The sequence below is a fragment of the Mycobacterium barrassiae genome, from assembly GCF_025822765.1.
Lineage (GTDB): Bacteria > Actinomycetota > Actinomycetes > Mycobacteriales > Mycobacteriaceae > Mycobacterium > Mycobacterium barrassiae.
Genome location: NZ_JACKUK010000035.1, coordinates 1 through 54892, shown reverse-complemented (window position 1 = coordinate 54892; position 54892 = coordinate 1). Strand labels below are relative to the sequence as shown.

Below are 54892 nucleotides of genomic sequence, written 5' to 3'. Positions count from 1 at the left end.
CGCCCGCGACGTCGCGCGGGTGACCGTAGCGGCCGCCTGCCATGACTTGCTTTGCCGCTTCGGCGAATTCGCCTTGGTCCGGTTCATGTCGGTGTCGATGGGGCCGGGTTGCACGTTGTTCACTGTGATGCCCTGCGGTCCGAGGTCGCGCGCCAGACCGCGGGTCAATCCCGCGACGGCCGCTTTCGTCATCGCATACACCGCCAGTCCCGGACCGGGAACCTTCTCCGCATTGATGCTGCCGATGTTGATGATACGACCGCCCTCGCCGAGATGCGCCAGCGCAGCCTGGATCGCCACGAACACACCGCGGATGTTGATCGCCACGATCCTGTCGAACTTTTCGGCGGGCAGCGTGGCCACGTCGCCCAACACCGCGATGCCCGCGTTGTTTACCAGGATGTCGAGTCCACCGAGATGGGTGACGGTCTCCTCGACCGAGCGCCTCACCTGCTCGGGATCGCCGCTATCGGCCTGGATCGCCACGACGGTCGCGCCGTCGGCGGCCGCCTCCGCGGCGAGTTTCTCAGCCTCTGCCGCCGAGGAGCCGTAAGTGAACGCGACGGAGGCGCCGTCGGAGGCCAGCTTCCGTACTATTTCGGCGCCGATTCCGCGCGACGCTCCGGTGACCAATGCCCGTCGACCGGCCAGCGGCCCGCCGTTGCTGCTCGCTGGTGTCATGCTCCGGTTAATGCCGGGGGAGCCGTAAACATTCCCGCCGCCTGGTTGTCGTACCCGGCGGGCAGGCTCTCGCGCATGGATAGTGCCGACAATGCGGCGTCATCAAATGATGACGCCGAAGTCTGGGGTGGGGTTGGTCCGAAGCCGTGGTGGTTTGACGATCCGGAGATTTTGGCTGCGCGTCGGCGGGTGGTCGAGGAGTTCGGGGACGAGCCGGACGAATCGGCGGTGAGTGATGTGCCCGAGGGGGAGGTGTGCGACGCATCGGTGTCATCGGTTGATGACGCGGCTGGGTTGGAGGGTGCCTGGGGTGGGGTGGGTCCGAAGCCGTGGTGGTTTGACGATCCGCAGATTTTGGCTGCGCGTCAGCGGGTGCTGGAGGAGTTCGGGGGTGAGCCCGACGATAGGCCCTTGTGCACCGACCCCGATCCCATCCTCAACGACGTGCTGTCCGGCGCGAGCGTGCGCGAGCTGGGCCAGGCACGCGACGACCTGGCCCGCGCGAAGGCGCGCTACGACGAGGCAGTTCGATCAGCGCGCGAATGCGGGCTCTCCTGGGGCGAAATCGGGGCGGCACTGGGTGTACCCAGACAACTCTTGCACCGTCGCTTTGCCCGACGCCTAGGGTGAGGACGAGGCGGGGGCCGATCGAAAGGTTACGCGTGACTGTTGACTCTCAGAAGAAGCGAATCGTCATCTTCGGCACCGGCTTCGTCGGCAAGATGGTCATTCCGGAGGTCATCAAACACCCGCTGTTCGAATTGGTCGGGGTCGGGGTGAGCAACCCCGACAAGGTCGGCCGCGACGTCGGCGAGATCTGCGGCCTCGGCACCAAGGTCGGCGTGACCGCCACCGACGACGTGGACGAACTGATCGCGCTCAAACCCGACGCCCTGGTCCACTACGGGCCCACCGCCGCGCACGCCGAGGAGAACATCGGCCTGATCACGCGGTTCCTGCGCGCCGGGATCGACGTCTGCTCGACAGCCATGACGCCGTGGGTGTGGCCGACGATGCACCTCAACCCGCCGAACTGGATCGAACCCATCACCGAGGCCTGCGAGCTGGGCGAGTCGTCGTGCTTCACCACCGGCATCGACCCCGGCTTCGCCAACGACCTGTTCCCCATGACGCTGATGGGCCTGTGCTCGGAGGTCCGTACGGTGCGCGCGTCCGAACTGCTGGACTACACCAACTACACCGGCGACTACGAACGTGAGATGGGCATCGGCAGGCCGCCGGAGAAGAAGGCCATGCTCGAAACTCCCGACATTCTGGTATTCGCTTGGGGCGGAACAGTTCCCATGATCGCGCATGCGGCGGGCATCATGCTCGACGAGATCACCACGACGTACGACAAGTGGGTGACTCCCAACGAGCGCAAGTCGGCCAAGGGCATCATCCCCGCGGGTCACGTCGCGGCCGTCCGGTTCACCATCAACGGCGTCTACAAGGGCGAGACGCGCATCCAGCTCGAGCACGTCAACCGGATCGGTGACGACGCCGCACCCGACTGGCCGACCGGCAACCAGAACGACGTCTACCGCGTCGACATCGAGGGCACGCCGAGCATCTTCCAGGAGACCGCATTCAGGTTCACCGACGGTTCCGGCCGCGACGCGGCCGCCGCGGGCTGCCTGTCCACCGGCCTGCGGGCGCTCAACGCGGTGCCCGCGGTCAACGACCTGTCCCCGGGCTGGGTCACCGCACTGGATCTACCGCTGATTCCCGGTGCGGGAACGATCCGCTGAGTAACGCGAACACCGTCCGATCAGATTGATATCTCCGATAGCGTTTGATCGAGACGGGAAGTGATGGCTGACGGGGTAGGGCTCTCGGTAGGGGCCTCCAACCTGGCCGCGGTGGTCGTCGGCCGCGCGGCCCTTTTGCGCACCTCTGTGCTGACCCGCTTTCCGCACCGACCGCCCGAGGTCGGCGTGCCCAGCGAGAACCCCAACCTCAACGAGCGGGGCCTGATCCTCACCGACTTCGTCGACCGCGTCGGCGACCCGGTCGGCATCGTCGCTGCTGACGGCTCGACACATCGCGCTGACGGTGTCCTCGCCGATGCGCTGCGCGCATTACTGCTCGCGCTGCTGGCGGGCAGGCCGCCGGACGGGCCGATCGCCGTCACTCACCCCGCCCACTGGCGTCAGAACGCCGTCGAGAGCCTGCGCACCGCGCTCGCCGAGGTGCCGGAGTTCGAGCGCGCGCCCCTTGTCTCGGACGCGACAGCCGCGCTGACGGCGCTGCAGGACGATCCGGGGCTGCCCACGCGGGGCGTCATCGCGCTGTGCGACCTCGGCGGCACCGGTACCAGCATCACACTGGTCGACGCCGACGCCGGTTACGCGCCGCTGGCCCCGACCGTTCGGCACGGCGATCTCTGCGGTGATCTCGTCGACCAGGCACTGCTCACCCACGTGCTCAACGACCTGTCGGCCGCGGGGGCCATCGACCTGTCGGGAACATCGGCGCTCGGATCGCTGACGCATCTGCGGATGCAGTGCCGCGGCGCCAAGGAACGGCTGTCCACTGCCAGCGTCACCTCGCTGCTGGTCGACGTGCCGGGGCATCGCGGTGAGGTGCGGCTGACCCGTACCGAACTCGACGACGCGATACGGCAACCCGTCGCCGACTTCGCCGGTGTGCTGCAGGAAACGTTGGAGCACAACGGTGTTCGCGAGCTGGCGGCTGTCGCATCGGTCGGTGGCGGAGCGCGGATCCCGCTCATCACGACGACGTTGTCCGAACACTTCCGGGTCCCGGTCATCACGACCGCTCATCCGGAGTTGACCGCGGCGATCGGTGGCGGCACCGCGGCCGTGCGCGGGACGGTCGAGGAGGGCCAGACGTCGATGGCCGCCGCAGCGCCGGCGGCTGCGGCTGCCGACGCGACGCTGATGGCGCCGGAGGTCGCAGCACCCGACGAGGTGGCGCCATCGGGCACGTTCGGTGCGTTGGCGTGGTCGGACGCCGGCGACCTTCCCGAGGTGGCACCGACCGACCCGTACGACTACGACTCGCCCGTCGCTCCCACCGGCGACGTCCGGCCGCAGATCGAGTTCCACCGGGACCCGCATGACGACGAGCGCACGGCGACGCCGGTGCCGTGGTACCGGCGACCCGCGGTGGCGCTGGCGGCGGCCGTGGTCGTGCTGCTGGCCGCGCTGGCGGTCGCGCTGTACGTGACGCGCTCGGACGAGTCGTCGCCCGCTCCTGCGTCGACCCCGGCAACCACTCCGCCCCCGGCGACCAGCGAGCCGCCCCCGCCGCCGCAGGAAACACAGGCCCCACCACCGCAGACCGTCACGCAGGAGGCGCCGCCGCCACAGGTGACCGAGACCGTGACCGCGCCGCCGCCCGAGCCGCCACCGACCACACCGCCCCCGGCGACGACCGAACCGCCGCCGACCACGGAGCCGCCCCCGACGACCACGCAGCAGCCACCGGCGACGACGCAACAACCGCCGGTCATCCCGACGCTGCCCTACGAAACCATCCCCGGTCTGCCGTTCGTCCCGAACCCGATCCAGCCTCCGCAACCGGCGCCGTAGCGCCGACGGCAGCCCTAGGCTGACCGCCATGACGCAGACCGACGGCTTGCTGTTCGATCCCAAGACCTACGACCCGCCGCAATTCGACGCCGAAACGCGGCGGTTGTTGCGCGCCACCATCGACTGGTTCGAAGGTCAGGGCAAGAAACGCCTGCTCGACGACGACCTGGCTGCGGTGTGGCCCAGCGACTTCGTCGACTTCGTCAAGCGCGAGAAACTGTTTGCGACGTTCCTGACGCCGTCGGAGTTCGCCGGCCGAAACCCGGACAAACGCTGGGACGCCGCGCGCAACGCCGCACTATCGGAGATCCTCGGCTTCTACGGGCTGACCTATTGGTACACCGAACAGGTCACCATCCTCGGGCTGGGGCCGATCTGGCAGAGCGAGAACAAGGACGCCAAGCTGAAGGCCGCCGACGACCTGGAGAACGGCGAAGTGATGGCGTTCGGGCTGTCCGAACGCTCCCGCGGCGCCGACGTCTACAACACCGACATGGTCCTGACGCCCGCGAGCGAGGAGGACCGCGCCAACGGCATCCTGTACCGGGCGACGGGGGAGAAGTACTACATCGGCAACGGCAACGTCGCCAGCATGGTGTCGGTGTTCGGGCGGCGTGGGGACATCGAGGGCGAGGACGCTTATGTGTGGTTCGTCGCCGACAGCCAACACGACGACTACCAGCTGATCGACAACGTCGTGCACATGCAGATCTACGTCAGCACCTTCCGGCTGGAGAACTACCCGGTGCGGGAGGAGGACATCCTGCACACCGGCGTGGAAGCCTTTGCCGCGGCCCTGAATACGGTCAACATCGGGAAGTTCAACCTGTGCTCGTGCTCGGTCGGCATGACCGAGCACGCGTTCTACGAGGCGATCACGCATGCGCAGAACCGCATCCTGTACGGCAACCCCGTCACCGATTTCACGCACGTACGAACGAATTTCGTCGACGCGTACTCCCGCCTGATCGCGATGAAACTGTTCAGCCAGCGCTCGGTCGACTACTTCCGGTCCGCGAGCCTCGAGGACCGGCGTTATCTGCTGTTCAACCCGATGACCAAGGCCAAGGTCACGATGGAGGGTGAGACGGTGCTGCGGTCACTGCACGACGTGATCGCCGCCAAGGGGTACGAGAAGAACACGATGTTCCGCGAGGTGGCACAGCTGATCGGCACCCTGCCTCGACTGGAGGGCACGGTCCACGTGAACGTCGGCCTGGTGCTGAAGTTCATGCCGAACTACATGCTCAATCCCAAGGAGTATCCGGCGATTCCGATGCGCAACGACGCCGCGGACGACACCTTCTTCTGGAACCAGGGACCGACCCGCGGGGCTGGCAAGGTGCAGTTCGCCGACTGGACGCCGATCTACGAGGAGCACGTCGCGATCCCGAATGTCGCGGTGTTCTACGACCAGGCCACGGCGTTTCGGGAATTCCTGCTGACTGCTGCCCCCGACGCCGAGCAGCAGAAGGACCTTGACTTCCTGCTGACCGTGGGCCACCTGTTCTCGCTGATCGTGTACGGCCAGCTGATTCTGGAGCAGGCGGCGTTGACCGGGTTGGACTCCGACATGCTGGACCAGATCTTCGACTTCCAGGTCCGCGACTTCAACATGTATGCCGTTGCGCTGCACGGTAAGCCGACTGCGACGACGGCACAGCAGGACTGGGCGCTGAGCGCTATCCGTAAGCCGGTGCCCGACCCCGCACGATTTCACCGGATCTGGGAGCGGGTGAAGGCCTACGACGGCGCCTACGAGATGGCGCCCTAGCGGCGGCGCTCACCCGTCACGGCCGACCGCGGTAGCCGGCCGGCCCGGGAGTGCCCGGTGAGCCGGTCACCGTCGGCCACCACGTCGAAGTCGAGGTTCAGCCGCATCGGTTTGGTCACCGACTGACGCCACGTAACCCGTTGCCCGTCAACGACGATGTCGCGCAGCGGTACGGTCTCGCCCTTGCCGGTCGCCGTGCCCGCAAGCGTGCCGTCGCGTTCGGTGAACGAATACACCACGGCCAGCGACCCGATGGGCGTCTTGATCGTGACATCCCAGTCTCCGACGATGGTCATCTCCTCCACACCGTCCCGCGTCGCTCGTAGGCGAACAGGTCCTCGACCGCGAGCGCGACCTGCGCTCCATAGGTGCGATCGAGGAGGTGCAGTGCGAGGTCGAGTCCGGAGGTGACCGCTGCCGACGTGACGAGATCGCCGTCGTCGACGACGCGTGCGTGCACCGCGGTCGCGCCGGTGGCTTCGAGCAGATCCATGCCGAGGTGGTGTGTGACGGCGTTGCGTCCCTCCAGCAGACCGGCCATGGCCAGCGCGAGTCCACCGCCGCATACCGTGGCGACCGTGACATCGGGGTTGTCCATCGCCTTGCGCAGCAAGGGAATCGCGGCGGATTCGGCGAATCGCGCAAGCAGCACCGGGATGGTGTCGACTTCGTCGGGATCGCCCTCGATCGGGCCCGATGCGCCGGGCACGACGATGAAACCTGGCTTCGTCGCGTCGAGTTCGGCGGTGGCGTGCAGCACCATTCCCAAGGTTCCGCTCACCACCGCCCTCGGTCCCTCGGCCGACACGAACTCGACCTGCAAGTCACCTCCCGCCGCATCGCTGCCGGCGGCGAGCACCTCGAACGGGGCGGTGGCGTCGAGCGGGTCAAACCCGTCGAACAACACGATCTGGGCGTACACACGACGATCGTCTCGAGGATGCGACGCGTCAGCTAGTGGCAAGATCGCCATTTATCGCTGAAATATTGCCACCAGGTGCGGTACGGTCTGGGCATGCACGTCATCGTCGTCCTCGCGCTACCCGACACCATCGCGTTCGATGTGGCCACCCCCATCGAGGCGTTCGGCCGGGTCCGATTGCCTTCTGGTGCAGCGGGATACCGCGTCCTCGTGTGCGGATCCCAGCCGGAGGTGTCGGCCGGCCCGATGCGCATCGCCACCGACCACGGCCTTGAGGCACTCGTCGAGGCGGACACGATCGTCGTTCCCGGCGTCAACGACGTGTCGGTGGACGCACCCGATGAGGTGCTGGCGGCTCTGCGGGCCGCGCACGCCGGCGGGACCCGGATCGCATCGATCTGCACGGGTGCGTTCACGCTGGCCGCCACCGGATTGCTGAACGGCAGGCGTGCGACGACACACTGGATCGCCACCGACCTGTTCCGTGCCCGCTTTCCCGCCGTCGATCTCGACCCCGACGTTCTCTACGTCGACGAGGGGCAGGTGCTGACGTCGGCGGGCGCGTCGGCCGGGTTGGACCTGTGCCTGCACATGATCGCCCGCGACTACGGCGCCGCGGTGGCCGCCGACGCGTCTCGACTCGCTGTCGCACCACTGCACCGCAGCGGGGGACAGGCGCAGTTCATCCTGCGAAATCAGGCCGCTGTCAAGCACATTGCCGAGCGCACCGAATTGGACGACGTGCTCGCGTGGATCGAGCAGGAGGCGCATAGCGATCTGACGTTGCACGACATCGCGGCCCGCGCCTCGGTCAGCGTGCGAACCCTGAACCGCCGGTTCCAGGCCGAGACGGGGCAGACGCCGATGCAGTGGCTGACGGGCGTGCGGGTCCGGCATGCGCAGCAGCTGTTGGAGAGCACCGCCTACGGTGTCGAACGGATCGGGCGCGAAGTCGGCTTCACCTCACCGGCCAATTTCCGCGAACAGTTCCGGCGGCTGACCGGAGTGGCACCGCTGAACTACCGCAACACATTTCGTGAGCGGATGGCGGGCTAGCGGTTCCTGCGGCGCTTGATCAAGACCAGATGTGCCAGCGGGATCTGCATCTGTTCGGGCGAGGCCGCCAGCCGCTCGGCGACACCGGTTTCGAGCCGGTCGAGGAACTGAGTGGTGCGGGCGTCGCCGATGCCGCCGTCGAGCGCGGCCGCCAGCGTCGGGAACACCGACGCGCGCACGAAAGACGCCCACTGCGCGCCGAAAACCTTTTCGTCGCGGTCGACTTTGTACTGCGACCAGAACCTGTCCTCGGCGTTGAACACCTCGAGGTGGTCGATCTCGAGTTGTTCGAAACGGCCCGACGGTGCGAACGGCGTGAAGAAGTCGGAGGCCTTGCGTCCGACCACCGGGATGGACATCCGGTGAATCTCCTCGGCGGTGATGAGCCCTGCGCCTTCTAGTTCGTCGAGCGCATCGAGCAGCGCGGCGAACATGGGGCGGTAGCCGAATTCGCCGTCGTCGTCGACCGCCATCGTCATCACGACGAGGCGCCCACCAGGAGCGAGTTCTCTGCCGCGAAACGCGATGAACTCGTGCCAGTCGTGCGCGGCCTGCTTCGCGTACTTCGCCCGCACCGTCTCGTCGCCGCTGTAGGCGACTTGGATGTGGTCGGGGATCGGTGACGGCACGCGGCTCAACCACTGGATCGCCCACGAACTCCAGCCCAGGGTCACACTGCTCGACGGCAGGATCTGCTCGTAGAACGAGCGTCCGACCGCCGAGGCGAAGGACGCCGGATCCTTGGCCAGGTAGCTGTCCGGATCCTCGGCCAGGGTCCGGAACATCGCCGTGAAGTCGTTCTCCGGCACGTCGGTGTGTGCCACGTAGATGCAATGGTCATTGCGGGTTCGTTTGCGCAGCACGGCGATTGCCGCGCAGATGGGCAGCAGCGAGTTGTGGGCGGTCGATGCTCCGTAGTCGGCGATGACGATCGGATTGGGCTGGGTCGGCAGCGGGACGACGTTGGCCGCCTCTTCGAAGATCGCCAACGCGCCGGTCAAGCCCGCCGCCTGGAGTCGGGAGCTGGCGGTGTAGGTCCCGCTGTTGGTGGGTTCAGGTCGCACGACGATGCTTGACTCCGGCATCGCGACCTCCAAGATGTGCGGGTGACAGTGCGGGTGAATTAGGTGTCACCTACGACGGTAACCCTCCCTATGCGGGATAGGTTACCGAGGTCAGCTGCTCGGAGATCTCCCAGAGGCGGCGGCCGTCGGCCTCGTTGCTGGCGCGCGCGAGGATCTTGGCGTCGGTGACGCCGCCGCCTGCCAACTCGAGGAATCCGCGCGGTCCGTAGAAGGCGCCGCCCTGTGCGTCGGGGGCGGTCGCCCCGTACAGGGCGGGCTGGATGCCCTCGTCGATCTCCTGCCACATGAACGGGGTGACCTGTCGGCTGATCCGGTAGAAGCGCTCGAGCAGGGTGGGGTTGGCCTGACCATGCGAGGGCCCGCTCAGCTGCAGATTCGTCTTGCACAGGCCGGGGTGTGCGGCGGTGGAGACGATGCCCCACCCGCCCCGCTTGCTCCTGCGGTCCAGCTCGATGGCAAACATCAGGTTGGCGGACTTGGACTGGGCGTACGCCCCGGTCGCGTTGTAGCGCTTCTCCCACTGGAGGTCGTCGAAGTTGATGCCGCCCAGGCGCGCGGCGGAGCTGCTCAACGTCGTCACGCGGGCGCCGCCGTCGGCGCGCAACAGGGGCAGCAGGTGGCCGGTGAGCGCGAAGTGACCCAGATGGTTGCAGCCGAACTGCAACTCGAACCCGTCGGCGGTCGTCTCGCGCTGCGGGGGCTGCATGATCCCTGCGTTGTTGACCAGCAGGTCGATGGGCCGCCCCTCGGCGTTGAGCTCGTCGCCGAGTGCCTTCACGCTGGCCAGCGAGGACAGGTCGAGCGACTTGATGGTCAACTTCGCGTCGGGCACCGTCGAGCGGATCTGTGCGATCGCCTCCTCGCCCTTCGCGCGGTTGCGGATCGCCATGACGACGTCGGCACCAGCGGCGGCCAAGCGGGTAGCGATGCCGAGACCCAGGCCTGAGTTGGCGCCGGTGACGACCGCGAGCTTGCCGGACTGGTCGGGCACTGTCACTTCGCGCACACGGACCATGGGTTTCTCCTTCTGTGGGATGGATAACCGAACAATAACGGACCAGCGTTCTGATAACAAGAGCCCATTGGTCTGATAATCTCGAGGCCTTGTGACGTCCTTTCAACGCGCTCGTCGGCCTGAGCAGATGGCGGCTCGGCGGTCGGCGATCATGTCCGTCGCCCGCGACATGCTCGCCGAGAGGAACGTCGGGGACATCAGCCTGCGGGATCTCTCGGACCGGGTCGGCCTGGCCAAGTCGAACGTCCTGCGCTATTTCGACAGCCGCGAGGCGATCTTCCTGGAGGTGCTCGACGAGGAGTTCGCGGCGTGGCTCGACGACATCGAGGAACGCCTGGGTCGGCCACGCAGCAGAAAACCGGGATACGCCAGCGAGATTCGGGTGGCGACGGTGATTGCGGATTCGGTTTTGGCGCGCCCGTTGTTCGGTGAGCTGCTGGGGTCGATGGCGTCGGTGCTGGAGCGCAACATCTCGCATGACTTCGCCCTCGATTTCAAGGCCAGGGCGATGCAGCGGGTCGGTGCACTGGCCGAACTCGTCGGCCTGCACCTGCCGTGGCTGCCTGCGGAGTTCACCGCGTTCTTCGCCGAAGGGGCGACGCTGCTCGTGGCCGGTGGGTATCCGTTCTCGGTGCCCATCGAACCCGTGCGGGTCGCGATCGCGGCGATCGGGATGCCCGATCCGGGGCAGCGATTCGCCGACGGGCTGCGTGTCGGTTTGCAGACGTGGCTGATCGGCGCGGCGGCGCAGGTGCCGGCGTAATCGTCGGCGGCGTAACAAAAGCAAGGTCTAGCAGACTTTTTCGCCCACGACATGACAGACTGCGGCCATGAGGCTCGCGCCGCGGATCGCGATCGTGGTTTCCATCCTCACCTTGATCGCGTCGATCATCGGTTTCGTCGCCGTACTCATTCTCAACGCGTTCGTGCTCGACGAGTACGACGCCTACGGTGAGGTCCCCATCCCCGGCTCGGCCAGCCTCGAACTGCCTGCGGGCGAGACAACCGTCAGCTTCCACACCGCGACCACCGGCAGGCCGACGAGCGGATTTCCGATCCCGGAGCTGAGCTTCAGTATCACCCCGTCCGCCGGTCTCCCTGACCCAACGGTCACCGAAAGTATCGGCGGGACGACGTCGGTCAACAGCGATGTGCACGTGCGGATCTGGACGGTGCAGATCGCGCAGCAGGGGACGTACGACGTCAAAGTCGACGGTGCGGTGGACGGCTACATCTCGCCGCGGCTGGCGTTCGGGCGCGACAGCTCGAATGGCTGGCTCGTGTGGGTGTTCGGGGGTCTGTTCGCGCTCGGTCTGCTGGAGTTGTTCGCTGCGATCACGTGGTCGCTGCGGGCGAACAAGAAGGCGCGACTGCTCGAACCGGATGAGCTCGTGACGACCGAACCGTCGCTGTCGAGTGCGCCGCCCGACCCCTCCGCGAGCTACACGCCGAGCGATCAGGGCGTTCGACTGGAGCAGATCAGGCAGCTGGCCGCACTGCGCGACTCAGGGGCGCTGACCGAAGAGGAGTACAACGCCGAGAAGCGCCGCATCCTCGACAGCTAACTGCCTCTCTTGACCCAATCGTCGTAGTGCACCAACTCATCGCCGATCGTGGTGCTGTCGCCATGCCCGGTGTAGACCACGGTGTCGCCCGGCAGCTTTCCGAGCCGCTCTGAGATCGAGGCCAGGATGGTGGGGAAGTCGGAGTATGACCGTCCGGTCGCTCCCGGGCCACCCTGGAACAGGGTGTCGCCGCTGAAGACCGCGTTCAGTTCGGGCGCATGCCAACACACCGACCCCGGCGAATGCCCCGGGGTGTGCAGGGCGTGCAGTTCGATGCCCCCGACTTGCAGCGTTGCGCCGTCGTCGACGGTGCGGAAGTCCTTGTCGGGGTGCGTCATCCGCCACAACACGTCGTCGGCCGGATGGAGCAGCACGGGAGCGTCGAGCGCCTTCGAGAGTTCGGGGGCGACGGTGATGTGATCGTTGTGCCCGTGGGTGCACACCACCGCGACGACGTTGCGGCCGCCGACGGCCATCACGATCGGCCCGGCGTCGTGGGCGGCGTCGAAGACCACGACATCGTTCTCGTCGCCGACGAGCCAGATGTTGTTGTCGACTTCCCAACTGCCACCGTCGAGTTCGAACGTGCCATGGGTGACGACACGCTGAATCGGTCCGCCGTTCATTTCCACACCACCACCGACCGCAGCACTTCGCCGCCGTGCATCTTGTGGAACGCATCCTCGATGTCGTCGAGACCGATGCGCTCGGAGACGAACTTGTCCAGCGGCAGCCGGCCCTGCAGGTAGAGGCTGATCAGCGTCGGGAAGTCGCGCTCCGGAAGGCAGTCGCCGTACCACGACGACTTCAGCGCCCCGCCGCGGGAGAAGAAGTCGACCAACGGCATCTCCAGCGTCATATCCGGGGTCGGAACACCCACCAGCACAACCGTTCCCGCGAGATCGCGGGCATAGAACGCCTGCTTCCACGTCTCCGGCCGCCCGACCGCATCGATCACCACATCCGCGCCGTTGCCGTCGGTCAGGTCCTGGATTGTCTCCACCGGATCGAGTTCGCGGGCATTGATCGTGTGCGTCGCACCGAAACCGCGCGCCCAGTCCAGCTTCTTGTTGTCGGTGTCCACCGCGATGATCCGCTTCGCGCCCACCAGCGCCGAACCCGCGATCGCCGCGTCACCCACTCCGCCGCAACCGATCACCGCGACGGTGTCGTCGCGGTTCACCGCGCCGGTGTTGATCGCCGCACCGATGCCGGCCATCACGCCGCAACCGAGCAGCCCGGCCACGGCGGGGTCGGCGGCGGGATCGACCTTGGTGCACTGTCCCTCGTGCACCAGCGTCTTGTCGACGAACGCACCGATGCCCAGCGCGGGCGTCAGCTCCGTGCCGTCGGTCAGCGTCATCTTCTGATCGGCGTTGAACGTGCTGAAGCACAAATGCGGGCGCCCGCGTTTGCAGGCCCGGCACTCGCCGCACACCGCGCGCCAGTTCAGGATCACGAAATCGCCGGGCTCCACGTGCGTGACGCCGTCACCGATCGACTCGACGATGCCGGCGGCCTCATGGCCCAGCAGGAACGGAAACTCGTCGTTGATCCCACCTTCGCGGTAGGTCAGGTCCGTATGGCAGACACCGCACGCCTGGATGTCGACGACCACCTCGCCCGGTCCGGGGTTGGGGATGACGACATCCACCACCTCGACCGGCTCACCCTTCTTCCGCGAAATCACACCGCGCACTGTCTGACTCATGGGTCAGAACCTTAGCCGTGATAGTGGGACCCTGTAACCATGACACCGGTGCTGTACCTCAGCCACGGCGCGCCACCGCTCGTCGACGACGAACTCTGGGTGTCGCAGCTTGCCGCATGGGCTGCCCGCATTCCGGCACCGAAGGCGATCCTCGTCGTGTCCGCGCACTGGGAGGCCGCGCCGTTGACGATCGGCTCGACCACGGTCGAGACACCGCTGACCTACGACTTCTGGGGCTTTCCGGAGCACTACTACGACGTCACCTACGACGCCCCGGGTGCGCCCGCACTTGCCGCCGCCGTCGAAGACCTGATGCCCGACGGCGAACCCGTCGCACACGACCCGGACCGCAGGCTCGACCACGGCGCCTACGTGCCGCTGACCGTCATGTATCCGGATGCGAACATTCCGGTGCTGCAGATTTCGCTGCCCACCCTCGACCCGCAGCGGCTGCTGGACCTCGGTGAGCGGCTCCGGCCGCTGCGTGAGGACGGGGTCCTCATCATCGGCTCCGGGTTCACCACTCACGGCCTGCCGTTCCTCGACGACTGGTCGCCGGGCGCCGTCCCGCCGACGTGGTCGGTGGAGTTCGATGCCTGGGCTGCCGAGCGGTTGGCCGCGGGAGACGTCGACGCGCTGATCGACTTCCGGCACCAAGCACCGGGGATGCCGTACGCCCATCCGACGATCGAGCACTTCGCGCCGCTGTTCGTCGCGCTCGGTGCCTCCGGCGACCCCGAACAGGCGCCCCGCCAGGTCATCGACGGCTATTGGATGGGCCTGGCGAAACGGTCGATCGAGCTGGTGTGATGGAGACGTGATGGACACACTGATCGATTTTCTCGCCGAGGCGCGCGACGCTCACCGGCGCAACGACTGGCGTGCCAGCTACGAGGCGTTCGTTCGCGCCGACGCGCTCGGACCCATCCCCGCCGACGACCTCGAGGCCTATGCGTCTGCCGCCTGGCGGCTCGGCTACGGCCGCGAGGCGGTCCGGTTGGCCGAGCGCGCCTACGACAGGGCGGTGCGAAGCGACCCGGCCTCAGCGGCAGCGACGGCCGCGGTCCTGGCGTTGCAGTGGCTTTCGCGTGGGCATCACGTTGTTTCGCGCCAGTGGGCCGATCGCGCACAGGCTCTCGGCGCGGACGGCTCGGTCGGCGGTATCCACGGCTATCTGGCGTATCTCGACGCCGCCGCCGCGGTGGAGGCTGACGACGCCGAAGCGCTGAGCCGGGCCGCCACCGCGCTGCGGCAGGCGGCGTCTGGCACTGCGGATGCGACGCTCGCACTGCTCGGCCGCGTCGTCGACGGTGTCGCGGCACTGCTGCAGGCCCGCGCTGCCGAGGGATACCGGCTGCTGGACGAGGCGCTGCTGCCCACGCTCGACGAGGGGGTGGCGCTCGAGTGGGGCGGTGACGTCTATCGGCTGGTGCTGCGCTCGAATCGCCGGGCCGACGCCGAGCATCTCTCCGCGTGGACGGAGTCGATGCAGCGCTGGGTGGTGACCACCGGCGTCGTCGTCGACAGCGCCGACCGGCGTTTCTGACCAACCCCTACCCGGCCCGCGGTGACGGTCCTACCGTTTGGTCATGACGACAACACAGGAATTCGCCGAACGGATCGCCGGCGCGATCGACAGCGCCAGCCTGGCCGTCCTCCTGTCGATCGGACACCAGACGAAGCTGTTCGACACGATGGCCGGCCTGCCGCCGTCCACCAGTGCGCAGATCGCCGAAGCGGCCGGACTCAACGAACGCTATGTGCGCGAGTGGCTGGGCGGAATGGCGTCGGGTCAGGTGGTCGACTACGACGCTGCGACGCAGACGTATTCGTTACCGAGCGACCGCGCAGCGGTGCTGACACGTGCGGCGGGCCCGGACAATCTGGCCCGCGTTGCGCAGTTCGTTTCGCTGATCGGTGAAGTCGAACAGCCCATCCTCGGCTGCTTCAAGAACGGCGGCGGCTTGCCCTACTCCGCGTATCCGCGCTTCCACAAGCTGATGGCCGAGATGAGCGGTGAGGTCTTCGACGCCGCACTCGTCGACGTCATCCTGCCGATGGCCGAGGGTCTGCCCGAGTTACTCCGCGCCGGCGCCGACGTCGCCGACATCGGTACGGGCAGTGGACATGCCATCAACGTGATGGCAAAGGCGTTCCCGGCCAGTCGATTCACCGGTATCGACTTCTCCGACGAGGGTCTGGCCAACGCACGCGCCGAGGCCGAGCGGCTGGGCCTGACCAACGCGACGTTCGTCGCCAAGGACGTCGCGGCGCTCGATGACCGCGAAACCTACGATGTCATCACCGTTTTCGATGCCATCCACGACCAGGCAAAGCCCGCGAAGGTACTCGAGAACATCTACCGCGCGCTGCGGCCCGGCGGCGTGCTGTTGATGGTCGACATCAAGGCGTCGAGCAACTTGGAGGACAACGTCGGCGTGCCGTTCGCGACGTACATGTACACGATCTCGACGGCGCACTGCATGAGCGTGTCGCTGGGCCTGGACGGCGACGGGCTGGGGACGTGCTGGGGGCGGCAGTTGGCGACGTCGATGCTCGCGGGCGCGGGCTTCGGCGATGTCACGGTCCGCGAGATCGAATCGGACGCGTTCAACTACTACTACATCGCGCGCAAGTAGCGGCGATCCGGCGCCGCATAGGCTGCATGCGTGGCAGCTCTGGACGCGATCGAAGACTGGCCGGCCCCGACTGTCGCGGCGGCGGTGGTCGGCCCGTCGGGAATCCTGGCCGAGCACGGCGACGTCCGGCACCGCTTCAAGTTGGCGTCGGTGACCAAGCCGTTGGTGGCCCGCGCCGCGCAGATCGCGATCGAGGAGGGCGTCGTCGAGCTCGACACCGAAGCCGGTCCGCCCGGCTCCACGGTGCGTCATCTGCTCGCCCACGCGTCCGGATATTCGATGCACTCGGCGGACCTCATGGCCGAGCCCGGCAAACGCCGGGTGTACTCGAACTACGGGTTCGGGGTCCTCGCCGAGACGATCCAGCAGGCGTCGGGTATCGAGTTCGGGCAGTACCTGGCCGAGGCGGTGTTCGAGCCGCTCGGCATGGCGGACTCTGGGTTGAAAGGTGGAGCGGAGGCGGCCGGGTTCGGCGCGGTGTCGACCGTCGCGGACCTGGTCGCCTTCGCCGGTGACCTGCTGCGGCCGACGACGGTTTCCGCGCGGATGCATGCCGACGCCACGTCGGTGCAGTTTCCGGGCCTGTCCGGGGTGCTGCCGGGGTTCGGTTCGCAGCGGCCCAACGACTGGGGGCTCGGCTTCGAGATCAGGGACGGCAAGTCGCCGCACTGGACCGGCTCGGCCAACTCGGGTGCCACGTACGGGCATTTTGGCCAGTCAGGGACGTTTTTGTGGGTCGATCCCGAGGTGGATCTGGCGCTCGTCGTGCTCACGGATCGCGACTTCGGCGACTGGGCGTATTCGCGCTGGCCCGCGCTCTCTGACGAAGTCCTGAGAGAATTTGGCGCACACTAGCGCAACAGGGGCCCCACAGGGCACAATAGACACGCACGACACAGCTGTAATTCGGAATCGCTAGGTCGCTTGGGGAAGACGTCCCTGGTGGAGCCGAAGGAGCAGCAAATGCGTGCATCGAACCAATTCGCCGACGCGGCGACGGGCGTGGTGTACATCCATGCTTCTCCCGCGGCGGTAGCACCGCATGTCGAGTGGGCGCTGTCGTCGACCCTGTCGGCGCGGGCAAACCTGAAGTGGACCCCGCAACCGGCCATGCCGGGGCAACTGCGCGCCGTCACCAATTGGATCGGCCCGGTGGGGACCGGCGCCGCCCTGGCGAACGCGCTGCGGTCGTGGTCCGTGCTGCGCTTCGAGGTGACGGAGGATCCCAGCGCGGGTGTCGACGGGCACCGCTGGTGCCACACCCCGCAGCTCGGTATGTGGAGCGGTGCGATGAGCGCGAACGGCGACGTCATCGTCGGGGAGATGCGGCTGCGGGCGTTGATGGCGAAGGGCGGCGACGCCCTGGCGGCCGAGCTGGATTCGGTGCTCGGCACCGCGTGGGATGAGGCGCTGGAGCCCTACCGCGACGGCGGCGACACCGCCGAGGTGAGCTGGCTGACGCGCGGCGTCGGGTAATCCGCGAGCAGACGCAAAAGCCCCCACTTTCCGGCGTGTCGTGGGCGTTTCGTGTCTGCTCGCCGAACGGGATTGACGGTCTATTGCCCGTTGCGCTGTGCTGCTCGCAAAACCTTCAACGCGCCGGGCACGGCCGACACCTCGACGGGCAGCGGGCACATGTACTCGCCGTCGGCGTAGGCGTTGATGCCCGGTGAGTCGACGGTGATGGTGCGCGCGCGTTCGGTGCGCACCTCGTCGAGGTCGATGTGGGTGCCCTTGAACACCGTGGGGAACAGGCGGATCAGCTTCGTGCGTGACGCCGACGCCACCATCGTCACGTCCAGCAGGCCGTCGGTCGGGTCGGCGTTCGGACAGATCAGCATGCCGCCTCCGTAACTCTTGGTGTTGCCGAAGGCGGCCAGCGTCAATTCGGTGTCCAGCTCACGACCGTCGAACGTCAGGCTGAACGGCAGCAGTCGCAGCTTCGACAGTTCGGCGACCATCGCGACGTTGTAGCGCATCCGGCCGTGCGGCCATCGCATCCGGTTGGTCCGGTCGGTGACCAACGAGTCGAAGCCCGCGGCCATCACGGTGCCGAACCACTTGTCGGTGCCGTCCATTCCCTTGATGCGACCCAGGTCGACGGTCGACACTTCGCCGTCGACGATGATGTCGGCTGCCGCCTCGGGATCCTTTGTGGGAATGCCGAATTCACGCGCATGGTCGTTGCCGGTGCCCGCCGGGATGATGCCGAGCGGGATCTCGGTCTGTGCGAGTACCTGCAACGCGAGGGAGATGATGCCGTCGCCGCCGACCACCACCAGTGCGTCCATGCCGCGCTCGAGGGCGCCTTCGACGAGCCGTCGCGCATGGTCGGCATCGGTGCCCGCGATGGCGACGACGTCGATGCCGCGTTTGTGCAACTGGGTGACCGCACGTTCGGCGGCGTGTGGTGCACTGCCGTGCCCCGATGCCGGGTTGGTCAGCATCGTCACGCGGCCGACGGTCACGGGATCAGCTTGCCCGGGTTGAGGATTCCCGCCGGATCGAGCGTCGCCTTGACGGCACGCAGCACCGCGACGCCGAGCTCGCCGACCTCGTCGCGCATCCACGGGCGGTGGTCGGCGCCGACCGCATGGTGGTGGGTGATGGTGGCGCCGGTGCGCATCATCGCGTCCGACGCGGCGGCCTTCGCCTTGCGCCACTGCTCGATCGGATTTCCACGCTGCCCGGCGACGACGGTGAAGTACAACGAAGCCCCGGTCGGATACACATGCGAAATGTGGCACAGCACCAACGTTGGCGTGCCCGATTCGCCGAGAGATTTCGTCAGCGCCTCGGTGACCGCCGCCTTGACTGCGGGCACGTTGGACCAATTCGTCGCGGTCTCCAGCGTCTCGCACAGCGCACCCGCGGCGAGCAACGAATCGCGAAGGTAGGGCGCGTTGAACCGGCCGTGCTCCCAGGCACGGGCGGGCGCTTCACCGAGCGACGTGCCGCCGGCGGCCTCTAGCACGGCGCGCGTTTCGGCGTGACGGCTCTCGACGTGGGCCTCGGTGCCCTCGAACGCGGTGATCGCCAGGCAGCCGCCGGTGATCTGCTGTTCGCCGATGCTCTCGGTGGTCGCCAGGTTCACCCCAGTCTCGGCTTCGTCCGACAACCGAATGACGGTCGGTCCCGTCCCGGTCTGCACGACGGCGCGCAGTGCGTCGGCGCCGGTCGCGAAGTCGGGGAACGACCATGCCTCGTAGCGCGTCGCCGCCGGGACGGGATGCACCTCGACCCGCACGCGGGTGATGATCCCGAACACGCCCTCCGAGCCAATCATCAACTGCCGCAGGTCAGGACCCGCGGCCGACTCCGGAGCGCGACCGAGGTCGAGCACGCCCGCCGGGGTGACGGTACGAAGGCCGCGCACCATGTCGTTGAAGCGGCCGTACCCCGCCGAGTCCTGCCCGGATGACCGGGTCGCGGCGAACCCGCCGATGGTCGCGTACTGGAAACTCTGCGGGAAGTGGCCGAGGGAGTAGCCGCGCTCGCCGAGCAGGCGTTCGGCGTCCGGGCCGGTGAGGCCGGCGCCGAGTTCGGCTTCGCAGGAGATCTCGTCGAGCGCATGCAGCTCGTTGAGGCGGCGCAGATCCAGGGAGATCACCGCACCGAAGTCGCCGCGGATCGGGTCAAGGCCGCCGACGACGCTGGTACCGCCGCCGAAGGGGACGATCGCGATTCCATGCTCGGAGCAATACCGCAGGATCGCTTCGATTTCGTCGTCGTTGTGGGGGAGCAGCACCGCGTCGGGCGCATCCTGGACACCGGAGTCCTTGCGGCGCAACAGGTCCAGCGTCGACTTGCCGCCGGCCCGCAGCAACCGGCCTTCGTCGTCGACGCGGCAGTAGTCAGTTCCGACGATCTGTGCGAGGCCGTCGCGGTCGTCATCCGACAGCTGCGACGGTCGCAGCGTCACATCCTTGGCCTCGAGTTCCGGCGCGGCCGTGCCGTCCACGCCGAGCGCCTGCCTCAGCAGGGACCGGATGCCGTCGGACAGCGGTTTGGCCGCCGCGGGGTCGCCCCACGCGTTCCACTTCATCGGGGGCAGCATTGCGGTCTGTTGGTCATCCGGACGCGTCATGAGTTACAGTATTACACATGCTGTCAATCAGTAACGATGGTTCGCCGTCGATCGGGGATCGGATCCTCGCGGCGGCGGCTGACTGCGTGCGGGCCTTCGGCGTCGAGCGCGTGACGCTGGCCGAGATCGCGCGCCGCGCGGGCGTCAGTCGACCGACGGTCTATCGGCGCTGGTCGGATACCCGCTCGGTGCTGGCGGCGCTGCTGACATCGCGGATCATCGGCGTGCTCGACGAGGTACCGAGCCGGCAGATCGGCCGGGAGGCACTGGTCGAACGCATCGTGGCGATCGCCGACCGGCTGCGCCACGACGATGTGGTCATGTCGGTGCTGCGCAGCGCCCCCGATTTCGCCATGGTCTACATCGCCGAACGCTTGGGCACCAGCCAGCAGGTGCTTCTCGACGCGGTCGCCTCCGACATCAAGCTCGCGCAGGAGGAGGGCAGCGTACGTTCCGGCGATCCGCGTGAACTCGCCGCGATGTGCCTGCTGATCGCCCAGTCGGTGATCCAGTCCGGGCAGATCGTGGCGCCCATCCTCGACGCTGATGCGCTCTTCATCGAGCTGGCCCACTCATTGAACGGATACCTGAAACCGTGACGTCCTCCACCGCACTCAACGAGGCCCGCCGCGCCACCGAGCTTTCGGCGCTGGCCGACGGTGATCCGATCGACCTCATCGTGATCGGCGGCGGTATCACCGGCGTCGGGATCGCGTTGGATGCCGCGACGCGTGGACTCAGTGTCGCGCTGGTGGAAAAGCACGACCTGGCCTTCGGCACCAGCCGATGGAGCAGCAAGCTGGTGCACGGCGGGTTGCGGTATCTCGCGACGGGCAACATCGGTATCGCGCGCCGCAGCGCCGTCGAACGCGGAATCCTGATGACGCGCAACGCCCCTCACCTCGTCAGTGCCATGCCGCAGCTGGTTCCGCTGCTGCCGTCGATGAACACTCCGTCGCGAGCGCTGGTGCGCTTCGGCTTCGCCGCGGGCGACGGGTTGCGCAAGCTCGCCGGAACGCCGGCGTCGACGTTGCCGCGCTCGCGTCGCATCGATGCGAAGCGCGCCATCGAACTCGCTCCTACGGTTCGTCGCGACGGCTTGGATGGCGCCCTGCTCGCCTACGACGGTCAGTTGATCGACGACGCGCGTCTGGTCACCGCCGTGGCCCGTACCGCGGCGCAACACGGGGCGGTGATCCTCACGCGCGTCGCCGCATCCAATGCGACAGGCACCTCGGTGACGTTGACGGATCAGCGAACCGGGGAGTCGTTCGACGTGTCGGGCCGCGCCGTCGTCAACGCCAGCGGTGTGTGGGCAGGGGAGGTGGACCCGTCCGTTCGGCTGCGTCCCAGCCGCGGAACACATCTGGTGTTCGACGCCGAGGCATTCGGAAATCCGGTGGCCGCATTGACGATCCCGATCCCGGGGGAGATCAACCGCTTCGTGTTCGCGATGCCCGAACAACTCGGCCGGGTGTATCTGGGGCTCACGGACGAGGACGCCCCAGGCCCGATACCCGATGTGCCGCAACCCACTCCAGAGGAGACCAAGTTCCTGTTGGACACGGTGAACACGGCGTTGGACGTCGCCCTCGGCCCCGACGATGTGATCGGCGCCTACGCCGGACTGCGCCCGCTGATCGATGCGGGCGAAGGACGCACCGCCGACGTGTCACGTGAGCATCGGGTCGTCGAGTCACCGTCCGGCGTGCTCAGCGTCATCGGTGGCAAGCTGACCGAATATCGCTATATGGCCGAAGATGTGATCGATCGTGCCGTCGAATTGCGGGGGCTGACCGCCTCAAGATGCCGCACCCGCAACCTGCCGTTGGTGGGTGCGCCGTCGAATCCCGTTGCGACACTGCGGTCGCCGGCTGAGCTACCCAGTTCGTTGGTGGCGCGCTACGGCGCTGAAGCGCCGAACGTGATCGCCGCGGCGAGCTGCGACCGGCCCACCGAGCGGGTGGCCGAGGGGATCGACGTCATTCGCGCCGAATTCGAGTACGCCGTCTCGCATGAAGGTGCGCTGACTGTCGACGACATCCTCGATCGTCGTACCCGCATCGGGTTGGTGGCCGCAGATCGCGACAAGGTGGTCGAGGTCGCCGAGGAATTCCTGGCGATTTAGGTGCGTTTGGGAGCGCTCAGCGCTCCTAAACGCACACAAATCGCTGGGATTACAGCGGGATGTTCTTGTGCCGACCGCGGCGCGCGGGCGCCTCGGCCAGAGCCTGCGTCAGCTTGCTGCGCGTATGGGCCGGGTCGATCTTCTCGTCGACCACGCCGATCTCGATCGCAGAGTCCACGCCGCCGGCGATCCGCTCGTGCTCGGCGGCCAGCTCTTCGTGCAGCGCCTCACGCTCGTCCTCGGGCGCGGCGGCCAGCTTCTTCTTGTGCAGGATGCCGACCGCGGCCTTGGCGCCCATGACGGCCACCTCGGCGTCGGGCCACGCGAAGACCTTGGTGGCGTTCAGCGATCGCGAGTTCATCGCGATGTAGGCGCCGCCGTAGATCTTGCGGGTAACCAGCGTGACGCGGGGCACCGAGCACTCACCGAACGCGTGCAGCAGCTTCGCGCCACGCCGCACGACGCCGCCCCACTCCTGATCCACACCGGGCAGGTAGCCGGGCACGTCGACGATGACGACGAGCGGGATGCCGAAGGCGTCGCACAGCCGCACGAATCGTGCCGACTTCTCGGCGCTTTCGGAGTTCAGGCAGCCACCGAGACGCAGCGGGTTGTTCGCGATCACACCGACGGTGCGTCCGGCCAGCCGGCCGAGACCAACGACGATGGACGGCGCCCACTTGCCCTGGAACTCCTCGAACGGCACACCCTCGTCCAGCAGCGCCTCGACGAGCGGGTGCACGTCATAGGCGCGGCGTGCCGACTCCGGCAGCAGCGCATGCAGGTCGGTATCGCCCGCCTCAGCCTTGGTGCGGTCGAAATGGCCCTGCTGGCAGAACAATCCGACCAGCCGACGGCCACGCTCGTAGGCATCCAGCTCGTCGTCGGCGACGATGTGGCACACACCGGACTTCTTGTGGTGTGCGTCCGGGCCGCCGAGCGAAACCATGTCGACGTCCTCGCCGGTGACACTGCGCACGACGTCGGGACCGGTGACGAACACCTTGCTGTCCGGCGCCATCACGATGACGTCCGTAAGCGCTGGGCCGTATGCCGCACCGCCAGCGGCGAATCCGACGACGACCGAGATCTGCGGGATGTAACCCGACGCACGGATCATGGCCTCGAAGACCAGGCCGACGGCGTGCAGCGCCTTGACGCCCTCCGCCAACCGCGCGCCACCGGAGTGCCAGATGCCGACGATCGGGCTCTGTTCCTCGATGGCGGTGTCGTAGGCGCTGACGATGTGCGCGCAACCCTCGACACCCATGGCTCCGCCCATGACGGTGCCGTCGGTGCAGAATGCGATCGTGCGGACACCGTTGACGGTTCCGGCCGCGGCCAGCACACCCGAGCGGTCACGCTCGTGCAGCAGCTCGACGGTGTCGTCGTCGAAGAATGTCCTCAGGCGCAGCAGCGGATCGCGTGGATCGAGCGATTCGCCGACGGCCTCGGGGGCCATGATGGTCATGCAATCCTCCTGTAGCGCTTGAGGTTAGGCGGTATCAGTACTTGCCGAACGCGAGCGCGACATTGTGCCCACCGAAACCGAATGAGTTGTTGATCGCGTACTGATAGTTGCCGGGTCGTGGTGAACCGGAGACGACGTCGAGGTCGATCTCCGGATCCAGGTTCTTCAGGTTGAGCGTCGGCGGGATGACACCGTTGCGCAACGCCAACACGGTCAGGATGGACTCGACGGCGCCGACTGCGCCGACGGAGTGGCCCAGCGCCCCCTTCGGGGCGTAGACCGCTGCCTTGTGGTTGCCCAACGCGTTGTGGATCGCCTTGCCCTCGGCCACGTCGCCGACAGTGGTGCCGGTGGCATGCGCATTGACGTGGTCGATGTCCGTGGGGGACAGGCCCGCGAGCTGGATCGCCCGCGTCATCGCGTGACCGGCCTGCTCGCCGTTGGGATCGGGCGCCACGATGTGGAACCCGTCCGAGGTGATGCTGGCGCCCATCAGCCGCGCGTGGATGGTGGCGCCGCGGGCCTTGGCGTGCTCCTCGGTCTCGATCACCATCAACGCGCCGCCCTCACCGAAGACGAAACCGTTGCGGTCCTTGTCAAATGGGCGACAAGCGCCGGCCGGATCGTCGTTGGTGGTGGAAAGCACGATGCGCATCTGAGCGAAGCCGGCGATCGGCACCGCCTCGATCTTGGTCTCGACACCGCCGCAGATCGCGATGTCGGCCTCACCGAGCACGATCTGCCGCCACGCCTGCGCAATGCCCTCCGAACCGGACGCACACGCCGAGATCGGGGTGCTCACCCCGGCCCGCGCCTTGCGTTCGAGCCCGACCGCGGCGGCTGCCGCGTTCGGCATGTACATCTGCACGGCAAGCGGTGACACCGCCCGAAGACCCTTGGCGCGTAGGCCTTCATAGGCGTAGAGCAGTTCCTCACTCGAGCCCATGCCGGTGCCGATCGACACCATCAGACGGCGAGGATCGACCTCGGGCGCCCCGGCGTGCTCCCAGACCCGACGGCCCAGGACGGTCGACATCCGCTGCAGGTAGGACAGCCGACGCAGTTCGACCCGCGTCAGCTCGTCCTCGAAATTCTCCAGCAGGTGGCCACCGATGCGGACCGGCAAGTCGTACTGCTCGACGAACGGGTCATCGAGCAGGCGAATGCCGCTCTGCCCCTCCAGCAGTCGCTGCCAGGTGGTGTCCGCGTCGGTCGCCAAAGCGGTCGTCATCGCATAACCGGTGACGACTACGTTGGGGAAACCATTCCCCGTGGAAAGCCGGGTCAACGCTGCCATTACTGCTCTGAGAGTTCCTTCCTGCCTCAGTAACGCCCGAAGGCCAGGGCGACATTGTGTCCGCCGAAGCCAAACGAGTTGTTGATGGCGTACCGGTATTCGCCATACCGTGGCTCACCCGCAACGACGTCGAGATTGATCTCCGGGTCAGGCGTCTCGTAGTTGAGCGTCGGCGGGATCACGCCGTCGCGCAGCGCGAGCACCGTCAGGATCGACTCGAGTGCTCCGACCGCTCCGATGGAGTGGCCGAGCGCCGACTTCGGCGCATACACCGCGGCGTGGTCCACCCCAGCAACCCGGATGGCGTTGGCCTCGGCGGTGTCGCCGATCGGAGTGGCCGTGGCATGCGCGTTGACGTGGTCGATGTCCTTGGGCTCCAGGCCCGCGGTCTCCATCGCCCGCTTCATCGCCTGTCCGGCGCGCTCACCATCGGCCGCGGGTGCCACCATGTGGAAGGCATCAGAGGTGATGCCCGCACCCATCAACCGGGCCAACGGCTTTGCGCCGCGGGCCTTGGCGTGCTCCTCGGTCTCGATGACCATGAGCGCACCGGCCTCACCGAACACGAACCCATCGCGGTCCTTGTCGAACGGCCTGGACGCGCCCTCGGGATCGTCGTTCTTGGTCGACATCGCACGCATCATCGAGAACGCCGCGATCGGCAGCGCCTCGATGCCACCCTCGACGCCGCCGCACACCGCGATGTCGGCGTCGCCCATGACGATCTGACGCCATGCGTGGGCAATGCCCTCCGAACCCGACGAGCATGCCGACACCGGGGTGATGACCCCGGCGCGCGCGCCCAGTTCGAGGCCGACGACAGCAGCGGCGCCGTTCGGCATGATCATCTGAACGGCCAGCGGCGACACCTTGCGGGGGCCGCCCTCGTTCATCGCGTCATACGTCTCGACGATCTTCTCGCCGCCACCAAGGCCCGTGCCGATGACGACCGCGAACCGATCCGGGTCGACCTCGGGCTTGCCTGCGGTCTCCCACAGCTGGTTGCCCAGGTACTTGGCCATGCGCTGGACATACGACATGCGTCGCAGTTCCAGACGCGTCATCAGTGGGTCAAGAGGCTCCTTGAGGTGCCCGCCGATACGCACGGGCAGGTCCCACTTCGTTACGAACTCGTCCTCGAGGACGTGGATGCCGCTCTCTCCGGCCAGCAAGCCCTTCCACGTGCTCTCGATGTCCGGCGCGATGGACGTCGTCGCGGTGACAGCGGTGACCACAACACTGGGGTAACCGCCGTTAGCAGTGGAAGGTTTGGTCACTTGTTTTCCGAAATCTGTGCGCGAATAGCAGCGGCAGCCTCGGGGTTCTCTTCCTCGAGCTTCTGGATGTAGGTGACGACGTCACCGACGGTGCGCAGACCCGCGAGGTCCTCATCGGGGATCTTCACGCCGTACTTGTCCTCGGTCTGCACAGCGATCTCAACCATCGAGAGCGAGTCGATGTCCAGGTCGTCGACGAAGGACTTCTCCGGGGTGACCTCAGAGGGCTCGATGCCGGTGACCTCTTCGATGATCTCGGCGATGCCGGCGATGATTTCTTCCTGCGTGGTGGCCACGATGGCTCCTTCTATTGGTTGTTACTGCCAACTGATGTTGGTATGTGGTTGTTGCTTCTCGGCGCGCCGAGAATCATTCCCCGGCGAGCTCGGCGAGCCCGTCCAGGTCAGCGGGAGATTTGACGGCGCGCGTCGGTACCCCCCGAAGTTCGCGTTTGGCGATCCCGGCGAGCGTCCCGGCGGGCGGGAACTCGACGATCGCCGACACAGGGCCTTCTGGTGCATGACGCAGATACTCGGTGCACAAATCCCAACGCACCGGCTTGGTCATCTGATTCACCAGCTTGGCCATCGCGTCCGCGGCCGACGCGACGGGCTGACCGTCGGCGTTCGACAGGAGAGTCGCCGTCGGCTCGGCCGTCGTTACAGCCTCGGCGGCGGCCGCGTACCCCTCGGCTGCGGTCGCCATGTAGTGGGTGTGGAAGGCGCCCGCGGTGGCCAACTGCCGGACCCGGGCCTTGGCCGGCGGATCCTCTGCGAGCTTCTCCAGCGCCGCCACGGCACCGGCCGCGACGATCTGACCAGCCGCGTTGCGGTTGGCCGGGATCAGGTCGAGCGCCTCGAGGCGGGCCAGCACCTCGGCCTCGTCGCCGCCGAGCACCGCCGACATACCGGTGGGCTCGAGCGCACACGCCTTGGCCATCTCGGCGCCGCGGGTCGCGGCCAGCCTGACGGCGTCGTCCGCCGAGATCACGCCTGCAATGGCGTACGCGGCGATCTCGCCGACCGAGTGGCCGGCCACCAGAATGTCCTTACCTTCCAGCTCGCCGCGACGCTTCAGTTCCTCGTGGGCGAGCAGGGTGGCGGCCACGACCAGCGGTTGGGTGACCGCGGTGTCCGTGATCTCCTCGGCAGTCGCGGTGGTGCCCAGCCGGGCCAGGTCAAGACCGCTGATCTGCGACCATGTGGCGAGACGGTCAGCCGCACCCGACAGCTCTAGCCAAGGGGCGAGCATGCCGGGAGTCTGGGAGCCCTGTCCGGGCGCAAGCAACGCAAGCACTGTTTAAGAGAACACTGTGAAACTCACTTTGCGCGGTGTAAGAGATTATGAACCTCGTCTTATGTTTTTGTAGGTAGTCCACAAAAGCGCATGTGATGCGACTCTATCGATACCGGTCCGCGACCTATTGGGTCTCTCACCCCGTCGCGGCGGGCGGCGGAGTGATGTCCGTCACCCCGTCCACATCGGTATTTCGCGAGCTGGCTAGGTGCGTTTGCCGACCAAGTCGGCCCAGGCTAGCGGCTACGCGAAGGACATACGCGTCGCGTGGAACCGTGGGGTCGCGGCCCGTGAAGTCGGCGATGCGTCTGAGCCTGTACCGCACGGTATTTGGATGAACGAACAATTTGCGCGCGCACGCCTCGATCGCGCCGCCCGAGTCCAGGTAGGCGTCGAGCGTCTCGGCCAAGGCGGGACCGGCATCGTTTAGCGGTCGCATGACCTCGGCCTCCAGCGCGGCGATCGCGGTGTTGTCGCCGAGGAGGGCCCGCTCCGGCAGGAGTTCGCGTGCGGGGACCGGTCGGGGTGCGCCCGGCCAGCCGGCGACGGCGTTCATGCCCGCGATCGCTTCCGTCGCGCTGCGGTGAGCGGCCGCCAAGGTGGTGGCGGTCGGACCGATCACGACGGGTCCGTCGGCGAAGACTTTCATGAGGTCGGCGAGGAAGCGGTCCGTGGGGGACAGCGCGCCCGAGACGATGGCGACCAGCCAGGTGCCGTGGACGTCGGACAGGGCGGCGCGGCCATGGCGGGCGACGACGTCGTGGACGTCCTCGCCGGCGAGGTCGCTGCGGTCGGGCTGCGGCAGACCCACGATGACGGTGGCCGGGGCGGTGGCGTCCCAGTTCAGCGCGGCGGCCTGCGACTGCAGTTCGGGTCCGGTGTTGCCGCGCACCACCGCGTCGATGACGTTGGCCTCCATCCGGGTGTCCCATGCGCCGCGCGCCTCGGCCTGGTCGGCGTAGGCGGTGGCGGCGGCGAACGCGAGATCCCTGCTGTAGCGCAGGATTCCGGCGGTCAGCGCGGTCAACTGCTCGTCGGAGCGAGCCAGTAGCGGCACAACCTCTTCGCAGTACTCCATAGTGACCCGGACCATCTCGACCGACTGGCGCAGGGCGATCCGTCGCCGCAGATCCTGCGGAACGACCTCGAACGCCTGGGCGGTGTAGCTGACGTTGCTCTGAGGATCACGCATCCACTCGACGAAGTTCACGACCGCGGCCTGCACCACCAACTGGACGCTGGCCCGCTGCGAGGCCTCGAGGTCGGCGAAGAAGGGTAGCCGCTGCTCCATGACGCGCACGGCTTCGGTGGCCAACCGGCCGGAGTACTGCTTGAGCCGACGCAGGACAACGTCGGGCACCGTTTCCAGCACCTCGACGGTGGACTTCGGCGGAACGTACCGATTGTCGGGCATCCATAAAGGCTACGCCACAGTTCTGGAGGAAACCTCCAACGCTGCGAGTTGGGCGGCGGGCCCGACGAGCAGACGCGAAAACCCCCACTTGAGCCCTGAAAAGGGGGTTTTCGCGTCTGCTCGCGGTGGAACGAGCTAGGCGACGCCTGGGTCCGACGTCTGCTCGGGCGCCGCCATCACGTCGTCGATCTCATACTTACGTGCCGCTTCGACGGCCACCGACTGGTCGATGTTGCCGTCGCGCGCAAGCCCTTCGAGCACGGCCACCGCGACCGACTCGGCGTCGGTGTTGTAGTAACGCCGCGCGGCGGGCCGGGTGTCGGAGAAGCCGAAGCCGTCGGTGCCCAGCGTGATGTAGGTGCCGGGCACCCACGGCCGGATCTGCTCGGGCACCGCCCGCATCCAGTCGGACACCGCGATGACCGGCCCCGCCGCGTCGGCCAGCGCCTTGGTGACGAACGGCGTTTCGGCGGGCCGGTCCGGGTGGCGCAGCCTTTCCTTCTCGATGCGCACGCCGTCGCGATTGAGCTCGTTCCAACTGGTCACCGACCACACATCGGCGGCCACGTCCCATTCGTCGGCCAGCAGCTGCGCGGCGCGCAGCGCCTCGGGCATCGCCACGCCGGACGCCAGGATCTGCGCCGTGTGCGACCGCTTGTCCGGTGCGGGCCGATACCGGTAGATGCCGCGCAGCAGCGCGTCGACGTCGAGACCCTCGGGCTCGGCGGGCTGCACATACGGCTCGTTGTAAATGGTGATGTAGAAGAAGACGTTCTCCGGATCCTCGCCGTACATCCGGGCCAGCCCGCTTTCCACGATGTAGGCGATCTCGTAGGCGAACGCCGGGTCGTAGGCCACCACAGCCGGATTGGACGACGCCAGCAGCTGCGAGTGTCCGTCGGCGTGCTGCAGGCCCTCACCGACCAGGGTGGTGCGCCCCGCGGTCGCGCCGAGCACGAAACCGCGGGCCATCTGGTCGGCGGCCGCCCAGAAGCCGTCACCGGTGCGCTGGAAGCCGAACATCGAGTAGAAGATGTACAGCGGGATCATCGGCTCGTTGTGGGTGGAGTACGACGTGCCCACCGCGGTGAACGATGCCGTCGAACCCGCCTCGTTGATGCCCTCGTGCAGGATCTGGCCGACTTCACTTTCCTTGTACGCCAACATCAATTCGGCGTCGACCGCGGTGTACAGCTGCCCGTTGCGGTTGTAGATCTTCAGGCTCGGGAACCACGAGTCCATCCCGAACGTGCGCGCCTCGTCGGGAATGATCGGCACGATCCGCTTCCCGATCTCCTTGTCGCGCAACAGTTCCTTGAACGTCCGCACCGTCGCCATGGTGGTGGCGACCTCCTGGTTGCCCGAGCCCTTCTTCAGCGCTTTGTAGGTGTCGCGCGGCGGCAGCGGCAGCACCTTGGTGTGGGTGCGACGCTCCGGCAGGAAGCCGCCAAGGGCCCGTCGCCGCTCCAGCATGTAGCGGATCTCGGGGGCCTCGGGGCCGGGGTGGTAGTACGGCGGCAGGTAGGGGTTTTCCTCGAGCTGTTCGTCGCTGACCGGAATGCGTTGTGCGTCGCGGAAGTACTTGAGATCAGCCAGCGCAAGCTTTTTCATCTGGTGCGTGGCGTTGCGACCCTGGAAATGTGCGCCCAGCGAGTAGCCCTTGATGGTCTTGGCCAGGATGACGGTCGGCTGACCCTTGTGGTCCATCGCGGCGCGGTAGGCGGCGTACACCTTGCGGTAGTCGTGGCCGCCGCGCTTGAGGTTCCAGATCTCGGCGTCCGACATCTTCTCCACGAGCGCCTTGGTGCGCGGGTCGCGGCCGAAGAAGTGGTCGCGCACGTAGGCACCGTCGTTGGCCTTGTAGGTCTGGTAGTCGCCGTCGGGGGTGGAGTTCATCAGGTTCACCAGCGCACCGTCGCGGTCGGCGTGCAGCAGGGCGTCCCATTCGCGGCCCCACACCACCTTGATCACGTTCCAGCCGGCGCCGCGGAAGAACGACTCGAGCTCCTGGATGATCTTGCCGTTGCCGCGCACCGGCCCGTCGAGGCGCTGCAGGTTGCAGTTGATGACGAACGTCAGGTTGTCTAGTCCCTCCAGCGCCGCCACGTGGGCCAGCCCGCGGCTTTCCGGCTCGTCCATCTCGCCGTCGCCGAGGAATGCCCACACATGCTGGTCGGAGGTGTCCTTGATGCCGCGGTCGTGCAGATAGTGGTTGAACCGGGCCTGATAGATCGCGTTCATCGGGCCCAGACCCATCGACACGGTCGGGAACTCCCAGAAGTTCGGCATCAGCCGCGGGTGCGGATACGACGGCAGTCCACCGCCGGGATGGCTGTGCTCCTGGCGGAACCCGTCGAGTTCATCGGCGGTGAGCCGGCCCTCGAGGAAGGCGCGGGCGTAGATGCCCGGCGATGCGTGGCCCTGGATGAAGACCTGGTCGCCGCCGCCTGGGTGGGACTTGCCGCGGAAGAAGTGGTTGAAACCGACTTCATAAAGCGCGGCCGACGACGCGTATGTCGAGATATGGCCCCCGACACCGACTCCCGGGCGCTGCGCGCGGTGCACCATGATCGCGGCGTTCCACCGGATCCACGCCCGGTAGCGACGTTCGACGTCCTCGTCGCCGGGGAACCACGGCTCCAGCTCGGTCGGGATGGTGTTCACATAATCGGTGGACGTCAGCGCCGGGATGGCCACCCGCTGCTCGCCGGCGCGTTCCAGCAGCCGAAGCAACAGATAACGGGCCCTGGCCGGGCCGGACTGCTCGAGCAGCTTGTCGAACGACTCCAGCCACTCGCTGGTCTCTTCGGTGTCGATATCGGGCAGATACGAAGCGACACCTTCACGAATGACGCGAACCCGGTCGGGTTCTGCTGCACTGCCGGAGTTTTGGGCCAGGTCTTGGCGCGCGAACTCGGTGGTCAACTTCCGCTCCTTGTTAGGCGGGTACGTGCCGGGATGGTCGACGCGGATGTTTTCCGCTTCTCCATCCTTCTCCAATCCTGCACCACGCGCACCGCTGGGGGTGCCGACTGGAATGAACCCGCGATTGCGGATGGAACCCGGTAACGTCTGCAGCCGTGGTGACCGGTTGGCTGTGTCCGAAGCGGCTGCGGGTCGCCGCACTCGTGGTGGGCAGTTCGGCCGTCACCGCGATGATCATCGTGGGCTGTAGCAGCGTTGTGCAGGGCACGGCGTCGGTCGACGCCGCTGATGCTCCCGTCTACAAGGCGTCGGTGTCGGCGTCGATCGCGGAGTCGGCCGCCAGTTCCAGCTCGCGCGAGTCCGAGCGGCAGGAGTCACTCACCCGGGAGGCTGTGCACACGTCGTGTGAGTCGCTGAGCACCAGCAGCGTCGACGCGATCACCGCCGTCAACGCGTACGTCGACGCCTTCAACGAGAGCGCCGCCAACGCCGGCTCCAAGACGAGACCGGCGATCGATGCGCTCAACCACAGCGCTGACCTGGTCGCAGGCAGCATCAAGGATCCGCTGATGCCCGAGCTGAAGGACGCGATGCACGAATGGGTGGACGCCGCGCGGGGCCTGGCCGTGGCGATCGCGGGCAATTACGGGCCCGATGAATTCAACGCCGCGATCACTCGACTGAACGACTCCAAGACCACAGCGCTGAACCTCTGCGATGCGGCATATTGACTTAGATCGACGAACCTGGCTGCCAGTGAGTTGCTGGAGAGGCTGGTCGTGCGACGATAGGGCTGGACGCACAACGCGCCGAGCAGGCTGAAGGAGGACCGACCGTGGTCGCGGCGGACGACGCCCCGAACTACGCCCGAAGACTGGGCATCCAAAAAGATCAGGTTGTGCAGGAGTTGGGCTGGGACGAGGACACCGACGACGACATCCGGGCCGACATCGAAGACGCGTGCGGCGGTGAGCTGCTCGACGAAGACGCCGACGAGGTGATCGACGTCGTTCTGCTGTGGTGGCGCGATGACGATGGCGACCTGGTCGACCGTCTGATGGACGCCATCACGCCGCTGGCCGACGATGGCGTCATCTGGGTGATCACCCCGAAGACGGGTAAGCCCGGCCACGTGCAGCCCGCCGAGATCGCCGAGTCCGCGCCGACTGCGGGTCTGATGCAGACCTCGTCGGCGAATCTGGGCGACTGGATCGCGAGCAGGCTGGTGCAACCGAAGTCGAAAGCGGCAGGTAGGCGGTGATGCGGTGATCGAGGTCGGAGCCGAGGCGCCGGACTTCACCCTCAAGGACCAGAACGGGCAGCCCGTCACGCTGAGCGACTTCCGGGGCAACAAGAACGTGCTGCTGGTGTTCTTCCCGCTGGCGTTCACCGGGATCTGTCAGGGCGAACTCGACGAGATCCGGGACAACCTGCCGAACTACGAGAACGACGACACGGCGACGCTGGCCATCTCGGTGGGCCCGCCGCCGACCCACAAGGTCTGGGCCACCGAGAGCGGCTTCCTGTTCCCGGTGTTGTCGGACTTCTGGCCGCACGGCGCAGTGGCGCAGGCCTACGGCGTGTTCAACGACGACGCCGGCTTCGCCAACCGTGGGACCTTTGTGGTCGACCGCTCAGGCAAAGTCCGCTTCGCCGAGATGAAACAGCCCGGGGAGCCGCGCGATCAGACGGTGTGGAAAGAGGCACTCGCAGCGCTTCAATCCGACTGACGGATTTCGTGTCTCACCGTCGTCATTTCGTGTCTCACGGCGGCGGCGTGTACTTTTCCCGTGCAAGGGCGCGTAGCTCAGTGGTAGAGCTCTGGTTTTACACACCAGCGGTCGGCGGTTCGATACCGTCCGCGCCCACCACGTTTTTGGACATTCCACTTCGGGTGATCAGCGCAGCCTGGCGGGCCTCGAGTTCGCGAATGCGGCGGTGTGCCCTTCTGAGTCGGTCATACAGTGCGGCGTAAGTCGGTGCAGTAGGCATGGGCTTCCCTGCGCTCTCATTACGGTGAGGCTGACGTCAGATCGACGGCGTGCAGCCCGTAGGGCACCGCGTCGAGCAGCTTGACCACCAGCGCGGTGCCGGTGGGGTGTTGGTAGATGCGGCGTTCACCTGGCTGTGCGCCCGCGATGGCGGCACCGATCGGCGAGTCGATGGCATACACCGGCACATCGGAGTACTCGGCGTCATGCACACCAAGAAGGAACGTCTCGGTGTCACCGGTGGCGTCGTAGCGAATCGTCACCACCATGCCGGGTTCGGCGATCCCTTCGTAGGGCGGGTCCTCGCCGACGACCGCGTTGATCAACAGATCGTGAATCTGCTGCATCCGTTTCTCCCAGGCGCGGCGGACGGCGAAGGTGTTCTCATCGGATTCGTCCTCGATTCCGGCGGAGAACAGAAATCGCAGTGTGCCAAGTTCCCGCTGCAACCGCGATTCCGCCTGCGGCGAGATCCACACACGACTAACCGGCATGCCAATTCCTCCCTCGACGTCAAGACCCTCAGAAGTCTCGGTGTTGAGACCTGAATGCAGCGCGGTCAATTCGCCCTGCGGCGTCTGTATCTCCATGGTGGTGTCGCCCCGCTGCGAATGTGTGCTGGAGATCGGACAACTCGCTGGAGCCGCGTTGTGCAAATCCGACAAACGGGGGAGCGGGCCTTCCTACGTATGGTCGGGCTCAGGTAGTTGCTGGTGGTTGCCACTTCGATCAAGGAGCGACAATGGCTGACAAATCCCCGGGCAAGAGTCTTCGAAAGCCCACACAATCGATCAAGGAACGCCGGGCGGCAAAGCGCGCCAAGGCGTTAGCGTCGACACCGATCACACGGAAGCGCAAGGGCTGAGCCCGTGGCCACCCGTGCGTTGAGGAAACCCCTTGTCCCATAACTCGTTACGCAGCAGAGCTGTCAAGATGGAGGCGTCAACTCGCGGTGCAGATCCTCGACGTAGCTGTCGTAGGCTGCGGCAACCTCATCGAGGTTGACCTGCTCGGGTAGGTCGACAGGGAGTTGGCGCGCGACGAGGTAGGTCGCGGTCGCTTCCACGACTCGCTGCTCGTCGTCGGCGATCTGGGCGACGACTGCCGGGTCGGCGAACACGCGCACCACCACGCTGTCCTCGTCCTGTTCGAACCGGACAAGATATTCGTGATCACCGAGCGCCTCGACGGCCGGACGTTGACCGCTCATGACCCTCCGATGAGATCGGCTAGGACGGCCGCCTCGCTGAGGTCGGCACTCTTGGTGGCGGTGAGCAGCGTCAGCGGTTGTTTTTTCGCCAGGTCGCGCAGATGCGCGAGCGCGGCGGCCCGCGTGGCATCGGCGAGTTCGTCGCGGTAGCGGAGCGTGAACTCGCCGAACAGCGAGGGATCGTGGCCGTACCACTTGCGCAGTTCGGTGGACGGTGCGACGTCCTTACACCATTCGTCGAGGTGCGCGCGGACCTTGCTCACGCCGCGCGGCCAGATCCGATCGACCAGCACCCGCGTGCCGTCCTCCGGCAGCACCGGGTCATAGATCCGGCGCACCTGGACGCTCAGTCGTCGACTCATGACGTCTCCCAGGCTAGTCGCAACCGGTTGCCGGAGGGTTGCAGCGCGGGATCGGTTATGCGACAGTCGAATCGGTATCCGGGTGGCGATGCCAGGCCGGATCGTAGACCGATGCGAGGCCGCCCAATGTCAGTGCGGCGAGCATCAGCCCGAAGTCGCGCAGGGCTATGTCGTAGAAACCTGGATACGTCAGCAGGTTGACGATGATGCCGGCCAGCCAGGCGGCGACCACGTAGGCGGCGTACCGCGGCTTGATGGCGACGGCGATGCCGGCGAGGATCTCGATCGCCCCGACGATGAGCATGACCTGATGCGCACCGATCGGACTCACATCGACGATCCACGGCGCCAGATAAGACTCCCAGTTGACGAGCTTGTTGGTGAACTTGTCGACGCCCATCAGGATCGGTAGCACGGTGAATCCGATCCGCAGTGTCAGGAACGCCGCGTACGCCGGATCCGAGCGGGCGCGCTGCAGTAGCTCCGAGGAGCCATGGGCTGAGTGGGGTAGCGCTGAGGCGGTCATATCAACTCCTTTGTAAAACCAATCAAAACTAGTTTTAGAATCTGCCCGTCCCGTACATTTGTCAATAGTTTTTGGTGTTAGAGTCGAGGCATGTCCATCCAGCCCCGTGACCTGGCCGCACTGAACGGTCTTAGTCACCTGGATGACCCGTTGCGGCGACAGTTGTACGAGTACGTCATCCAGCACGACGGGCCGGTTTCGCGGGAACAGGCCGCGGTCGCGGCATCGATCGGACGCACGCTGGCGGCCTACCATCTCGACAAATTGGCGGAGGCCGGCCTGCTGACGGTCAGCTATCAACGACCGGCCGGGCGCGGAGGGCCCGGGGCCGGACGCCCCGCCAAGTTGTACGCGCGGGCCGCGCACGAGATCACCGTCAGCGTGCCGCCCCGTGACTACCAACTGCTGGCATCCCTCCTCGTGGCATCCGTCGAACAGGACGACAGCGGAGCGGTGCAACAGGCGATAAACAGTGCCGCGCACCAGTCAGGCCGGCGCGCCGGCGTCGAAGCCGACGGCGACGTGGTGGCGGCACTGGTGGCGCGCGGCTATCTGCCCCGCGTCGACGACACCCGGATCACGCTGCGGAATTGCCCGTTCCACCTGGTCGCCCAGGATCACCGAGACCTCGTGTGCGGGCTGAACCTGAGGCTCGTCGAGGGCGTGATCGAGGGTTGCGGTCATCGGCAGGCGCGCGCCGAACTCGATCCGGATCCCGACCGGTGCTGTGTGGTGGTGCACGACGCCGAGGCGTCTTCCCCTACGCGTGCCTGACGACGGCAATGGCGACCCCGCGGTTGTGCGAGGCTGACCGCGTGGACCTCGAACTCAACCGCAAGGACCTGCACGACACCCGCATCGTCCATGGTGACCCGCCCTCGCTGGCCGACGGCGAGGCGCTGCTCCGCGTCGAATCGTTTGGCCTGACCGCGAACAACATCACCTACGCCGTCTTCGGCGATGCGATGAACTACTGGGCGTTCTTCCCGGCCTCGGACCCGGACTGGGGAAAGCTGAACGTCTGGGGATACGCACACGTCGAGGAGACGCGGAATTCCGGTCTGCGCCAAGGCATGCGGGTCTACGGCTACCTGCCGTGCGCCAGCCACCTCGTGGTCACCCCATCCCGCGTAGACGCGAAGGGCTTCTTCGACGCGGCGCCGCACCGCACCGACCTGCCGTCGGCCTATCAGGGGTACCGCGACGTCGAGACCGACCCCGTCTACTCGGCCGATCGCGAGGCCGAACACATCCTGTTCTTCCCGCTGTTCTTCACGTCGTTCCTCATCGACGACTTCCTGGCCGACGAGAACTTCTTCGGCGCAGACACCATCGTCATCTCCAGCGCCTCGTCGAAGACGGCCATCATCGCGGCGTACCTGCTGGCCAAGCGCGACGGAATCAACGTCGTGGGCCTCACCTCGAACGGCAACCGCGCGTTCGTCGAGGACCTGGACATCTACGACTCGGTGTCCCTGTACGACGCGGTCACCGAGCTACCCGGCGATCGCGCGGTCTACGTCGATATCTCGGGCGACGGCACGGTGCGCAGCGGCGTCCACGCCCACTACGGTGACCGCCTGGCCCACAGCGCCACCGTCGGCGCCACCCACTGGACCCAAATGTCGCCCGGCGCAGGCGAACTCGCGGGGCCAAGCCCGGTACTGTTCTTCGCGCCGGACCGGATCACCAAGCGCGGCAACGACTGGGGAACCGCCGAGCTGGACCGAAAAGTCGCCGAGGCGTGGGCGCCGTTCGCGCAGTGGGCCGCCGGTTGGCTGCGCGTCCAACGGATTTCGACCGAGAACGAGATCCAGCGGGCCTACCTCGAGCTGCTCGACGGCAAGGTGGATCCGGCGTCGGGCATCGTCGTCACGCTCAGCTAGGCGGCGCGAAGAACTCCAGCGCGATGCCGTCAGGATCGCGGAAGCTCAGCCCCGACCCGTAGCTCTCATCGACGATGCCGCTGTGCTCGACACCGAGGCCGTCCAGTCGTTGAACCCATTGCTCGAGCGCCGCGCGGTCCACGCATCCGAAGCCGACGTGATCCAGCCCCGCCCGGAACTCGGTGAAGCGTTCGTCGGGGGCCTTCCGGTCGTGTTCGTGGATGCCGAACAGCGTCCCGTTGTCGAAGGCCCACACCAGATGCCGGAAGCCGGCGGCGGTGTGCTCGTCGATCAGGGGGTCGGCGCCGATCAGCTGCCGGTACCAGGGGGCGCTCACTTCGAGGTCACGCACCGTCAGCGCGACGTGATTCAGGGCCGGGAACGTCATCATCGACTCCTCTGTTGGGCCTTCATCAATCATGAACGCCGCACCGTCTGAATTCGATGACAACGCTGTATGAGACGCTGCCGGGGTGTTCGTGCCCCGCCGCCAAGGCCGTGTCGCCGGCATGGCGATCGGTTGGTTGGCCGACCTGCTGTTCGGCGATCCCCGTCGCGGCCATCCGGTCGCGCTGTTCGGCCGTGGCGCAGCGGCTTTCGAGCGGCTGACCTACGCCGACACCCGCGGCGCCGGCGTGGTCCACACCGCCGCACTGCTCGCGGCGCTGGGTGTCGCCGGGATCTTCAGCCAACGGGCCGCAGGGCGCACGGGACAACCCGCGCTCATGGCGACGGCGACCTTCGTGACGCTGGGCGGCACGTCGCTCGCCCGCACCGGCGAGCAGATGGCGGCGCACCTCGGGCAGGGCGACGTGGAGGCCGCCCGGCGCCTGCTGCCGTCGCTGTGCGGACGCGATCCGTCGGTTCTCGACGCCGACGGCCTCGCGCGGGCGGCGCTGGAATCGGTCGCGGAGAACACCTCCGATGCGCAGGTCGCGCCGTTGCTGTGGGGCGCCGTCGGCGGGGTCCCCGCGATACTCGTCTACCGAGGCGCTAACACCCTGGACGCGATGATCGGTCACCGGTCGCCGCGGTATGCCCGGTTCGGCTGGGCCGCAGCCCGTTTCGACGACGCCGCCAACTTCGTCGCCGCCCGGGTCACCGCGGTCCTCGTCATCGTGTGCGCACCGCTGGTCGGTGGTTCACCGCTCGGCGCGTGGCGGGCGTGGCGCCGCGACGCGGCCCGTCACCCCAGCCCCAACGCGGGCGTGGTCGAGGCCGCCTTCGCCGGCGCGCTCGGTGTGCGGTTGGGCGGCCCCACCCAGTACGCCCACGAACTCGAGATCCGCCCCACCCTCGGCGACGGCCCGGCTCCGACGATCGTCGACCTCAATCGGGCCGTGCGCCTGTCACGGGCGGTGCAGGTCGCCGCTGCCGTGCTGGCGATGGGTCTCAGCGCCGCTTGCCGTAGCGGTCGGCGAGCTTCGCCTCGGTGGTGAGGGGCGCGTCCGGCGCCGCGTCCGCCGCCTCCTTGGCGGCCTTCTCCCGTCGACGCTGCTGAATTTCGGCGCGCACGAAGTACGCCAGGCCGATCGGCGCGATGATGCCGAACGCGATCCACTGGATGCCGTACGAGAGGAAGGGTCCTGCGTCGAGGTGGGGGAGCCCGATGACGCCGAGTCCGCCGGGCTGATCCTCGACCAGCTGCAGATACGAGCCCGTGAGCGGCACACCGGTGAGCTCGGCGATCTGTTCGGTGTTGATCGAGTACACCTGCTGGACGCCGTCCTCGCGGAACGGCTCCTTGTCCGGTACCGCCCCTTCGGAATCCCGCAGCCGCGCGGTGATGGTCACGGGCCCCGTCGGCGGCGCGGGGATGTCGGGCACCCGCGAGCCGCCCTCGGGACGAACGTAACCGCGGTCGACGAGCACGGTCGGCCCACCGTCGACCGCGAAGGGCACCAGCACCTCGAATGCGGGTTCGCTGTCGACGACCCGCAACCGGGCCACCACCTGATGGTCGGGCAGATACCTTCCGGTCGCGGTGACGCGACGCCACTGCTCGTCGGGTGCAGACGAATCCTGTTGCGGTAGCAGCGTTGTCACCGGTACCGGGTCAGCGGACGCCGAGTTGGCGATCTGGGCGTTCTCCCGCGACGTCTTGGTGTTCTTGCCCAGCTGCCACGGCGCCAACACTGTGAAACACAGGTAGGCGAACGCGAGCACCACGACGAGCAGGGCCAACCAGGATGGCCTGAACAAGAAGGCCCAGCGCTTCATCAGCTTGCGATTCCCCGGTCGGCGAGTTGCTCGTCGACCCACTGGTGCAGGCCGGGCAGCGCCGCGTCGATCACCGCGAAGACGTCCTCGAAGTCGTCGTGGTCGCCGTAGTAGGGATCCTCGACGTCGTGCGGGTGCGCCCCTGAGCGCGGGTCGAACGACCGCAGCATCCGCACCCGGTCCGCGTCCACACCCATCTCCCGCAACATCCTGGCGTGGTTGCGCCCCAGCGCGATGACGAGGTCGGCGGACAGGTGGTCGTCGGTGATCTGCGTGGCACGGTGCGACGTGGGATAGCCGTGTGAGCGCAGCACGTGACTGGCTCGGCGGTCCGCAGGCTCACCTTGATGCCAGCCGCCGGTTCCTGCGCTCGTCACACGGACCGCGTCGGCCAGGCCACGCTCGCGGATCTGATGCGCGAACATCTTCTCCGCCATCGGCGAGCGGCAGATGTTGCCCGAGCAGATGAACGTGATGTGCAGTCGGTAGGCCTCAGACACCCAGCACCTCCCGCAAGTCGTCCACGGTCGCGACGTGGGCATGGGCGGTGACCGCGTCGGGGCCGTCGAAGTCTCTCCGGCCGTAGCCCCAGCCGACCACCACGGTGTCGATGCCGTGCTCCGCGGCGCCCTCGACGTCGTGTGATCGGTCGCCGATCATCAGCACCCGCTCCGGCAGCGGCTCGAGCTGTACGAGTGCGTGCTTGACGACCTCGGACTTGGTGGCGCGCAAGCCGTCGACGCTGGCGCCCGCGATGACCTCGAAGTGACCGTCGAGGCCGAAGTGGGCGAGGATGCGCTGCGCGGTCGGCTCGGCCTTCGAGGTGGCCACGGCCAGCCGGACCTCCGCGGACTGCAGGTCGGCCAGCAATGCCGGGATGCCGTCGAACGGGCGATTCATCGCCCAGCCGCGGGCCAGGTAGTCCTCCCGGTACGCGGCGATCGCGTCGTCAGCGTCGTCGCCGAGACCCATCTCCTGCAGCGTGTGGTGCATGGGTGGGCCGACGATCAAGGCGGCGAGGTCGCCCTCGGGAACGGAGGCGCCGACCGTGCCCAATGCATGACGGAAGCTGGCCACGATGCCCTGCGCAGAATCGGTCAGGGTGCCGTCGAGGTCGAAGATCACCAGCTGCGGGCGTGCCGTCACAATCTCATTGTCCCGTACGGCCCACTAGTGTCGTGATGTGGCAAGCCAATCCCGCCCGGGGGCGCGCTATCACGGCGACCAGGCCGCAGGCCCGGGCATGCTGGACTTTGCCGTCAACGTCCGCGCAGATCAGCCGCCGTCGTGGCTGGTCGGCCGGCTCGCCGCCCGAATGGCCGATCTCGGCAGGTACCCCAGCGCCGCCGACGAGCAGCGCGCCCGGGAGGCCGTCGCCGCCAGACACGGCCGCGGCGTCGACGAGGTCGCCCTGCTCGCCGGGGCCGCCGAAGGGTTCGCCCTGCTGCCCGAGCTGCAGCCGCGGACCGCGGCTCTGATCGCCCCGTCTTTCACCGAGCCCGAGGTCGCCCTGGCCGCGGCCGGTGTCCCGTTCGGGCACGTCGTGCTCGCGCCGCCCTTTCACCTGTCCGACGGCCCGGTGCCCGACGACGCGGACCTCGTCATCATCGGTAACCCGACCAACCCGACGTCGGTGCTGCACACCCGCGAGCAGATCACCGCGCTGCGCCGGCCGGGGCGCGTCATCGTCGTCGACGAGGCGTTCGCGGACGCGGTGCCCGATGAAACGGAGTCGCTGGCGGCCGAGGCGCTGCCCGATGTGGTGGTGCTGCGCAGCCTGACCAAAACGTGGGCGCTGGCCGGCCTGCGCGTCGGCTATGCCCTCGGCCCGCCCGATCTGCTCGAACGGCTGACCGCGCGCCGCCCGCACTGGCCGCTGGGCACCCTGCAATTGGAGGCCATCACCGCGTGCAGCAGCCCGGAGGCCGTCGCCGAGGCCGACCGCGGTGCACTACGCCTGCGCCGCCTGCGTGCCGAGATGGTCGACGGGCTGACTAGCATCGGGGCAAATGTCGTTGACGGATGTGCGCCCTTTGTGCTCTTCACGGTTGCGGATGCCGAGCTGATGCGAAAGCACCTCGACGGCAAGGGCATTGCAGTGCGGCGGTGTGACACCTTCGTCGGACTCGACGGCCAGTTCCTGCGTGTGGCGGTGCGGCCCGAGTGGCCGGCGCTCGTCGAGGCGATGGCCGAGGTGATGTGGTGAGCGTGCGGCTCTGCGACGTCATCGACGTGCTCGAGGCGGCCTATCCGCCGAATCTCGCCCAGGACTGGGATTCGGTCGGTCTGGTCTGCGGCGACCCGTCGGAGACCGTCGAGACGGTGACGGTCGCCGTCGACGCCACCGCCGCTGTCGTCGCCGAGGTCCCCGACGGCGGGTTGCTGCTCGCGCACCATCCGCTGCTGCTGCGCGGGGTCGACACCGTCGCCGCCGACACCGCCAAAGGTGCGCTGCTGCACCAGATGATCCGCACCGGACGGGCGCTGTTCACCGCGCACACCAACGCCGACGCCGCATCGCCCGGAGTGTCGGACGCGTTGGCCGACGCGCTGGGACTGACGGTCGAGGAGGTCCTCGCCCCGATCCCCACCGGTGCGGGTCTGGACAAGTGGGTGGTCTTCGTGCCGACCGAAAACGCCGACGCGGTACGCAACGCGATGTTCGACGTCGGCGCCGGGCAGATTGGTGACTACTCGCACTGCAGCTGGAGCGCGACAGGCATCGGCCAGTTCCTGCCGCACGACGGGGCGGCGCCGGCCATCGGCACCGTCGGCACCGTCGAGCGCGTGCCCGAGGAACGGGTCGAGGTGATCGCTCCGTCCCGGATCCGCGGTCATGTACTGGCGGCGATGCGCACCGCACACCCCTACGAGGAACCCGCGTTCGACGTCTTCGAGCTCGCGCCCCTGCCAGGCGGCGTCGGGCTGGGCCGCATCGCCTCACTTCCGCGGCCGGAACGACTGTCGACCTTCGTCTCGCGGGTGCACGATGCGCTGCCTGCCACGTCATGGGGCATCCGCGCCTCCGGAGACGCCGAGACCACGGTGTCGCGGGTGGCGGTCTGCGGTGGCGCCGGTGACTCGCTGCTCGACGCGGTGGCACGCGCTGGCGTGCAGGCCTACGTGACCGCGGACCTGAGGCACCATCCCGCCGACGAGCACCGGCGGGTATCCGACGTGGCGCTTGTCGACGTCGCACACTGGGCGAGTGAATACCCGTGGTGTCGTCAGGCGGCCGACGTGCTACGTGGTCATTTCGGTGACGCATTACCCGTGCGAGTGTCAGCGGTTCGTACTGACCCATGGAATGTCGAGAGAACGAGGCATGAAAGCTGAAGTAGTGCAACAACGTTCGCTGCTCGAATTGGCGGAGCTCGACGCTGAGCTGGGCCGCATCGAGCACCGGGCCGGCAACCTCGCCGAGTCCAAGCGACTGGAGGAGATCCAGGCGAGGCACAGCGAGGCCAACGACCGGCTGGCCGCCTTGCAGATCGCGCTGGAAGACCTCGACGAGCAGGTGACGAAGTTCGAGTCCGAAATCGATGCGGTCCGTCAGCGCGAGGACCGCGACCGCAAGCTGCTGGACTCCGGGGCCACGGATGCCAAGCAGCTCACCGAGTTACAGCACGAGCTGGAGACGCTGGAGCGCAGGCAGGCCTCGCTGGAGGATTCGCTGCTGGAGGTCATGGAACGCCGCGAGGAACTGCAGACCCAGCAGTCGGCCGAGCTGACGAAGATCGACGAGTTGCAGAAGGAGCTGGGGGAGGCGCAGAAGGCGTGCGATGACGCGCTCGACGATCTCGACCGTCAGCGTCACCAATCCCTGTCGCGGCGCGAGGAACTGGTCACCGGGCTGGACGCCGACCTGGTGGCCCTGTACGAGCGTCAGCGTGCCCGCGGCGGTGCGGGTGCGGGTCTGCTGCAGGGCGGCCGGTGCGGTGCCTGCCGGATCGAGATCGACCGGGGTGAACTGGCGAGGATCTCCGCCGCCGCCGACGACGACGTGCTGAGGTGCCCGGAGTGCGGCGCAATCCTGTTGCGGGTCAAGGGGACCGGCGCATGAAGGTCATCGTCGAGGCCGACGGCGGATCGCGCGGCAACCCGGGGCCCGCAGGCTACGGCGCGGTGGTGTGGACTGCGGACCACAAGACTGTGCTCGCCGAACGTAAACAGGCGATCGGCCACGCGTCCAACAACGTCGCCGAGTACAGCGGCCTGATCGCCGGTCTGGAGGAAGCCGCGAACCTGGGTGCCTCCGAGGTCGACGTGAACATGGACTCCAAGTTGGTGGTGGAGCAGATGTCAGGGCGCTGGAAGGTCAAGCATCCCGACATGGCGCCGCTGCATCAGCAGGCCAGCGCGTTGGCTCAGCGATTCGACCGCGTCACCTACACCTGGGTTCCGCGGGCGAGAAACAGTCATGCCGACCGGTTGGCCAACGAAGCGATGGATGCGGCCGCCGAACTGGAGGCCGAAACATCGGCGCCGGAAGCCAAGTCGGAGAAGCACTCCAACCCCGCAGGCTGGACCGGGGCGCGTGGTGCGCCGACCCGGTTCCTGCTGCTGCGCCACGGGCAGACCGAATTGTCGGTCGAGCGAAGGTATTCGGGCCGCGGCAATCCGGCGCTGACGGAACTCGGCCGTCGCCAGGCTGAAGCGGCCGCGCAGTTCGTGGCGGAGAAGGGCGGTGTCGCCGCCGTCATCACGTCGCCGCTGCAACGCGCGTACGACACTGCCGAGGCGGCGGCCAAAGCGCTCGGTCTCGACGTCACCGTCGAGGCCGATCTGATCGAGACCGACTTCGGTGGCTGGGAGGGGCTGACGTTCAGCGAGGCCGCTGAACGCGATCCGGCGCTACACCGACGCTGGCTGCGCGATACCAGCGTGTCGCCGCCCGACGGCGAGAGCTTCGACGCCGCGGCCGAGCGGGTGGGACGGGCGCGGGCGCGGATCATCGCCGAGCACCCGGGGGAAACGGTGCTGGTGGTATCGCATGTGACGCCCATCAAGACGCTGCTGCGCATGGCGCTCGACGCGGGGCCGAGCGTTCTCTACCGCATGCATCTCGACCTGGCGTCGCTGTCGATCGCCGAGTTCTATCCCGACGGTGCGGCGTCGGTGCGGCTGGTCAATCAGACGTCCTACCTGAGCTAGGTGAGACCTGGTAAGTGACGACGTGAGCTCGGCGGACCAATATGGCGGTGTGCCAGCCTCGTAGCGACATTGTCGCTCGGAGGCTGGCAACACGAGTAGTACTCCCGCTGAACGGCGGCGTCACCCGTGCAGGTGCAGCCGCTCGCCGTGCACACCGAATATCGTGATCGCCTCGGCCGGACCGTCGACGACACCGAACCAGTGGGGAGTCCACGTCGAGAACTCGACAGCCTCACCGGGTTTGACCGTGAAATCGCGGTCGCCCAGAATCAGTCGCACCTGACCGGACAGCACATACATCCACTCCTGGCCTTCGTGAACCGGTAGCTCAGCGGGAGGCGTACGCCGTCGGGCGCTGATCCTGATCTTGTACGCGTGCAACCCTCCCGCAGCTTGCCGGGTCAACGGCCAGTAGGTGATTCCGTGCCTGACATGTGAATTCGCGTGGACGCGTGGATCTTCCACCTCGGGTGTACGCAGCAGTTCGTCAGTGCTCACCGCGAGCGCGGCGGCCAGCCGGGGCAGGTGGTCGAGTGCCAGCCGTCGCTTGCCGGACTCGAGGCGACTCAACGTCGACACGTCGATGCTGGATCGGCGCGCCACCTCCTCCAGGGTGAGACCCCGCTGCATACGCAGCTCACGGAGGCGTCGACGCACTCGCAGGTCGACACTCTCCTCGTCATTTGCCTCCATGGCAACAAAGCTTGGCACTTTGGGGAGTATGCCTGCAAGGTGGAGGCATGGATATCGCAGTGGTCCAGAGTTTGATGGCCGACGATGTTGGTCTGGCCGTTCCTGAAGGGAGAAGTCGTGTCAACGCCTGACGCAAAAGAGCACTGGGAACAGCACTACGGCGAACGTGAACGAGTGTGGAGCGGGCGAGTCAACCTCCGTCTCGCCGAGGTGGCTTCCGACCTGCCGATCGGGCGCGCGCTCGACCTCGGCTGCGGCGAGGGAGCCGACTCCGTGTGGCTGGCCGAGCGTGGCTGGAACGTCGTCGCGGTGGACATCTCGGACACCGCTCTACAGCGTGCGCGTGCGGCAGCCGAGGCGCGTGGCGTGCTGGATCGCATCGACTTCCAGCAGCACAACCTCTCGGAGACGTTTCCGGACGGCGAATTCGACCTGGTGAGCGCCCACTTCTTTCATTCCACCCTGCCGCTGGACCGCACGCGCGTATTCCGGCGGGCGGCCGAGGCCATCAGGCCGGGCGGCACGCTGCTGATTGTGGATCACAGCGGGCCGCCGCCCGGGGATACGAAGCTGGACGACCACCGCCACATCTTCCTGAGCCCGGAGGAAGTCGTCGCGTCACTGAATCTGCCGGAGGAGGACTGGGAGCCGGCGCAGATAAAAGTGGTCGAGCGAGAGGTGAACTGGCCCGACAGGGAGCCGTTCATCTGGCACGACAATGTGATCGTGCTACGACGGCGCAGTTAGCCGCTGGATTTCCACTCGCGGTAGCGGTCCGGCAGACATCGCGCGCACGGCCGATAACCCGCCGCGACGGCTGTCGGTTCGTCGGCGAAAAACACGCGATTCCTGACGTAGCCGCCGTCGTCGATCGCACGTCGCGCCGAAGGGCAGTCGAGGAGACCGTAGATCCGCGTGGCGCGATGGCCGCCGATGGTCCCCGGCCGCGACGACGCATACCGCGTGCCGTCGGCACGGCTCAACGTGTAGCGCTTCATGTTTCACGCCGCATCGTGGAAGACCAGACCGAGCGTGAACCGGCTGCCGGAGCGCACCGCGGAGACACCGTGGCGTACCGGTGACGCAGACCAGCCGCGCGCCGACCGCACCGGGCGTTCTCGGGTGGTGAACACGAATCCGTGTCCGCGTGGCAGCAGGGCCGCCGTGCCACGGGACTGCGCACGGGGACGCTGTTCGACGAGCAGGAACTCACCGCCTGTGTGGTCGACGTCCGGCTCACTCAGGCTGATGACGACCTGTAAGGGAAACACCAACTCGCCGTACAGGTCTCGGTGCAGCGCGTTCCAATCGCCGGCTCCGTACTTGAGCAGTGTCGCGGTCGACTTCTGCTGACCGGCCGCGTGGCACATCTCGAACCAGTCGTCGAGGGTGTCGGGCCACGGGCACTCCCGGCCGAGCTTCGACCACCAGTCCCGGGCGATCGGCAGCAGCCGCGGGTACAGCGCCTGCTTGAGCGCCTCCATCGGTTCGGGGTAGGGCTGGTGGAAGTATCGGTACTCTCCCTCGCCGAAGCGGTATCTGCCCATGTCGATAGTCGAGCGGAAAAGGTGGTCGTCGGGGTACAGCCGCTGGATGGCCGCAGCTTCGCGGTCGGTGAGCAGCTTGGGTAGCAACGCACCCCCGAAGTCGTTGAGCTCAGCGGTGATTGCCTCCCAGTCGCCCGACTCGACGCGCCTGTGCCAATCGGACATCAGAACAACCTCGCCGCCTTCACATCGGCGGGCTCCTCGAGTTCGAGGAGGAACTGCTTGCGCCGAAGGCCGCCCGCGTAGCCGGTCAGTTGCCCGTTGCTGCCGATGACCCGGTGACACGGGACGATGATGCACAACGGGTTGCGCCCGACCGCCTGCCCGACCTCCTGCGCCGTCGTCCCGTCGTCGAGGGCGGCGGCGAGTTCTCCGTAGGTGACCGTGCCGCCGTAGGGGATCGCGGTGAGCATGCCCCAGACGCGCTGCTGACGTTCGTCACCCTGGGGCCGGACCGCCAGGTCGAAGTCGGCGCGGTCGCCGGCAAGGTAGCTCGTCAGCTGCATCTGCGCCTCGGAGAAGACGGCATCGGAGTGCGCCTCGACGCGAGGACCGAGTGCGGCTCGATCCGGTCGACGCCAGTACTGCCGGAAGTACACACCGGTCAGAGCGTTGTCGTCGGCGACCAGGGTCAGCTCATCCAGTGGGCTGTCGATGACGCACTGTCGAGTGTTCATATCTTGTAGACGGTCACGACCGGCCGGACGTGAGATCCCTACGCGGGGCGCCACGGGATCCGGCGCGGCGTCCACGCGGGCACGTTGCGGCGGTACTCCTCGTACTGCGCACCGTAGGTGCGCACCAGCGTCGGTTCCTCGTACCAATGCACGAACGAGGCGGTGACGATCCACCCGATGAGCGCGTAGACCACCAGCCACGGGCTGTCGAAGAGCAGTGCCTGGCCCAGAATCGCGACCAGCAGTCCGACGTACATCGGGTTACGCACGAAGCGGTTGAAACCGGTGACCACCAGCCGCTCGGTCGGCGCAGCGGGCATCGGTGTCCCGCCCGCTTTGACGAATTGGATGAACGCATGGACGGGCGGGATCAAGCCGACGACGACGAACACCGCTCCCAACACCACCCGCAGCGGCGGGCTGGACTCGGGGATCTCCCACCGGGTGATCAGCCACGGACCCAGCCCGACAAAGGTTCCGGGCGCGACGACGAAGAAGGCCGCCGAACCCAGTGCCGCAGTCGAGGTGCGCACCTAGACAGTATTGGCGGGCGGGGGCGCCAATTGGGTGAGTCGCACACTGTTTCCGGACGGATCGCGGAATCCGGAGTCGATGCCGTACGGCATCTGATGGGGCTCCTCGGTGAACTCGACTCCGCGGGCGCTCATCTCCTCGAAGTCGGACTGGATGTCGTCGGTGACGAGAAACACCGTGCCCGCGAAGCCTTTCGCCGTCAGGTCGAGCACCTGCTTACGAGTCGGCTCGTCCATCACGGGTTGACCCGGCACCGCCATCAAGACGATCGACACATCGTCCTGCCCCGGCGGGCCGACTGTCAGCCAGCGGAACGTGTCGTCCATGTCGGGCAGCGAAACATCTTGCCGCACTTCCATACCGACCAGTTCGGTCCAGAATTTCAGTGCGACGTCTTGGTCGTGGACCCAGAGGTGGGCGCTTCCGATTTTCATCATGGTCCCGACGCTACGGTCGCCCGTCGCGGTCCGTCTTCTCCCCGTGTGCTGTCTTCACCCTGCTGTCGGCGGGCGGCCGGGTGTCCCGCGCCAGGATGCAACTCGGCACGCGCGCGTAGATCGCGGCCGGCGGCATCCTCGCCCGGTAGGCCGCCGGCGGCATGCCGTACACCCGCGAGAAGCTCGTGGTGAACGATCCGACGCTCTGCAGGCCGACCATCACGCAGATGTCGGCGACCGAGCGGTCGGTGTGACGCAGCAGCGCCGCGGCCCGTTCGAGGCGCCGGGTCTGCAGGTATGCCCGCGGCGATTCTCCGAACGTCTTGGTGAACATCCGGCTGAAATGCGCCCGCGACAACCCCGCCGCGGCGGCCAGATCGTCGACCGTGATCGCATCGGCGTAACGAGCGTCCACCAGATCCTTTGCCCGCTGCAGATAACGGGAAGGTGGAACCTGCGCCATGCGTTAAGTTTATGGAGCGGATGAGTTGGCTGGGCGGCCGCGGGCCCGACAGGGTTCGAGGAAAGTCCGGACTTCGCAGAGCAGGGTGATTGCTAACGGCAATCCGAGGTGACTCGCGGGAAAGTGCCACAGAAAACAGACCGCCACCGCCGTGCCTTCGGGTATGGCGGGGGTAAGGGTGAAACGGTGCGGTAAGAGCGCACCAGCATTCCGGGTGACCGGAGTGGCTAGGCAAACCCCACCCGAAGCAAGGCCAAGAAGGCCGCACCTGGTGCGGCCGCGCAGGCGTTTGAGGGCTGCTCGTCCGAGCCTGCGGGTGGGCCGCTTGAGGCACCCGGCAACGGTGTGTCCAGATGGATGGTCGCCACCTCGCTGCCGTGATAGTTCGCGGCGGTGCGGTACAGAATCCGGCTTACAGGCCAACTCATCCGCTCACCCGTTCTGATCAGGCATTATGTCGAAGATCGGCGTTTCGCTACGCTTACGCTACGCAGCGCAGCGTACGATCCGATCATGCTAAAGCGATCCGCAGGTGCGCGTGTTGAGGACCAGTGGCACCGTGACGCCCGTAGGGGCGAGCAGGTGTTCTATCCCGCCGACAACGCGGACGGGGCGCTGTGGTGTACCGACCGCACCCATTTCAAAACCCCCGGCAGCATGGTTTGCACCAAGTTGCACGGCAAGGGCAGGCGGTGGCGCGTGCGTTGGGTCGGTCCAGACGGTAGGGAACTCACGGCGTCGTACGAGAAGCGTGCCGATGCAGACAGGCGCAAGCGGCAGCTTGATTCTGACTTGCATACCGGCAACTACATTGACCCCGCTGCGGGTCAGGTCACGTTCCGCGACTACGCGGAGGCGTGGCGCAAGCGGCAGGTCCACCGGGGCACCTCAAGCGATCACGTAGAGAGCCGCTTACGGCTGCACGCCTACCCGGTGTTCGGCGACCGTCCGATAGCCGCGATCCTCCCGAGTGAGATACAGGCGTGGATTGCCGGGGTCGAGTTGGCACCGTCGAGTGTCGGGGTTTTGCACGGCGTCGTGTTCGGCATTTTCAAGGATGCGGTGCGCGACAAGTGCATTGCGTCTAATCCGTGCGATGGCACCAAACTCCCGAAGGCGGAACCTAAGGAGGTAGTGCCGCCGACGACCGAACAGTTCGAGATTGTGCGGCGCGAGTTGCCCGCTGAGTGGCATGCGTTGGCGACGTTCGCCGCCGGTACTGGGCTGCGTAAAGGGGAGTGCTTCGGCCTGGTGGTGGACCGGCTGAACCTGCCCGAGAATCCCGGCGACGGCAGCGGCACGGTGAAGGTTGATCAGCAACTCGTCCGGGCCAATCCGCTGACGTTCGGCCCGCTCAAAACGCGAGCAAGCTACCGGACGATTCCGTTGCCCGGTGTCGTGGTGGCGGCGCTAAAGGAACATATGCAGCAGTATCCGCCCGGTCCCGACGGCCTGGTGTTTACGTGGCGCGGTAAGCCCATTCCTCGCTCAACCTTTGATTACCACTGGCGCAAGGTGGCGCAGGTCGCGAAGCTGGGCCCACGGAGCGGCCTGCATACGCTCCGGCATTACTACGCCAGCCTGCTTATCCGGCACGGGGAGTCCGTTAAGACGGTGCAGGCCCGCTTAGGGCACGCGTCTGCTACAGAGACGTTGGATACCTATTCGCACTTGTGGCCGGATTCGGACGACCGGACACGGGACGCGATTGACTTAGTGCTCAAGTAATCCGCACTTTCTATTGTTTCGGAAAGTCGGACACCGCCTGTAATATTTCGAGTACCAGGGACCACTGGTGGTCAATAGGGGACAGTCCCGGTCGGGAAGTGCCGATAAACGGCGGCACTCAGAAAGAAACACCAGAAGGCACAGCCATGTCAGAAAACACTGTGTTCATTGATGCTGCCGGAATCGCCGAATACAGCGGTCGGAGCATCGACACCATTCGGTATTGGGAGCGGTTAGGGCAGCTACCCCAGTCGGCGAAAATTGGGCGTAGGCGTGTGTGGAAGCGCGCCGATATTGAGGCGTGGTTTGACGCAAAGTTCGCGGCCTGACCATTCTATTTTTCGTGATGTGCGTCACATGAAGCCATTTAATATACAAAACGGGGGGGTCCGTGAGTAACGTAGATAGTAGGGAATATACAAATTCTGTAATTTCTGTGGTAGATGCCATAAGTGTCACCAACGCACAGAACGTCACCCCGATAACCCGCAAGCGATACAAACGGCATCCCGTAATCGGTGCTCACAACGGCCTCATGCTTAACGAGGCGGGGCTATTCTCCGAACCTTCGGGCCGCACCGTTACCCCCCATCAGGGGCTTATCCGATTCGGGCGCAATGACTACAGCGGCCCGGTCTGGCCCGCACGCGGGAACATGTTCGGGCAGTACCTTGACGACCCCGACGACGGGCGCAACCGCAAGGCCAAACGGATCACCGTGTACGACCGGGTAGCCGCCGAGTTAGTCGCCTACCAGTTCCTTGGCGCTCCGCCCGCGAGTTGGGAGTTCGTCACCGTCGCTCATCTCGACGGCGACCGGGACAACCGGCACCGGGACAACCTCGTCTATGTCGTCAACGAACAGGCGATAGAGCACCAGGAGCACGCAGAAATCAAGGCGTTGATGCGCGGGCCGGTCACCGGGGCGCGGCTACAGGTCTACGCCAGCGACCCTTACGGCACGAAATTACGCAACCCGTACGGCGACGTGTGCGACGACGGCAAGCGCCGCGAAGGGGCCGACCTGGCGCGCAATCCGGCATACCTACCGGATAAGCCCCGGATGCTTGAGCGGGCCAGCTAAACACAACTTAACAACAAATCAGAGGGGAAGACGGTCATGCGAAAAGGCAACCGCAACAGCAACATTCAGATCACACCTAAGAGCTTCGAGGTGATGCTCAACGGCTCCGGGCCTAACGCCCTAGTCGGTCTGCGCTTCAACGTTCACCAGGGCTACGCGAACATGTTGGACTCGTTCACGTTCCCTATCGACGCTGACGCGGCGTTGGAGTTGGGCGCTCTGTTGATCGCGCACAGCGACTATCTTGCTGGTCGTCCGGAACGGAACTGGGACGCGCTCGCATGATCGCCGTAGTCGAAACCGCGAAGGGCTACACCATCGCTAAGGACGGCCAGGTGATCGCACGCAACCTAAACCGCGCCGACGCCGACGACTTACACGCACAGCTAGGCACCGCATTAAGGCCTCTAAGCACAGCGGTAAGCCCCGCTAAGGCGCGGCTCATGCGTTACGCCGCCGGGGTCGCAAGCGTGGTCACCAAATGAGCACAACCCTTATCGAACCTGAGAAGGGCGGCGAGCGTTGGTGCGTCAGCGTGAACAAAGGCAACCACGGCATGACGCTAGAGCGTCACAGTCGCGCCAGCGGTGAGCGGCGCAGACACACAATCCCATTCGGCACGCCGCGTGACGCTCGCAGGATCATCCTCGCCTTAGTTGACGGCTTAGAGGAACTAGAAGCGCATGCCGCTACTTAAGCCCTGCCTCAGCTGCGGAGCCTTAAGTGATCGCGCAAGGTGCCCTAAGCACCGGCCTAAGGACACTAAGGCGAGTCCACGCAAAAGGGGCTACACAACCCAATGGGACCGGCTATCAAAGCGCGCACGCACTAAGCAGCCGTTCTGCAATTCATGCGGGTCAGCAGAAGACCTCACGGCAGATCACAGCCCCGAAGCATGGGCGGCGCAAGCCAAGGGACTGCCGATAACCGAAGACCTGATCACTGTTCTTTGCAGGTCGTGTAATGCGCGCAAAGGGGCGGCGAGATGAAATGCAGCGTAGCCGGATGCGACCGGACAGACATTCAGGGCAAGGGTTGGTGCCGGATGCACTACCACCGCTGGTATCGCACCGGCACCGTGGGAGAGGCTGGCCGCAAGATTCGCACCGAACGTGGTATCTGCACCATCGACGGCTGCGACAAGGGCGACGACGGGCCACATGGGCTGTGCAGAATGCACACCACGCGGCTTAAGCGGCACGGCGACCCGCACACCGTGATCGCCGTCGATCAACGCAAGAAACGGTTCGGCCCCGACCATCCGCTTTGGCGCGAGGCACCGAGCTACGGGACGGCGCACCATCGGACGCTGCGGCGGCGCGGCAGGGCAAGCAACCATGATTGCGTCGAATGCGGCAAGCAAGCCGAGCATTGGGCTTACGACCACAGCGACCCAAACGAGCTAAGGGGCACCGTTAAGAAAAGTCCGTCGCTCATGCCCTACAGCGCAGACCCTAAGCACTACCAACCAATGTGCGCTAAATGCCATAAGCAAATGGACATAGTGCGCGACCGGGGGGCCAGGCAATTTGAACTAGCCCTAGCGGGCTGATCTGGCATAGACGTGGGGGGTAGGTCCGGGCCGAAAGTCTCCGGACCCGAATGGCAAGGCAAAGTTCGGATTACTCTCCGCGTCACTTTATGCGCGTCCATAGAGTGATCGGAAACTTTATCGGGTCCGATAAAGATGCAGGTCAGAACACATAACTAAATATTGAGGGGGGGTATATGCCTGTCCGCGCTGGACCAAAACAACAGGTCATTTCTCCCCCGTTAACGTTCAAAAACTGGCCCTTAGATCGCGGAAAACGGCGCATCAAGTTCATAGATACGTACATCTGGAACGTCGATGACGACGGGAAGCGGCGCAGGTTCGGGCTTGCTCCGTTTCAGAAAGAAATTATCTCCGGTTCGTATGCCGAGGGCATCCGTACGGCGCTTGTTTCTATTCCGCGTGCGAATGGCAAGACGATGCTTGCGGCGGCGCTGGCATTGGCTGAATTGTTCCTAGGGCCGCGATACGGCGAGATTTTGTGTGTCGCGTCTAGCCATGAGCAGGCGGGCCATGTGCTCAAGTACGCGATTCAGCTCATTAAGGAATCGCCTGAGCTTGCGCAGCGGATCGTGATTTACGCCGACAAGCTGGTGTTGCCTGAGAACGAGTCAACGTTGATGGTGCTACCGGCTGAGCCGTCCGCGTTGCACGGCTACAACCCTTCGTTGCTCATTGTGGACGAGTTGCACGTCGTGACCGACGCCGTTTGGTCGGCAGCTACGTCGGTGCGAGGCAAGCGCCGACAGTCGTTGACCTTGGCTATCTCGACGCCTGCCAACTCGTCCGATTCGGTGATGTGGCGGGTTGCGTCCAGCAGAGTGGTGTACGAGTCGGACCTGATCAGTAGCGCCGGCGTGTCGTAGCCGAGTGATTGAAGGTCATCGCGTGATTCTTCGAGAGACCCGTCAAAGTCACTCGAGCAAAG

At 66.5% G+C, this 54892-nt stretch carries 61 protein-coding genes, 1 tRNA gene, 1 other RNA gene and 1 pseudogene (1 of these 64 cut by a window edge); 33 read left to right on the top strand and 31 right to left on the bottom strand.

Annotated features, from left to right (window positions below; all coding sequences use genetic code 11):
* A pseudogene (locus H7J93_RS23520) lies at window positions 1-681 on the bottom strand (3-oxoacyl-ACP reductase family protein); it reaches 80 nt to the left of the window's first position.
* A 75-nt stretch (window positions 682-756) separates the two neighbouring features.
* On the opposite strand from H7J93_RS23520, the gene H7J93_RS23515 reads away from it, so the two are divergent.
* The 4 genes from H7J93_RS23515 to H7J93_RS23500 all read left to right on the top strand — a co-directional run bounded on the left by H7J93_RS23515 (window position 757) and on the right by H7J93_RS23500 (window position 6012).
* Window positions 757-1311, top strand: a complete 555-nt coding sequence (locus tag H7J93_RS23515; protein ID WP_267308702.1) for a hypothetical protein — start codon at window positions 757-759, stop codon at window positions 1309-1311.
* Window positions 1312-1343: 32 nt separating this feature from the next.
* Entirely contained in the window at window positions 1344-2432 is a 1089-nt protein-coding gene (locus H7J93_RS23510; protein ID WP_267308701.1) for an NAD(P)H-dependent amine dehydrogenase family protein, read from the top strand.
* Window positions 2433-2495: 63 nt separating this feature from the next.
* Complete coding sequence (locus H7J93_RS23505; RefSeq protein WP_267308700.1) at window positions 2496-4238, top strand: Hsp70 family protein; 1743 nt, start codon at window positions 2496-2498, stop codon at window positions 4236-4238.
* 28 nt (window positions 4239-4266) lie between these two features.
* Window positions 4267-6012 (top strand): acyl-CoA dehydrogenase family protein, encoded by a 1746-nt coding sequence (locus tag H7J93_RS23500; protein WP_267308699.1) that lies wholly within the window; start codon window positions 4267-4269, stop codon window positions 6010-6012.
* On the opposite strand, the gene H7J93_RS23495 is transcribed toward H7J93_RS23500, so the two are convergent.
* Both H7J93_RS23495 and H7J93_RS23490 read right to left on the bottom strand, forming a co-directional pair.
* Complete coding sequence (locus H7J93_RS23495) at window positions 6009-6308, bottom strand: hypothetical protein (protein WP_267308698.1); 300 nt, start codon at window positions 6306-6308, stop codon at window positions 6009-6011. The genes H7J93_RS23500 and H7J93_RS23495 overlap by 4 nt on opposite strands.
* Window positions 6305-6934, bottom strand: a complete 630-nt coding sequence (locus H7J93_RS23490) for a DJ-1/PfpI family protein (RefSeq protein WP_267308697.1) — start codon at window positions 6932-6934, stop codon at window positions 6305-6307. Before H7J93_RS23490 ends, H7J93_RS23495 begins: the two co-directional genes overlap by 4 nt.
* Window positions 6935-7027: 93 nt before the next feature.
* Here H7J93_RS23490 and H7J93_RS23485 point away from each other — a divergent pair, with 93 nt between their 5' ends.
* Window positions 7028-7990, top strand: coding sequence for a GlxA family transcriptional regulator (locus H7J93_RS23485; RefSeq protein ID WP_267308696.1), 963 nt, complete (start codon window positions 7028-7030; stop codon window positions 7988-7990).
* On the opposite strand, the gene H7J93_RS23480 is transcribed toward H7J93_RS23485, so the two are convergent.
* Together H7J93_RS23480 and H7J93_RS23475 are read right to left on the bottom strand one after the other, a co-directional pair.
* Window positions 7987-9075, bottom strand: a complete 1089-nt coding sequence (locus H7J93_RS23480; protein WP_267308695.1) for a class I SAM-dependent methyltransferase — start codon at window positions 9073-9075, stop codon at window positions 7987-7989. The two genes, H7J93_RS23485 and H7J93_RS23480, sit on opposite strands and share 4 nt — an antisense overlap.
* 67 nt (window positions 9076-9142) lie before the next feature.
* Complete coding sequence (locus H7J93_RS23475) at window positions 9143-10090, bottom strand: SDR family oxidoreductase (RefSeq protein WP_267308694.1); 948 nt, start codon at window positions 10088-10090, stop codon at window positions 9143-9145.
* A gap of 127 nt (window positions 10091-10217) precedes the next feature.
* On the opposite strand from H7J93_RS23475, the gene H7J93_RS23470 reads away from it, so the two are divergent.
* On the top strand, window positions 10218-10853 hold the full coding sequence (locus H7J93_RS23470; RefSeq protein WP_267308693.1) for a TetR/AcrR family transcriptional regulator: 636 nt from the start codon (window positions 10218-10220) through the stop codon (window positions 10851-10853).
* A 67-nt stretch (window positions 10854-10920) separates the two neighbouring features.
* Window positions 10921-11655, top strand: a complete 735-nt coding sequence (locus H7J93_RS23465) for an SHOCT domain-containing protein (protein ID WP_267308692.1) — start codon at window positions 10921-10923, stop codon at window positions 11653-11655.
* On the opposite strand, the gene H7J93_RS23460 is transcribed toward H7J93_RS23465, so the two are convergent.
* Both H7J93_RS23460 and H7J93_RS23455 read right to left on the bottom strand, forming a co-directional pair.
* On the bottom strand, window positions 11652-12281 hold the full coding sequence (locus tag H7J93_RS23460) for an MBL fold metallo-hydrolase (protein ID WP_267308691.1): 630 nt from the start codon (window positions 12279-12281) through the stop codon (window positions 11652-11654). The two genes, H7J93_RS23465 and H7J93_RS23460, sit on opposite strands and share 4 nt — an antisense overlap.
* Entirely contained in the window at window positions 12278-13366 is a 1089-nt protein-coding gene (locus H7J93_RS23455; RefSeq protein WP_267308690.1) for an S-(hydroxymethyl)mycothiol dehydrogenase, read from the bottom strand. The genes H7J93_RS23460 and H7J93_RS23455 overlap by 4 nt, the downstream gene beginning before the upstream one ends.
* Before the next feature lie 39 nt (window positions 13367-13405).
* Between H7J93_RS23455 and H7J93_RS23450 the strand changes: the two genes are divergently transcribed.
* The 5 genes from H7J93_RS23450 to H7J93_RS23430 all read left to right on the top strand — a co-directional run bounded on the left by H7J93_RS23450 (window position 13406) and on the right by H7J93_RS23430 (window position 17481).
* Entirely contained in the window at window positions 13406-14176 is a 771-nt protein-coding gene (locus tag H7J93_RS23450) for a dioxygenase family protein (protein WP_267308689.1), read from the top strand.
* Window positions 14177-14186: 10 nt separating this feature from the next.
* Window positions 14187-14912, top strand: coding sequence for a chemotaxis protein CheY (locus H7J93_RS23445; protein ID WP_267308688.1), 726 nt, complete (start codon window positions 14187-14189; stop codon window positions 14910-14912).
* Window positions 14913-14955: 43 nt separating this feature from the next.
* Window positions 14956-16005: a class I SAM-dependent methyltransferase gene (locus H7J93_RS23440; protein WP_267308687.1), complete on the top strand. Its 1050-nt coding sequence runs from the start codon at window positions 14956-14958 to the stop codon at window positions 16003-16005.
* A 30-nt stretch (window positions 16006-16035) separates the two neighbouring features.
* Window positions 16036-16860, top strand: a complete 825-nt coding sequence (locus H7J93_RS23435; protein WP_267308686.1) for a serine hydrolase domain-containing protein — start codon at window positions 16036-16038, stop codon at window positions 16858-16860.
* 108 nt (window positions 16861-16968) lie between these two features.
* Window positions 16969-17481 carry a DUF3145 domain-containing protein gene (locus tag H7J93_RS23430; protein WP_267308685.1) on the top strand — a complete coding sequence of 171 codons (513 nt, stop codon included), beginning with the start codon at window positions 16969-16971 and terminating at the stop codon, window positions 17479-17481.
* Between the two features lie 80 nt (window positions 17482-17561).
* Here H7J93_RS23430 and H7J93_RS23425 read toward each other — a convergent pair whose 3' ends face one another.
* Together H7J93_RS23425 and H7J93_RS23420 are read right to left on the bottom strand one after the other, a co-directional pair.
* Window positions 17562-18452: a diacylglycerol kinase gene (locus H7J93_RS23425; protein WP_267308788.1), complete on the bottom strand. Its 891-nt coding sequence runs from the start codon at window positions 18450-18452 to the stop codon at window positions 17562-17564.
* 17 nt (window positions 18453-18469) lie between these two features.
* Window positions 18470-20050 (bottom strand): FAD-binding oxidoreductase, encoded by a 1581-nt coding sequence (locus H7J93_RS23420; protein WP_267308787.1) that lies wholly within the window; start codon window positions 20048-20050, stop codon window positions 18470-18472.
* Window positions 20051-20109: 59 nt separating this feature from the next.
* Here H7J93_RS23420 and H7J93_RS23415 point away from each other — a divergent pair, with 59 nt between their 5' ends.
* Both H7J93_RS23415 and H7J93_RS23410 read left to right on the top strand, forming a co-directional pair.
* Window positions 20110-20691, top strand: a complete 582-nt coding sequence (locus tag H7J93_RS23415) for a TetR/AcrR family transcriptional regulator (protein WP_267308684.1) — start codon at window positions 20110-20112, stop codon at window positions 20689-20691.
* Entirely contained in the window at window positions 20688-22220 is a 1533-nt protein-coding gene (locus H7J93_RS23410; protein ID WP_267308683.1) for a glycerol-3-phosphate dehydrogenase/oxidase, read from the top strand. The genes H7J93_RS23415 and H7J93_RS23410 overlap by 4 nt, the downstream gene beginning before the upstream one ends.
* Window positions 22221-22269: 49 nt before the next feature.
* On the opposite strand, the gene H7J93_RS23405 is transcribed toward H7J93_RS23410, so the two are convergent.
* From H7J93_RS23405 to aceE, 7 genes are all read right to left on the bottom strand, one after another.
* The gene (locus H7J93_RS23405; protein ID WP_267308682.1) at window positions 22270-23691 is read right to left on the bottom strand and encodes an acyl-CoA carboxylase subunit beta; all 1422 of its coding nucleotides are present in this window, start codon (window positions 23689-23691) and stop codon (window positions 22270-22272) included.
* A gap of 34 nt (window positions 23692-23725) precedes the next feature.
* The gene (gene kasB / locus H7J93_RS23400) at window positions 23726-24988 is read right to left on the bottom strand and encodes a 3-oxoacyl-ACP synthase KasB (protein WP_276022337.1); all 1263 of its coding nucleotides are present in this window, start codon (window positions 24986-24988) and stop codon (window positions 23726-23728) included.
* Between the two features lie 26 nt (window positions 24989-25014).
* Window positions 25015-26265 (bottom strand): 3-oxoacyl-ACP synthase KasA, encoded by a 1251-nt coding sequence (kasA, locus tag H7J93_RS23395; RefSeq protein WP_267308681.1) that lies wholly within the window; start codon window positions 26263-26265, stop codon window positions 25015-25017.
* Complete coding sequence (gene acpM, locus H7J93_RS23390) at window positions 26262-26561, bottom strand: meromycolate extension acyl carrier protein AcpM (protein WP_083157564.1); 300 nt, start codon at window positions 26559-26561, stop codon at window positions 26262-26264. The genes kasA and acpM overlap by 4 nt, the downstream gene beginning before the upstream one ends.
* A 73-nt stretch (window positions 26562-26634) precedes the next feature.
* Entirely contained in the window at window positions 26635-27561 is a 927-nt protein-coding gene (locus H7J93_RS23385) for an ACP S-malonyltransferase (RefSeq protein WP_267308680.1), read from the bottom strand.
* 136 nt (window positions 27562-27697) lie between these two features.
* Window positions 27698-28975: a PucR family transcriptional regulator gene (locus H7J93_RS23380; RefSeq protein WP_267308679.1), complete on the bottom strand. Its 1278-nt coding sequence runs from the start codon at window positions 28973-28975 to the stop codon at window positions 27698-27700.
* 135 nt (window positions 28976-29110) lie between these two features.
* Window positions 29111-31900 (bottom strand): pyruvate dehydrogenase (acetyl-transferring), homodimeric type, encoded by a 2790-nt coding sequence (gene aceE / locus H7J93_RS23375; RefSeq protein WP_267308678.1) that lies wholly within the window; start codon window positions 31898-31900, stop codon window positions 29111-29113.
* Between the two features lie 155 nt (window positions 31901-32055).
* On the opposite strand from aceE, the gene H7J93_RS23370 reads away from it, so the two are divergent.
* The 4 genes from H7J93_RS23370 to H7J93_RS23355 all read left to right on the top strand — a co-directional run bounded on the left by H7J93_RS23370 (window position 32056) and on the right by H7J93_RS23355 (window position 33771).
* A complete protein-coding gene (locus H7J93_RS23370; protein ID WP_267308677.1) occupies window positions 32056-32631 on the top strand; it encodes an Rv2240c family protein in 576 nt (191 codons plus the stop codon).
* A gap of 104 nt (window positions 32632-32735) precedes the next feature.
* Window positions 32736-33161, top strand: a complete 426-nt coding sequence (locus H7J93_RS23365) for a DUF3052 domain-containing protein (protein WP_267308676.1) — start codon at window positions 32736-32738, stop codon at window positions 33159-33161.
* Window positions 33162-33165: 4 nt separating this feature from the next.
* Window positions 33166-33630, top strand: coding sequence for a peroxiredoxin (locus tag H7J93_RS23360; protein WP_267308675.1), 465 nt, complete (start codon window positions 33166-33168; stop codon window positions 33628-33630).
* Window positions 33631-33696: 66 nt separating this feature from the next.
* A tRNA-Val gene (locus tag H7J93_RS23355) sits at window positions 33697-33771 on the top strand.
* 140 nt (window positions 33772-33911) lie between these two features.
* Here H7J93_RS23355 and H7J93_RS23350 read toward each other — a convergent pair.
* On the bottom strand, window positions 33912-34385 hold the full coding sequence (locus H7J93_RS23350) for a GreA/GreB family elongation factor (protein ID WP_267308674.1): 474 nt from the start codon (window positions 34383-34385) through the stop codon (window positions 33912-33914).
* A gap of 248 nt (window positions 34386-34633) precedes the next feature.
* Here H7J93_RS23350 and H7J93_RS23345 point away from each other — a divergent pair, with 248 nt between their 5' ends.
* On the top strand, window positions 34634-34756 hold the full coding sequence (locus tag H7J93_RS23345; protein ID WP_267308673.1) for a hypothetical protein: 123 nt from the start codon (window positions 34634-34636) through the stop codon (window positions 34754-34756).
* A gap of 63 nt (window positions 34757-34819) precedes the next feature.
* On the opposite strand, the gene H7J93_RS23340 is transcribed toward H7J93_RS23345, so the two are convergent.
* The 3 genes from H7J93_RS23340 to H7J93_RS23330 are packed head-to-tail and all read right to left on the bottom strand — an operon-like array spanning window position 34820 to window position 35989.
* Entirely contained in the window at window positions 34820-35101 is a 282-nt protein-coding gene (locus tag H7J93_RS23340; protein ID WP_267308672.1) for a hypothetical protein, read from the bottom strand.
* On the bottom strand, window positions 35098-35463 hold the full coding sequence (locus H7J93_RS23335) for a DUF488 domain-containing protein (protein WP_267308671.1): 366 nt from the start codon (window positions 35461-35463) through the stop codon (window positions 35098-35100). The genes H7J93_RS23340 and H7J93_RS23335 overlap by 4 nt, the downstream gene beginning before the upstream one ends.
* 55 nt (window positions 35464-35518) lie before the next feature.
* On the bottom strand, window positions 35519-35989 hold the full coding sequence (locus H7J93_RS23330) for a DoxX family protein (protein ID WP_267308670.1): 471 nt from the start codon (window positions 35987-35989) through the stop codon (window positions 35519-35521).
* 90 nt (window positions 35990-36079) lie between these two features.
* On the opposite strand from H7J93_RS23330, the gene H7J93_RS23325 reads away from it, so the two are divergent.
* Window positions 36080-36763: a helix-turn-helix transcriptional regulator gene (locus H7J93_RS23325; protein WP_267308669.1), complete on the top strand. Its 684-nt coding sequence runs from the start codon at window positions 36080-36082 to the stop codon at window positions 36761-36763.
* Window positions 36764-36804: 41 nt separating this feature from the next.
* The gene (locus tag H7J93_RS23320; protein ID WP_267308668.1) at window positions 36805-37875 is read left to right on the top strand and encodes a DUF2855 family protein; all 1071 of its coding nucleotides are present in this window, start codon (window positions 36805-36807) and stop codon (window positions 37873-37875) included.
* Here the strand turns inward: H7J93_RS23320 and H7J93_RS23315 are convergent.
* Complete coding sequence (locus H7J93_RS23315; RefSeq protein WP_267308667.1) at window positions 37868-38263, bottom strand: VOC family protein; 396 nt, start codon at window positions 38261-38263, stop codon at window positions 37868-37870. The two genes, H7J93_RS23320 and H7J93_RS23315, sit on opposite strands and share 8 nt — an antisense overlap.
* A gap of 85 nt (window positions 38264-38348) precedes the next feature.
* Here H7J93_RS23315 and H7J93_RS23310 point away from each other — a divergent pair, with 85 nt between their 5' ends.
* Window positions 38349-39314, top strand: coding sequence for a cobalamin biosynthesis protein (locus H7J93_RS23310; protein WP_267308666.1), 966 nt, complete (start codon window positions 38349-38351; stop codon window positions 39312-39314).
* Here the strand turns inward: H7J93_RS23310 and H7J93_RS23305 are convergent.
* Genes H7J93_RS23305 through H7J93_RS23295 form a run of 3 tightly spaced genes read right to left on the bottom strand, consistent with a single transcriptional unit; the run spans window position 39268 to window position 41241 of the window.
* Window positions 39268-40095 carry an SURF1 family cytochrome oxidase biogenesis protein gene (locus tag H7J93_RS23305; RefSeq protein WP_267308665.1) on the bottom strand — a complete coding sequence of 276 codons (828 nt, stop codon included), beginning with the start codon at window positions 40093-40095 and terminating at the stop codon, window positions 39268-39270. The genes H7J93_RS23310 and H7J93_RS23305 overlap by 47 nt on opposite strands.
* Window positions 40095-40595, bottom strand: a complete 501-nt coding sequence (locus tag H7J93_RS23300) for a low molecular weight protein-tyrosine-phosphatase (RefSeq protein WP_308204949.1) — start codon at window positions 40593-40595, stop codon at window positions 40095-40097. The genes H7J93_RS23305 and H7J93_RS23300 overlap by 1 nt, the downstream gene beginning before the upstream one ends.
* Window positions 40588-41241: an HAD-IA family hydrolase gene (locus H7J93_RS23295; protein WP_267308663.1), complete on the bottom strand. Its 654-nt coding sequence runs from the start codon at window positions 41239-41241 to the stop codon at window positions 40588-40590. Before H7J93_RS23295 ends, H7J93_RS23300 begins: the two co-directional genes overlap by 8 nt.
* A gap of 37 nt (window positions 41242-41278) precedes the next feature.
* Between H7J93_RS23295 and cobC the strand changes: the two genes are divergently transcribed.
* Genes cobC through H7J93_RS23275 form a run of 4 tightly spaced genes read left to right on the top strand, consistent with a single transcriptional unit; the run spans window position 41279 to window position 45249 of the window.
* Window positions 41279-42301 carry an Rv2231c family histidinol phosphate aminotransferase CobC gene (gene cobC / locus H7J93_RS23290; protein WP_267308662.1) on the top strand — a complete coding sequence of 341 codons (1023 nt, stop codon included), beginning with the start codon at window positions 41279-41281 and terminating at the stop codon, window positions 42299-42301.
* Window positions 42298-43431 carry a Nif3-like dinuclear metal center hexameric protein gene (locus H7J93_RS23285; RefSeq protein WP_267308661.1) on the top strand — a complete coding sequence of 378 codons (1134 nt, stop codon included), beginning with the start codon at window positions 42298-42300 and terminating at the stop codon, window positions 43429-43431. The genes cobC and H7J93_RS23285 overlap by 4 nt, the downstream gene beginning before the upstream one ends.
* Window positions 43421-44158: a zinc ribbon domain-containing protein gene (locus H7J93_RS23280; protein ID WP_267308660.1), complete on the top strand. Its 738-nt coding sequence runs from the start codon at window positions 43421-43423 to the stop codon at window positions 44156-44158. The genes H7J93_RS23285 and H7J93_RS23280 overlap by 11 nt, the downstream gene beginning before the upstream one ends.
* A complete protein-coding gene (locus H7J93_RS23275; protein WP_267308659.1) occupies window positions 44155-45249 on the top strand; it encodes a bifunctional RNase H/acid phosphatase in 1095 nt (364 codons plus the stop codon). Before H7J93_RS23280 ends, H7J93_RS23275 begins: the two co-directional genes overlap by 4 nt.
* A gap of 120 nt (window positions 45250-45369) precedes the next feature.
* Here H7J93_RS23275 and H7J93_RS23270 read toward each other — a convergent pair whose 3' ends face one another.
* Window positions 45370-45942, bottom strand: a complete 573-nt coding sequence (locus H7J93_RS23270) for a helix-turn-helix domain-containing protein (protein ID WP_267308658.1) — start codon at window positions 45940-45942, stop codon at window positions 45370-45372.
* A gap of 84 nt (window positions 45943-46026) precedes the next feature.
* Here H7J93_RS23270 and H7J93_RS23265 point away from each other — a divergent pair, with 84 nt between their 5' ends.
* Window positions 46027-46689 carry a class I SAM-dependent methyltransferase gene (locus H7J93_RS23265; protein WP_267308657.1) on the top strand — a complete coding sequence of 221 codons (663 nt, stop codon included), beginning with the start codon at window positions 46027-46029 and terminating at the stop codon, window positions 46687-46689.
* Here the strand turns inward: H7J93_RS23265 and H7J93_RS23260 are convergent.
* Genes H7J93_RS23260 through H7J93_RS23235 form a run of 6 tightly spaced genes read right to left on the bottom strand, consistent with a single transcriptional unit; the run spans window position 46686 to window position 49600 of the window.
* Complete coding sequence (locus H7J93_RS23260) at window positions 46686-46940, bottom strand: Ada metal-binding domain-containing protein (protein WP_267308656.1); 255 nt, start codon at window positions 46938-46940, stop codon at window positions 46686-46688. The two genes, H7J93_RS23265 and H7J93_RS23260, sit on opposite strands and share 4 nt — an antisense overlap.
* Before the next feature lie 3 nt (window positions 46941-46943).
* The gene (locus H7J93_RS23255; RefSeq protein WP_267308655.1) at window positions 46944-47654 is read right to left on the bottom strand and encodes a 2OG-Fe(II) oxygenase; all 711 of its coding nucleotides are present in this window, start codon (window positions 47652-47654) and stop codon (window positions 46944-46946) included.
* Window positions 47654-48166, bottom strand: a complete 513-nt coding sequence (locus tag H7J93_RS23250) for a methylated-DNA--[protein]-cysteine S-methyltransferase (RefSeq protein WP_267308654.1) — start codon at window positions 48164-48166, stop codon at window positions 47654-47656. Before H7J93_RS23250 ends, H7J93_RS23255 begins: the two co-directional genes overlap by 1 nt.
* A gap of 38 nt (window positions 48167-48204) precedes the next feature.
* Entirely contained in the window at window positions 48205-48699 is a 495-nt protein-coding gene (locus H7J93_RS23245; RefSeq protein ID WP_267308653.1) for a methyltransferase family protein, read from the bottom strand.
* Window positions 48700-49137: a VOC family protein gene (locus H7J93_RS23240; protein WP_267308652.1), complete on the bottom strand. Its 438-nt coding sequence runs from the start codon at window positions 49135-49137 to the stop codon at window positions 48700-48702.
* Window positions 49138-49147: 10 nt separating this feature from the next.
* Window positions 49148-49600, bottom strand: a complete 453-nt coding sequence (locus H7J93_RS23235; RefSeq protein WP_267308651.1) for a helix-turn-helix transcriptional regulator — start codon at window positions 49598-49600, stop codon at window positions 49148-49150.
* Window positions 49601-49621: 21 nt separating this feature from the next.
* Between H7J93_RS23235 and rnpB the strand changes: the two genes are divergently transcribed.
* From rnpB to H7J93_RS23205, 6 genes are all read left to right on the top strand, one after another.
* Window positions 49622-50031: RNase P RNA component class A (gene rnpB / locus H7J93_RS23230), an RNA gene on the top strand.
* 151 nt (window positions 50032-50182) lie between these two features.
* The gene (locus H7J93_RS23225; RefSeq protein WP_267308650.1) at window positions 50183-51328 is read left to right on the top strand and encodes a tyrosine-type recombinase/integrase; all 1146 of its coding nucleotides are present in this window, start codon (window positions 50183-50185) and stop codon (window positions 51326-51328) included.
* Between the two features lie 655 nt (window positions 51329-51983).
* The gene (locus tag H7J93_RS23220; protein ID WP_267308649.1) at window positions 51984-52412 is read left to right on the top strand and encodes a hypothetical protein; all 429 of its coding nucleotides are present in this window, start codon (window positions 51984-51986) and stop codon (window positions 52410-52412) included.
* Between the two features lie 36 nt (window positions 52413-52448).
* Window positions 52449-52697, top strand: coding sequence for a hypothetical protein (locus tag H7J93_RS23215; protein ID WP_267308648.1), 249 nt, complete (start codon window positions 52449-52451; stop codon window positions 52695-52697).
* Between the two features lie 700 nt (window positions 52698-53397).
* Window positions 53398-53964, top strand: a complete 567-nt coding sequence (locus H7J93_RS23210) for a hypothetical protein (protein ID WP_267308647.1) — start codon at window positions 53398-53400, stop codon at window positions 53962-53964.
* A 176-nt stretch (window positions 53965-54140) separates the two neighbouring features.
* Entirely contained in the window at window positions 54141-54830 is a 690-nt protein-coding gene (locus tag H7J93_RS23205) for a terminase large subunit domain-containing protein (protein ID WP_267308646.1), read from the top strand.
* Window positions 54831-54892: the final 62 nt, after the last annotated feature.

Coding starts and splice junctions, on each gene's coding strand:
- H7J93_RS23515 (WP_267308702.1), top strand. CDS start 757: ATGGATAGTGCCGACAATGCGGCGTCATCAAATGATGACGCCGAAGTC.
- H7J93_RS23505 (WP_267308700.1), top strand. CDS start 2,496: ATGGCTGACGGGGTAGGGCTCTCGGTAGGGGCCTCCAACCTGGCCGCG.
- H7J93_RS23500 (WP_267308699.1), top strand. CDS start 4,267: ATGACGCAGACCGACGGCTTGCTGTTCGATCCCAAGACCTACGACCCG.
- H7J93_RS23495 (WP_267308698.1), bottom strand. CDS start 6,308: ATGACCATCGTCGGAGACTGGGATGTCACGATCAAGACGCCCATCGGG.
- H7J93_RS23485 (WP_267308696.1), top strand. CDS start 7,028: ATGCACGTCATCGTCGTCCTCGCGCTACCCGACACCATCGCGTTCGAT.
- H7J93_RS23480 (WP_267308695.1), bottom strand. CDS start 9,075: ATGCCGGAGTCAAGCATCGTCGTGCGACCTGAACCCACCAACAGCGGG.
- H7J93_RS23475 (WP_267308694.1), bottom strand. CDS start 10,090: ATGGTCCGTGTGCGCGAAGTGACAGTGCCCGACCAGTCCGGCAAGCTC.
- H7J93_RS23470 (WP_267308693.1), top strand. CDS start 10,218: ATGGCGGCTCGGCGGTCGGCGATCATGTCCGTCGCCCGCGACATGCTC.
- H7J93_RS23465 (WP_267308692.1), top strand. CDS start 10,921: ATGAGGCTCGCGCCGCGGATCGCGATCGTGGTTTCCATCCTCACCTTG.
- H7J93_RS23460 (WP_267308691.1), bottom strand. CDS start 12,281: ATGAACGGCGGACCGATTCAGCGTGTCGTCACCCATGGCACGTTCGAA.
- H7J93_RS23455 (WP_267308690.1), bottom strand. CDS start 13,366: ATGAGTCAGACAGTGCGCGGTGTGATTTCGCGGAAGAAGGGTGAGCCG.
- H7J93_RS23450 (WP_267308689.1), top strand. CDS start 13,406: ATGACACCGGTGCTGTACCTCAGCCACGGCGCGCCACCGCTCGTCGAC.
- H7J93_RS23445 (WP_267308688.1), top strand. CDS start 14,187: ATGGACACACTGATCGATTTTCTCGCCGAGGCGCGCGACGCTCACCGG.
- H7J93_RS23440 (WP_267308687.1), top strand. CDS start 14,956: ATGACGACAACACAGGAATTCGCCGAACGGATCGCCGGCGCGATCGAC.
- H7J93_RS23430 (WP_267308685.1), top strand. CDS start 16,969: ATGCGTGCATCGAACCAATTCGCCGACGCGGCGACGGGCGTGGTGTAC.
- H7J93_RS23425 (WP_267308788.1), bottom strand. CDS start 18,452: ATGCTGACCAACCCGGCATCGGGGCACGGCAGTGCACCACACGCCGCC.
- H7J93_RS23420 (WP_267308787.1), bottom strand. CDS start 20,050: ATGAAGTGGAACGCGTGGGGCGACCCCGCGGCGGCCAAACCGCTGTCC.
- H7J93_RS23415 (WP_267308684.1), top strand. CDS start 20,110: ATGCTGTCAATCAGTAACGATGGTTCGCCGTCGATCGGGGATCGGATC.
- H7J93_RS23405 (WP_267308682.1), bottom strand. CDS start 23,691: ATGACCATCATGGCCCCCGAGGCCGTCGGCGAATCGCTCGATCCACGC.
- kasB (WP_276022337.1), bottom strand. CDS start 24,988: ATGGCAGCGTTGACCCGGCTTTCCACGGGGAATGGTTTCCCCAACGTA.
- H7J93_RS23380 (WP_267308679.1), bottom strand. CDS start 28,975: ATGCCCGACAATCGGTACGTTCCGCCGAAGTCCACCGTCGAGGTGCTG.
- H7J93_RS23350 (WP_267308674.1), bottom strand. CDS start 34,385: ATGCCGGTTAGTCGTGTGTGGATCTCGCCGCAGGCGGAATCGCGGTTG.
- H7J93_RS23345 (WP_267308673.1), top strand. CDS start 34,634: ATGGCTGACAAATCCCCGGGCAAGAGTCTTCGAAAGCCCACACAATCG.
- H7J93_RS23340 (WP_267308672.1), bottom strand. CDS start 35,101: ATGAGCGGTCAACGTCCGGCCGTCGAGGCGCTCGGTGATCACGAATAT.
- H7J93_RS23335 (WP_267308671.1), bottom strand. CDS start 35,463: ATGAGTCGACGACTGAGCGTCCAGGTGCGCCGGATCTATGACCCGGTG.
- H7J93_RS23330 (WP_267308670.1), bottom strand. CDS start 35,989: ATGACCGCCTCAGCGCTACCCCACTCAGCCCATGGCTCCTCGGAGCTA.
- H7J93_RS23325 (WP_267308669.1), top strand. CDS start 36,080: ATGTCCATCCAGCCCCGTGACCTGGCCGCACTGAACGGTCTTAGTCAC.
- H7J93_RS23315 (WP_267308667.1), bottom strand. CDS start 38,263: ATGACGTTCCCGGCCCTGAATCACGTCGCGCTGACGGTGCGTGACCTC.
- H7J93_RS23305 (WP_267308665.1), bottom strand. CDS start 40,095: ATGAAGCGCTGGGCCTTCTTGTTCAGGCCATCCTGGTTGGCCCTGCTC.
- H7J93_RS23280 (WP_267308660.1), top strand. CDS start 43,421: ATGAAAGCTGAAGTAGTGCAACAACGTTCGCTGCTCGAATTGGCGGAG.
- H7J93_RS23275 (WP_267308659.1), top strand. CDS start 44,155: ATGAAGGTCATCGTCGAGGCCGACGGCGGATCGCGCGGCAACCCGGGG.
- H7J93_RS23270 (WP_267308658.1), bottom strand. CDS start 45,942: ATGGAGGCAAATGACGAGGAGAGTGTCGACCTGCGAGTGCGTCGACGC.
- H7J93_RS23265 (WP_267308657.1), top strand. CDS start 46,027: ATGTTGGTCTGGCCGTTCCTGAAGGGAGAAGTCGTGTCAACGCCTGAC.
- H7J93_RS23260 (WP_267308656.1), bottom strand. CDS start 46,940: ATGAAGCGCTACACGTTGAGCCGTGCCGACGGCACGCGGTATGCGTCG.
- H7J93_RS23255 (WP_267308655.1), bottom strand. CDS start 47,654: ATGTCCGATTGGCACAGGCGCGTCGAGTCGGGCGACTGGGAGGCAATC.
- H7J93_RS23250 (WP_267308654.1), bottom strand. CDS start 48,166: ATGAACACTCGACAGTGCGTCATCGACAGCCCACTGGATGAGCTGACC.
- H7J93_RS23240 (WP_267308652.1), bottom strand. CDS start 49,137: ATGATGAAAATCGGAAGCGCCCACCTCTGGGTCCACGACCAAGACGTC.
- H7J93_RS23235 (WP_267308651.1), bottom strand. CDS start 49,600: ATGGCGCAGGTTCCACCTTCCCGTTATCTGCAGCGGGCAAAGGATCTG.
- H7J93_RS23220 (WP_267308649.1), top strand. CDS start 51,984: ATGTTCGGGCAGTACCTTGACGACCCCGACGACGGGCGCAACCGCAAG.
- H7J93_RS23215 (WP_267308648.1), top strand. CDS start 52,449: ATGCGAAAAGGCAACCGCAACAGCAACATTCAGATCACACCTAAGAGC.
- H7J93_RS23210 (WP_267308647.1), top strand. CDS start 53,398: ATGAAATGCAGCGTAGCCGGATGCGACCGGACAGACATTCAGGGCAAG.
- H7J93_RS23205 (WP_267308646.1), top strand. CDS start 54,141: ATGCCTGTCCGCGCTGGACCAAAACAACAGGTCATTTCTCCCCCGTTA.